At 33.4% G+C, this 57,671-nt stretch carries 46 protein-coding genes and 1 tRNA gene (2 of these 47 only partly in view); 23 read left to right on the top strand and 24 right to left on the bottom strand.

Annotation, left to right across the window (positions count from 1 at the left end):
* Positions 1–581: the beginning of a cytochrome c biogenesis protein gene (locus GM3708_RS04025; RefSeq protein ID WP_066344313.1), read on the bottom strand. 760 nt of this gene lie to the left of the window's left edge; 581 of the gene's 1,341 nt are visible here — the first part of the coding sequence; the start codon lies at positions 579–581; its stop codon lies beyond the left edge, outside the window.
* A 179-nt stretch (positions 582–760) separates the two neighbouring features.
* Here GM3708_RS04025 and hslO point away from each other — a divergent pair, with 179 nt between their 5' ends.
* Positions 761–1,657: an Hsp33 family molecular chaperone HslO gene (gene hslO / locus GM3708_RS04020; RefSeq protein WP_066344311.1), complete on the top strand. Its 897-nt coding sequence runs from the start codon at positions 761–763 to the stop codon at positions 1,655–1,657.
* A 120-nt stretch (positions 1,658–1,777) separates the two neighbouring features.
* Here the strand turns inward: hslO and GM3708_RS04015 are convergent, their stop codons facing one another.
* Together GM3708_RS04015 and GM3708_RS04010 are read right to left on the bottom strand one after the other, a co-directional pair.
* Positions 1,778–2,590, bottom strand: coding sequence for a DUF1350 family protein (locus GM3708_RS04015; protein WP_066344309.1), 813 nt, complete (start codon positions 2,588–2,590; stop codon positions 1,778–1,780).
* Between the two features lie 363 nt (positions 2,591–2,953).
* Positions 2,954–5,137, bottom strand: a complete 2,184-nt coding sequence (locus GM3708_RS04010; RefSeq protein ID WP_066344307.1) for a hypothetical protein — start codon at positions 5,135–5,137, stop codon at positions 2,954–2,956.
* Between the two features lie 245 nt (positions 5,138–5,382).
* Between GM3708_RS04010 and larB the strand changes: the two genes are divergently transcribed.
* Positions 5,383–6,144: a nickel pincer cofactor biosynthesis protein LarB gene (larB, locus tag GM3708_RS04005; RefSeq protein ID WP_066344306.1), complete on the top strand. Its 762-nt coding sequence runs from the start codon at positions 5,383–5,385 to the stop codon at positions 6,142–6,144.
* 34 nt (positions 6,145–6,178) lie between these two features.
* On the opposite strand, the gene GM3708_RS04000 is transcribed toward larB, so the two are convergent.
* The gene (locus GM3708_RS04000; RefSeq protein ID WP_066344304.1) at positions 6,179–6,466 is read right to left on the bottom strand and encodes a hypothetical protein; all 288 of its coding nucleotides are present in this window, start codon (positions 6,464–6,466) and stop codon (positions 6,179–6,181) included.
* Positions 6,467–6,824: 358 nt separating this feature from the next.
* Positions 6,825–6,971, bottom strand: a complete 147-nt coding sequence (locus GM3708_RS19230) for an ArsR family transcriptional regulator (protein ID WP_231933145.1) — start codon at positions 6,969–6,971, stop codon at positions 6,825–6,827.
* Positions 6,972–7,238: 267 nt separating this feature from the next.
* Here GM3708_RS19230 and GM3708_RS03995 point away from each other — a divergent pair, with 267 nt between their 5' ends.
* A complete protein-coding gene (locus GM3708_RS03995; protein ID WP_066344303.1) occupies positions 7,239–7,436 on the top strand; it encodes a DUF3285 domain-containing protein in 198 nt (65 codons plus the stop codon).
* Positions 7,437–7,473: 37 nt separating this feature from the next.
* Here GM3708_RS03995 and GM3708_RS03990 read toward each other — a convergent pair whose 3' ends face one another.
* From GM3708_RS03990 to GM3708_RS03980, 3 genes are all read right to left on the bottom strand, one after another.
* Positions 7,474–9,219 (bottom strand): ABC transporter ATP-binding protein, encoded by a 1,746-nt coding sequence (locus GM3708_RS03990; RefSeq protein WP_066344301.1) that lies wholly within the window; start codon positions 9,217–9,219, stop codon positions 7,474–7,476.
* Between the two features lie 117 nt (positions 9,220–9,336).
* Positions 9,337–10,059, bottom strand: a complete 723-nt coding sequence (locus GM3708_RS03985; protein WP_066344300.1) for a sugar transferase — start codon at positions 10,057–10,059, stop codon at positions 9,337–9,339.
* Positions 10,060–10,264: 205 nt separating this feature from the next.
* Positions 10,265–10,621 (bottom strand): single-stranded DNA-binding protein, encoded by a 357-nt coding sequence (locus tag GM3708_RS03980; RefSeq protein WP_066344299.1) that lies wholly within the window; start codon positions 10,619–10,621, stop codon positions 10,265–10,267.
* A gap of 204 nt (positions 10,622–10,825) precedes the next feature.
* Between GM3708_RS03980 and GM3708_RS03975 the strand changes: the two genes are divergently transcribed.
* The 3 genes from GM3708_RS03975 (at position 10,826) to GM3708_RS03965 (ending at position 14,931) form a co-directional block, all read left to right on the top strand.
* Positions 10,826–11,857: a rod shape-determining protein gene (locus tag GM3708_RS03975; RefSeq protein ID WP_066344297.1), complete on the top strand. Its 1,032-nt coding sequence runs from the start codon at positions 10,826–10,828 to the stop codon at positions 11,855–11,857.
* A 169-nt stretch (positions 11,858–12,026) separates the two neighbouring features.
* A complete protein-coding gene (locus GM3708_RS03970) occupies positions 12,027–13,025 on the top strand; it encodes a DnaJ C-terminal domain-containing protein (protein ID WP_066344295.1) in 999 nt (332 codons plus the stop codon).
* Between the two features lie 151 nt (positions 13,026–13,176).
* Complete coding sequence (locus GM3708_RS03965) at positions 13,177–14,931, top strand: protein kinase domain-containing protein (RefSeq protein ID WP_066344294.1); 1,755 nt, start codon at positions 13,177–13,179, stop codon at positions 14,929–14,931.
* A 28-nt stretch (positions 14,932–14,959) separates the two neighbouring features.
* On the opposite strand, the gene GM3708_RS03960 is transcribed toward GM3708_RS03965, so the two are convergent.
* The 6 genes from GM3708_RS03960 to GM3708_RS03935 all read right to left on the bottom strand — a co-directional run bounded on the left by GM3708_RS03960 (position 14,960) and on the right by GM3708_RS03935 (position 24,706).
* Positions 14,960–16,048: a chemotaxis protein CheW gene (locus GM3708_RS03960; RefSeq protein ID WP_066344293.1), complete on the bottom strand. Its 1,089-nt coding sequence runs from the start codon at positions 16,046–16,048 to the stop codon at positions 14,960–14,962.
* Between the two features lie 106 nt (positions 16,049–16,154).
* On the bottom strand, positions 16,155–17,669 hold the full coding sequence (locus GM3708_RS17800; protein WP_071827576.1) for a protein-glutamate O-methyltransferase CheR: 1,515 nt from the start codon (positions 17,667–17,669) through the stop codon (positions 16,155–16,157).
* 90 nt (positions 17,670–17,759) lie between these two features.
* The gene (gene cheB, locus GM3708_RS03950) at positions 17,760–18,833 is read right to left on the bottom strand and encodes a chemotaxis-specific protein-glutamate methyltransferase CheB (RefSeq protein WP_066344292.1); all 1,074 of its coding nucleotides are present in this window, start codon (positions 18,831–18,833) and stop codon (positions 17,760–17,762) included.
* A 33-nt stretch (positions 18,834–18,866) separates the two neighbouring features.
* Positions 18,867–20,318 (bottom strand): methyl-accepting chemotaxis protein, encoded by a 1,452-nt coding sequence (locus tag GM3708_RS03945; protein ID WP_066344290.1) that lies wholly within the window; start codon positions 20,316–20,318, stop codon positions 18,867–18,869.
* A gap of 52 nt (positions 20,319–20,370) precedes the next feature.
* Positions 20,371–23,034: a hybrid sensor histidine kinase/response regulator gene (locus GM3708_RS03940; RefSeq protein WP_066344288.1), complete on the bottom strand. Its 2,664-nt coding sequence runs from the start codon at positions 23,032–23,034 to the stop codon at positions 20,371–20,373.
* Positions 23,035–23,485: 451 nt separating this feature from the next.
* On the bottom strand, positions 23,486–24,706 hold the full coding sequence (locus tag GM3708_RS03935; RefSeq protein ID WP_066344286.1) for a PleD family two-component system response regulator: 1,221 nt from the start codon (positions 24,704–24,706) through the stop codon (positions 23,486–23,488).
* A 388-nt stretch (positions 24,707–25,094) separates the two neighbouring features.
* Between GM3708_RS03935 and amt the strand changes: the two genes are divergently transcribed.
* The 7 genes from amt to GM3708_RS03900 all read left to right on the top strand — a co-directional run bounded on the left by amt (position 25,095) and on the right by GM3708_RS03900 (position 34,622).
* Entirely contained in the window at positions 25,095–27,872 is a 2,778-nt protein-coding gene (amt, locus tag GM3708_RS03930) for an ammonium transporter (protein ID WP_066344284.1), read from the top strand.
* A 72-nt stretch (positions 27,873–27,944) separates the two neighbouring features.
* Complete coding sequence (locus tag GM3708_RS03925) at positions 27,945–29,354, top strand: diguanylate cyclase domain-containing protein (RefSeq protein WP_066344282.1); 1,410 nt, start codon at positions 27,945–27,947, stop codon at positions 29,352–29,354.
* Positions 29,355–29,525: 171 nt separating this feature from the next.
* Entirely contained in the window at positions 29,526–30,260 is a 735-nt protein-coding gene (locus GM3708_RS03920) for a cytochrome c biogenesis protein CcdA (protein ID WP_066349333.1), read from the top strand.
* A 12-nt stretch (positions 30,261–30,272) separates the two neighbouring features.
* Positions 30,273–31,106: a carbohydrate ABC transporter permease gene (locus GM3708_RS03915; RefSeq protein ID WP_066344280.1), complete on the top strand. Its 834-nt coding sequence runs from the start codon at positions 30,273–30,275 to the stop codon at positions 31,104–31,106.
* A gap of 60 nt (positions 31,107–31,166) precedes the next feature.
* A complete protein-coding gene (locus GM3708_RS03910) occupies positions 31,167–32,153 on the top strand; it encodes a methyltransferase domain-containing protein (RefSeq protein WP_066344278.1) in 987 nt (328 codons plus the stop codon).
* A gap of 157 nt (positions 32,154–32,310) precedes the next feature.
* Entirely contained in the window at positions 32,311–33,504 is a 1,194-nt protein-coding gene (locus tag GM3708_RS03905; RefSeq protein ID WP_066344276.1) for an FAD-dependent monooxygenase, read from the top strand.
* Positions 33,505–33,533: 29 nt separating this feature from the next.
* Complete coding sequence (locus tag GM3708_RS03900; protein ID WP_066344274.1) at positions 33,534–34,622, top strand: fatty acid desaturase; 1,089 nt, start codon at positions 33,534–33,536, stop codon at positions 34,620–34,622.
* A 370-nt stretch (positions 34,623–34,992) separates the two neighbouring features.
* Here GM3708_RS03900 and GM3708_RS03895 read toward each other — a convergent pair whose 3' ends face one another.
* Both GM3708_RS03895 and GM3708_RS03890 read right to left on the bottom strand, forming a co-directional pair.
* Positions 34,993–35,517 carry an MgtC/SapB family protein gene (locus tag GM3708_RS03895; RefSeq protein ID WP_231933064.1) on the bottom strand — a complete coding sequence of 175 codons (525 nt, stop codon included), beginning with the start codon at positions 35,515–35,517 and terminating at the stop codon, positions 34,993–34,995.
* Positions 35,518–35,616: 99 nt separating this feature from the next.
* Positions 35,617–37,611 (bottom strand): NAD(P)/FAD-dependent oxidoreductase, encoded by a 1,995-nt coding sequence (locus tag GM3708_RS03890; RefSeq protein ID WP_066344273.1) that lies wholly within the window; start codon positions 37,609–37,611, stop codon positions 35,617–35,619.
* A gap of 557 nt (positions 37,612–38,168) precedes the next feature.
* On the opposite strand from GM3708_RS03890, the gene GM3708_RS03885 reads away from it, so the two are divergent.
* From GM3708_RS03885 to GM3708_RS03870, 4 genes are all read left to right on the top strand, one after another.
* Entirely contained in the window at positions 38,169–39,866 is a 1,698-nt protein-coding gene (locus tag GM3708_RS03885; protein ID WP_231933063.1) for a Mu transposase C-terminal domain-containing protein, read from the top strand.
* Positions 39,867–39,871: 5 nt separating this feature from the next.
* The gene (locus GM3708_RS03880; protein ID WP_315862621.1) at positions 39,872–40,684 is read left to right on the top strand and encodes a TniB family NTP-binding protein; all 813 of its coding nucleotides are present in this window, start codon (positions 39,872–39,874) and stop codon (positions 40,682–40,684) included.
* Positions 40,685–40,825: 141 nt separating this feature from the next.
* Complete coding sequence (locus GM3708_RS03875) at positions 40,826–41,155, top strand: hypothetical protein (RefSeq protein WP_315862620.1); 330 nt, start codon at positions 40,826–40,828, stop codon at positions 41,153–41,155.
* Between the two features lie 239 nt (positions 41,156–41,394).
* Positions 41,395–41,691 carry a hypothetical protein gene (locus GM3708_RS03870; protein WP_066344271.1) on the top strand — a complete coding sequence of 99 codons (297 nt, stop codon included), beginning with the start codon at positions 41,395–41,397 and terminating at the stop codon, positions 41,689–41,691.
* On the opposite strand, the gene GM3708_RS03865 is transcribed toward GM3708_RS03870, so the two are convergent.
* The 5 genes from GM3708_RS03865 to GM3708_RS03845 all read right to left on the bottom strand — a co-directional run bounded on the left by GM3708_RS03865 (position 41,688) and on the right by GM3708_RS03845 (position 46,164).
* Positions 41,688–42,335, bottom strand: a complete 648-nt coding sequence (locus GM3708_RS03865; protein ID WP_066344270.1) for a Panacea domain-containing protein — start codon at positions 42,333–42,335, stop codon at positions 41,688–41,690. The two genes, GM3708_RS03870 and GM3708_RS03865, sit on opposite strands and share 4 nt — an antisense overlap.
* A 318-nt stretch (positions 42,336–42,653) precedes the next feature.
* On the bottom strand, positions 42,654–44,201 hold the full coding sequence (locus tag GM3708_RS18220; protein WP_066344269.1) for a restriction endonuclease subunit S: 1,548 nt from the start codon (positions 44,199–44,201) through the stop codon (positions 42,654–42,656).
* Positions 44,202–44,213: 12 nt separating this feature from the next.
* Positions 44,214–44,435, bottom strand: a complete 222-nt coding sequence (locus GM3708_RS03855; protein ID WP_066344268.1) for a type II toxin-antitoxin system HicB family antitoxin — start codon at positions 44,433–44,435, stop codon at positions 44,214–44,216.
* A 4-nt stretch (positions 44,436–44,439) separates the two neighbouring features.
* A complete protein-coding gene (locus tag GM3708_RS03850) occupies positions 44,440–44,646 on the bottom strand; it encodes a type II toxin-antitoxin system HicA family toxin (RefSeq protein ID WP_066344265.1) in 207 nt (68 codons plus the stop codon).
* Positions 44,647–44,754: 108 nt separating this feature from the next.
* Entirely contained in the window at positions 44,755–46,164 is a 1,410-nt protein-coding gene (locus tag GM3708_RS03845; RefSeq protein WP_066344264.1) for an N-6 DNA methylase, read from the bottom strand.
* Positions 46,165–46,239: 75 nt separating this feature from the next.
* Here GM3708_RS03845 and GM3708_RS03840 point away from each other — a divergent pair, with 75 nt between their 5' ends.
* On the top strand, positions 46,240–46,707 hold the full coding sequence (locus GM3708_RS03840) for a hypothetical protein (RefSeq protein WP_066344263.1): 468 nt from the start codon (positions 46,240–46,242) through the stop codon (positions 46,705–46,707).
* Between the two features lie 21 nt (positions 46,708–46,728).
* Here GM3708_RS03840 and GM3708_RS03835 read toward each other — a convergent pair whose 3' ends face one another.
* A complete protein-coding gene (locus tag GM3708_RS03835; RefSeq protein ID WP_071827574.1) occupies positions 46,729–49,935 on the bottom strand; it encodes a type I restriction-modification enzyme R subunit C-terminal domain-containing protein in 3,207 nt (1,068 codons plus the stop codon).
* 199 nt (positions 49,936–50,134) lie between these two features.
* On the opposite strand from GM3708_RS03835, the gene cas12k reads away from it, so the two are divergent.
* A complete protein-coding gene (gene cas12k / locus GM3708_RS03830; RefSeq protein WP_066344262.1) occupies positions 50,135–51,961 on the top strand; it encodes a type V CRISPR-associated protein Cas12k in 1,827 nt (608 codons plus the stop codon).
* 818 nt (positions 51,962–52,779) lie between these two features.
* Here the strand turns inward: cas12k and GM3708_RS03825 are convergent.
* Positions 52,780–52,853, bottom strand: a tRNA-Val gene (locus GM3708_RS03825).
* A gap of 153 nt (positions 52,854–53,006) precedes the next feature.
* Here GM3708_RS03825 and GM3708_RS03820 point away from each other — a divergent pair.
* Complete coding sequence (locus tag GM3708_RS03820) at positions 53,007–54,188, top strand: aldo/keto reductase (RefSeq protein WP_066344260.1); 1,182 nt, start codon at positions 53,007–53,009, stop codon at positions 54,186–54,188.
* 27 nt (positions 54,189–54,215) lie between these two features.
* Here the strand turns inward: GM3708_RS03820 and GM3708_RS03815 are convergent, their stop codons facing one another.
* A complete protein-coding gene (locus tag GM3708_RS03815; protein WP_082713989.1) occupies positions 54,216–54,659 on the bottom strand; it encodes an ABA4-like family protein in 444 nt (147 codons plus the stop codon).
* Between the two features lie 89 nt (positions 54,660–54,748).
* Here GM3708_RS03815 and GM3708_RS03810 point away from each other — a divergent pair, with 89 nt between their 5' ends.
* From GM3708_RS03810 to GM3708_RS03800, 3 genes are all read left to right on the top strand, one after another.
* Positions 54,749–56,023, top strand: a complete 1,275-nt coding sequence (locus tag GM3708_RS03810; protein WP_231933061.1) for an efflux RND transporter periplasmic adaptor subunit — start codon at positions 54,749–54,751, stop codon at positions 56,021–56,023.
* 508 nt (positions 56,024–56,531) lie between these two features.
* Entirely contained in the window at positions 56,532–56,867 is a 336-nt protein-coding gene (locus tag GM3708_RS03805) for a 2Fe-2S iron-sulfur cluster-binding protein (RefSeq protein WP_304440343.1), read from the top strand.
* 162 nt (positions 56,868–57,029) lie between these two features.
* Positions 57,030–57,671: the 5' portion of a bifunctional 2-polyprenyl-6-hydroxyphenol methylase/3-demethylubiquinol 3-O-methyltransferase UbiG gene (locus tag GM3708_RS03800; protein ID WP_066344256.1), read on the top strand. The gene runs 561 nt beyond the window's last position; 642 of the gene's 1,203 nt are visible here — the first part of the coding sequence; the start codon lies at positions 57,030–57,032; its stop codon lies beyond the right edge, outside the window.

Below are 57,671 nucleotides of genomic sequence, written 5' to 3'. Positions count from 1 at the left end.
CCCCAAATTGCCCCTAATAAAACAAGAATCATTCCCAAATGAACAATAATAGGACCTATTCTTCCAGCTATACCTTTTTGAGCATATAATGAATGATCGTTTTGATAAACTTTATAGCCTTTTTTTGCTACAATAGAATTGATTTTATCCAAAGATTCCGTAGTAACTTCTGCACTTAAAGCTAGTTTATTAAACTGTCTTGATTGATCATAAAAACTCCATATTTTTGCGGCTTTTAAAGCTGGTAATTGTCTTCTAAAAGTACAAGCAATTAAACTACTACCAAATAAAACTAAAATGCTTAAATACCACCATGTTGTATAAACATGATTTAACCCCATAGTTAATAATACTTGCCATGTTAAAAACCCAAACAAAGCAGGACTTTCTGGATAGTTTTCTTGATAATAATTAATGGGCTGACTTTGTTCAATAATAGTGCCACTAATACTAAATAATGCAATGATTAATAATAAAATAATAGCTAAACGTAAATCCGCAATAGTAGTAATTAATTTCCTAAAAAACCAACTAATAGAATAATTAATAGATATATTTTTACTTGAATTAGATACACTCATAAAATAAATATTTGATAGTTAATAATATTTAAAAAAAATCGTTTAAAAAATTCTCAACGATACATAAACTAAGTTTATTGTCTATTGTTGATTGTCCATTGTCAATTATTGTCGTTGATCATTCATCAACAGATCGATGATAATTAAATAAATATTTGTTGAGAAATATAAAGAATATTATGGCAGATCAATTGATTCGGGCAACAGCCGCCGATGGAGGAATTAGAGCAGTCGGAGTTATTACTACTAAAGCAGTACAAGAAGCTAGGCAAAGACATAAATTATCCTATGTAGCCACCGCCGCTTTAGGTAGAGCGATGTCATCAGGTTTATTATTAGCATCAAGCATGAAAAAAGAAGACTCACGGGTTAATATTACCATTAAAGGTGGCGGTCCATTAGGTACTGTTATGGTAGATGCGGGATTAGATGGCACTGTTAGAGGTTATGTACAAAATCCCACCGTAGAATTGCCCCCCAATGCGATGGGCAAATTAGATGTCGGTGGTGCGGTTGGTAAAGATGGTTATTTATATGTAGTTCGAGATGTTGGCTATGGTTATAATTATTCTAGTACTGTAGAATTAATTTCAGGGGAAGTGGGAGACGATATTGCTAATTATTTGATGACATCCGAGCAAACGGCATCGGCTTTATTAGTAGGGGTGTTTGTCAGTAAAGAAGGAGTTACGGCTTCTGGAGGAATTTTATTGCAAGTATTACCCAAGGTTGCGGAAGACCCTACTTTAGTCACAACTTTAGAATCTCGTGTCAATCAATTAAAAGGTTTTACTCCATTATTACGTCAAGGAAAAACACTATCTCATATTTTGACTGATTTATTAGGAGACTTCGGTTTAAATATTTTCCCTGAAGTACAAATGGTTAGATTTGATTGTGGTTGCTCTTTTGATAGGGTTTTAGGTGCGTTAAAAATGCTTGGAGTCGATGAATTAGAGGATATGATTGTTAAAGACGGCGGTGCAGAAGCGACTTGTCATTTTTGTGGTGAAACTTATCAAGCTAATGTAGATCATTTAAACGAACTTATTCAAGATTTACAAGCTGTTAATTAAATAAATATTTGTAGGGGTGAATGCTATTCACCCAAATAATGTAGCTTCAAAAAGGAATAGGCAATAGTGATAGCATTGATCATTTATAAACAAGAATTTTTTTTTTTTTTGAAACGTTTATCAATTATTTATTATGACAGGGTTTAACCAACGGGAAATTTCTCGATGTAAATTGTATAAATCTCTTGAAAAATTTTCTTTCAACCATTTTCCAATAGTATCTATAGGGGTAAAAAAATCTCCCAATTGCCAATCAATATCTTGCCCTAAAGGCGTTAAATGATTACCTTGCAAAGTTAATGCTGAAGTCATATTAGGGAATAAATCCGTTAATATAGGTTTTAAAATTAAGGTTTGATCTATGGTATCGTTATTAAATCTAACTAATAAATTACGACGAATTTGATAATTTTCTCTAATAATAATTTTGGTTTCTTCTGGACATGGGGTAAATTCAAATTCTAAATTATTATCAATTTGTAAATAATTTTTTAAGTTATCTTTTAGGGAGGGAATGATATTTTCTACAAAAGGAATTGCTTGTTTTAACGGATAGTTATTAAAGGAAATAAAAATATTCCCTGCTCTTTCAATATCAAATAAACTGCCTATTAATAAATGTAATTTACAACCCATACTATGACCTAATCCGTAAATAGGTAAGTAGTTTAGTTCTATTCCTTCCTTATATTCGAGACGATAAAGGATATTTTCTAACCGATTTTGAACATTGACAGCGATCGCTTTGTGATCTAAAGTATTAAGAAAAGAAGTAGCAATGACTATGTGTCCTTGTTTCGCTAAATTTTCCAGTAACCAACGGTAGGTGAGATGTGGAGCGGTAGCAACAAAAGCACCACCTAAAAAATGAACAATACCTATAGGGTTATGAGGAATTAAAACCCAACTGCCTGAAAATTCTTGCCACTCCATACTTATATCTAATTAATTTTTTTGATTATAACTTTTATTCTCTATATTTGGACCCTCAAAGTTTGTCTTGAAAAGAAGCATAGAAGTATTACTATATGGATTGAGGGAAGAAACTTCAACCCAACACTAGAATAACCTGAGTTCGACAGAGGAAAACTGATGGAAGCAAGACAGAGAGGAGGGGGATGACTTGGAGATGGGGAAGATTGTTGTCAAAATAACTCAACATCTGAATTAAATTTGATAAGTAATTATAGAATATCAATTTTAATACTTTTAAATCTATTCTCTCCTATTCTTCTAGTCTCCTCGTCTCACCTTCACCGATAATTTTATATCGAACTGAGGTAAAATAATAGATAACTAAGCCAATTGTTTTGCTCTGGAAGCTAGAGCCGTCGCCGTTAAACCGTTAAATGCCATTAATTCCCCTGCACTAGCTGTAGTTTCCCCTCGTTTCCATGCGAAAGTGTCTCGTTTAACATTACTGCGTAGCATAATAGGCTCTAACATTGCACTTGTGCCACCAGTAACACCAATTACCACATCACCTCCAAATAATAAATCAAAACCAGCATTATCAAGGAAGTTATCATCTTTAACGGTGCAACTATCCCAAGCTACATCAGTAGGGCGATATAAACGACGAGGATTGATAACGGATACGATACGCACTCCATAGCCTTCTGCTTCCAAAATTTTCGCAGCTTCAAAAACAGGAATTAAAGTCATGTCACCGATGACGGGAAAAACAATTTTTTTGCTACCTTCAGACTCATGTAAAATCACACCGCCTTTTTCAAGGGCTTCTCTGGTTTGCTCAAAAGTAGTTAAAATTGGTAAAGGAGACTTACTAACGGTGATAGTAATACCTTTATTAGTAGTGCCTAATGCCCATTCATAACAAATTTGCGTACTATTAGCATCACAGGGGAAAAGAGGGAAAATATTGCCATTACGCATCATAGCGGCAAAATAACTCTCGATTTCAGGACGTTGATGAGTCCATCCGTTACGCCCTTGCTCTAAAGCTCCTGCGGTGAAAAGGGTTATAGTAGAAGGTGTTTCCCGTCTCAATTCTGCCATAGCTTGGGTTACAGTTTGCCAGATAGGTAAACCATTGATGGCAAATGACTCATAAGAACACCATAAACTACGAGATCCAAACAAGGATAAGGCAACGGCAAAACCAGCACAGGCATCTTCACTTAAAGGCTCATATACTTGCCCTTGAGGTTGTTGGAAATAAGTAGCGTCAGTGGTAGGATGAACGATTTTTAAGCCAATGTTAATATTATTGATTCCCGATGCGGCGTTACCATCAGCATTTGTGACGACAAAATTAGGGTCATTTTTGCCTACATAAACTACTAATTCACCCATAGCGGTGGTAGATACTTTTTTATCACCTCCAACGGCAAATTCTGTTAAAGGTAATTTTCCTAAATCTGGTAAGGGTAACACTGATTCAGTAACGGCTTTTTCAGAATTTGAACCACCATTAGCACGAACAAAATTACTACGCACTAATTCCCATGCTTGTTTACTTAAGGCTCTTTCTTGGAGTGCTGAAACGATATAATCTTTATTTAAAGTGTCGCCAGGGTAAAGGTTATGAGATTGTGAACCTCTTTTATGAACTCCAGCACCCTTTAGTTGTTTAATGATTAAAACAGTTAATGTCCCTTCTAATGCCGATTGTGCGGCTTTGTCAGTGGCTTCTAATACAGCCTGAGTAAATTCTAAGCGTTTTTCAAAGGAAAATTTAGTGCTATCGACATATTCCCCTTCTTGATTAGCGTCATCAAAGTCTTTAGCGTTAACTAAAATTACCTTTTTAAAACCATTACCCTGCCAATAGGCGATCATTTCCTCATTAGTTTTTGTGGATACCATACTATGATGCTCTTGTGAATAACCATTCCACACTAAAATCGGTAAAAAGTTCGTAGATTCAGGATAAGCAGTGTTGAAATGCCCAAAACTACTCATGATATAAGGCTCACCTAATCCACCGTCACCGATAGTAACAGGAAATAAAGTATTTGGGTGTAATTTCGCTCCAGCCATCGCAAAATGTTGTCCTTGCCCAAGAGGTCCAGCAGGATTTAATAATCCGGGGATTTGTCCTGATAAATGCCCTAAAAGACCGTGCATTTCCCGAAAACGGTTGCTCATATCTTCTACAGTATAAATTCCCATTTTTTCAAGGGATTTATCCATAAATACAGTACTATAAAATCCAGGGGCGTGGTGTCCAACTTCGGTAATTAAATTTTTATGCCCTAACATGACTAAAGAAGCGATAACTTCAGCACAACTAGCAAAACCTCCCGGATGTCCTGATTCTTTACTGGCAGTAATATGAAGGGTAAGATAACGCAAGGCATCTGCCGCCAGAAGAGTTTGATATACTGCTTTTTTATCACTGGGAGAAGATATAGCTGTTTTTCCCTCTAAAATTGCTGTTTCTTGACCATAATCATTAAAATAGGGTAATTCTTCATTAAAATACTGAATTCCTTGATAAAATGGAGCTTTTGTCATATTATTCGCGATCGCTTTTCTAAATTACTGCAATTATTAAACCCATTGTTACATTTTTTTGTCATTTATTAAAATAAATATATAATTAGTATTGAATAGGTAATTATGAATACTTGATTAATAACTGATAATTAATAATTGATAAGCTAAAACCCATTGAATCTACATCTTTTAAAATTCCTAAAAAATTTTTTAAATTCTTACTCATTAACCATTACCCAATATCCAATATCCAATACTTATAAATGCGTGATCGCCAATCTTTAGAAAAACTATTATCAGCCATAGCCAAAGGAAAAATATCTCCAGAAGAAGGTATCAAAAAATTAGAATACCTAGATTTTGAACCTATAGGAGATTTTGCCAAAATTGATCATCATCGACAACTACGTACGGGATTTCCCGAAGTGATTTGGAGTCAAGGAAAAACCACTGAACAGATGATCCAAATTATCACCATCATGAGAGAAAAATCTTCTGTTGTGATGGCTACAAGATTAGAACCAGAAATAGCAGAGATATTACAAGAAAATATTAATGATTTGCGATACTATCCTATGGCAAAAATTGCGGCTATAGGGCAAAATTCAGTCAAATATAAAGGAAAAATTTCTATTATTACCGCAGGTACTGCTGACTTGCCTATTGCGGAAGAATCGGCAATTACAGCGGAGTTATCTGGTTTTGAGGTAGAAAGATTATGGGATGTTGGAGTAGCAGGAATTCATCGATTATTGAGTAATCGTCACTTAATTGCTGAAGCAGATGTATTAATTGTTGTAGCAGGAATGGAAGGAGCATTACCTAGTGTCGTGGCTGGTTTAGCCAGTTGTCCAATTATTGCTGTACCCACAAGTATAGGTTATGGTGCAAGTTTTGGTGGTTTATCAGCCTTGTTAACGATGCTCAATTCTTGTGCCACAGGTATCGGAGTTGTTAATATTGATAATGGTTTTGGGGCCGCTATGTTAGCTGGGCAAATTTTAAGGTTAGCTAATCGATTTTAAGACAATTTAATTGTTAATTGTTAATGATTAATTATTAAGTATTAATTTTTTCTACTCTTTCTAGTTGCCAAAGAATTTGATTCCCCTCTCGTCTTACCCTAGAAACAATCCAGTTCCGCCAAGACCATTCTTCACCCCTACTGGTGACGGCACTAGCATTAATATCCATTAAATCTGCTAATTCTGAGCTAGTAATTAAATAACCATTTTTAGAAATATCTTCTGCAATATGTAAAGTGTCAATCATATTTTTGAGTTGTTTGACTCTTTCATCACGATTGAGAGTTTGTTCTTCCGTACCATTTGTATAAGATTCATTCATAATTTTTAAATTAGTAATATTGGTTACACTTTACTTTTTTGCCTAGATTTTAACATCTATAATAATAGATCATACTAAATAAATCATAATTTTAGATATAAATCTTCTCTATATTCATCAATTTTCCTAATTAGCAATCAAATCTATTTTTATATAATCATCCAATGTAAGATTTATTTAATTACTTCTATTTTTGATAGTTATGAGTTTAAGATCAACTTCAGTAATGATGAAGAAATAGTTAATAATTGTTAGGAAATTTTGATTTATTATTCTGCTCTAATTGTTGTTTTATTAGTTTAAAATGTACAATTTGTTGATGTTGTTGCTAAATTTGTATTGATAAAGCATTGCTAACTCAATCACATAATTGAAATGTAAAAAGATTAGCTACTTGATCATAAACATTAATTCGTTTGTGATTACGGGTGACAATTCCTACTTGAGCTAAAATTTTCAAGTGTTGTGAAACATTAGCTTGTCCTAATTGTGTTGCTTCAAGAATTTATGTATTATTTTTGGAGTCCATACTTAAACAAAAAATGATATTTAATTGACTAGTTTCTGATAATACTTAAAAAAAATCTATAGTTAATGCGACTGGGGAATGTTTTTTCTATTAAGCATTCTTGAGCTATAGAATAATTATTAATTGTTAAATTTTGATGGTTAATTATTAATATAAATTAATATAATGAGGAAAAAACTCCCTAAATATATTCCTTTAGTTATTTAGTCCTTATCATTTAATATAGTCCTTAAAAGTAAATTTATGACCAATTCTACTCCTGAATCTACAAGAACTAAAGACTTAGAGAATCTAAAATCTGATGTTAAACCTCAAGACAGTTACGTAAAATTAGCGATGCGTAATATGGTAAAAAAAAGAGGAACATCTTTAAAGCACTTTTTTCTAACAACTTTTGCATTATTAGGATTTTTGGTGGGAATTTCCTATTTGACTAGATAATATATAAATTAACAATTAACATTAACGATTCAATCAACTAACTTAAAATTTCTTCTAATTGATGTTGTTGCCATAGAGATTTATATAATCCTTCTTGATAAAATAACTCTTCATGAGTACCTGATTGAATAATTTTACCTGCTTCCATCACTAAAATACGATCGGCATTTTGTGCCGCCGATAATTGATGGGTAATAAAAATCACTGTTTTTCCTTTCTCTTGTTTAAGATTTTCTAAAATTTTAGTTGCCGTTTGATTATCAACACTAGAAAGTGCATCATCTAAAATTAATATAGGTGCATCGGCAAATAAAGCCCTTGCTAATGAGCTACGTTGTCTTTGTCCACCAGAAAGACTTATACCCCTTTCTCCCACCAAAGTATCATATTTTTGAGGAAAAGTAATAATTTCTGGGTGAATTTGTGCTTGTTTAGCAGCATATTCTACATCTATTATGTCTCCAACAGGATCACTATAAGCAATGTTATTTTTAATCGTAGTAGAGAATAGAAAACTATCTTGAGGTACATAGGCGATGGCTTGACGTAAATCAGTTAAATTAATATTAGTAATATCAATACCATCTAAAAATAATTGTCCAGATTCAATTTCTAATAAACGAGGAATCGAATTGGCAAGAGTTGATTTTCCTGAACCAATTGAACCTACAATAGCAACAGTTTCACCAGAATTAATCGTAAAATTGAGATTATCTAAGACAGGATGATTATTATTTGGATAAGTAAAATGAAGGTTAACAGCTTTGATTTCTCCCTTAACTTTTTCCACTGGTAAGTTGACAGAAGTTTGATTATTTTGTATTTTGGATTCAACTTGGGTAATAGACTCCACACGATCAATACTAACCTCACCCCGTTGATAAGTAGTAATGGTAAAACCTAGTAAAGCAGTGGGAAAAACTAATCTTTCGACATAAATAATTAAGGCGATAAAATCACCCACGGTAATTAAACCTTTTTCAATATCCGCAGTACCAAACCACAATAAAATCAATAAACTAATATTAGCGATACCACCAATAACAGGAAATAATAAATTTCTGGTTTGTGCTAAGTTTAAATTAGCTTTTAATAAATGCTTATTTTTTTCTGCAAAAGCTTTTTTTTCGTTGTCTTCTTGAGCGTAAATTTTAATCAAGGAAATACCGCTCATATCTTCTTGAATCAATTCACTAATATCGGATAATTTTTCTTGTACGTCTAATTGTTCTTCTCTTAATTTATCACTAAATAATTGTACGGTAAATAACATTAAAGGATAAATAGCTAAAGCCATTAAACTTAATCTGACGTTAATGAAAAGCATTGCTGGTAAAGTTAAAGCATAGGCAAATATAGTATTAATTATACTTAAAATAGCAAATCCTACTAAACGACGAATATTATCGACATCACTGGTAGCACGATTAATTAAATCTCCTGAAGTATTAACATTAAAATAAGCTGGTTCTAATTTTAATAAATGTTCAAAAATACGTTGTTTTAAATCAAATTCTACCTGTCTGCCAATGCCAAAAATAATGACTCTGGAAAACATCCGAATACACCACATGATTCCAGCTAAAACAAACAGAAGAACAACATAGCCTAGAAGAGTTTTATAAGCAAAATTATCTTGCAAATCATCAAAAATATCACGAATTAACCAAGGAATATAAACCCCGATAATATTTACTACCAATAAAGCAGAAGTTCCCCAATATAGCTTATCTTGATGAGGTTTTAAATAAGATATTAATTTATTAAGTCGAGAATTTGCCATGGGGATTTTTTGATAATTTAGGAAGATAGAATTGACAGAGTTATAATAATTATTTACTACTATTTGATAGTTTAAAAATCATTTAAGTTGGCTATATTAATTATTAATTATTAATTACTAATATGCTCCGCTATTTTTCGGAAAAATAACAACTCCAATAGTCTTTATTATAATCCAAATATCTAATAACCAATTATGATGATTAACGTAATAAACATCAATGAGGACTCTTTGAGGGTAAGGAATATCATTACGCCCTGAAACTTGCCACAATCCAGTAATACCAGGCTTAATCGTCAGAACTCGATCCATTTTGTTACCATACTTATGTAATTCATCAGGAACAAGAGGACGAGGTCCAACTACACTCATATCACCTTTTAAAACATTGAAAAATTGGGGAAATTCATCTAAACTTGTCCAACGCAAAAACTTACCAATCCAAGTAATACGGGGATCATCTTTGAGCTTAAAATTATCTTCAAATTCCTGACGTTTTTCCGGACATCGTGCCAACATTTCTCCTAAAACTTGATCGGCATTTACTACCATCGTCCTAAATTTAATACATTTAAACCTTTTAAAATTTCTTCCAACTCTTTCTTGCCGATAAAAAATCGGTCCAGGAGAAGCAAACGCCACTAAAACACCTAAGATTAGATATAAGGGCGAAAATATAACTAAAACAGATGCTGAAAAAATAATATCAAAGCTGCGCTTATAAAATTCTTTTGTAATTCTTATTTGTTCCCGATTCGGCTGACGAGATATACTAATTAATCCTCGTCTTGCCAAACCCTGAATTACCTTTACGGAAACAAGTTGGCTATTTGCTGTCATTTTTCTCCTTCACTTCACACCATGAATAATTAACAGTCATTTAATTGTTCTATTAAACAACGTTTATGACCTGTTTTCTTAACTAACTATTAAAATTAATCAAGTTATTGTTTAGTATTGTAAAACTTTTTTGATTTTATAGACAAAGAATATTCCTAATTAGTAGGGTAAAATCAATTCACCCCTACAAATTGCCTGTTTTTATCTAAAAGTTCCCATCATTATTTTGATAATTTTCATTATCTTTTTTTGATCCTAATAAATCGAGTTTATCAACGTTAATAACTGGTTTTGAACGCTGATCTCCACTATTGCGATCGCTCCAAGTATCAATTTTTAAAGCTCCTTGAATACCAATTAAACTACCTTTTTTCACGTAATTAGCTGCAACTTCCGCTGTTTTACCCCAAATTTCTAACTCAAACCAATCAGGTTGATCGTCTTTTTTACTAACTCTATTAACGGCAAGAGTAATACGACATTTTACTTTTCCTGAATCAAAATAACGAATTTCTGGATTCATTCCAGCACGACCGACTAAATGTACTATATTTAAGCTCATGGTTTTGCGTATAAATGTACTAAATAAAAATATTCTATCATAAGACCAATGAATCTAACAGTAGAATCATTATATTTATCGATACATCTTCATATATGGTTGATTTTATGCTAGATTTTTTTAATTTAAAAATTATACTAGAGTATTCTTTGTACATTATTAAATTTTAGAAGCAAAACTTATATAAAAATTGAGGATATAAAAATGGGTTTATTTGATCGTATCACCGAATCACAAGATATGGGCATAGATTTAGGTACAGCTAATACTTTAATTTATATACCCGGCAAAGACATTGTTGTGGATGAACCATCTATTATTGCCATTGATGATGATAAAAATGAAGCCATCGCCGTGGGAAAAGATGCACAAAAAATGTTAGGACGTACTCCAAAAAATGTCAGAACAATTCGCCCTTTAAAAGACGGTGTTATTACTGATGTAAAAATAACAGAAATGATGCTTAGAGAATTTATCAAAAAGGCTAGAGGTAATAATAATTTAACTCGTTCTCGTATTATTATAGGTGTACCTAGTGGTATTACTGAAGTAGAAAGAAAAGCTGTAGAAGAAGCCATGGAAACATCAGGGGCGATCGATAATATAGAATTTATTGACGAACCAGTAGCCGCCGCCATTGGTGCAGGGTTGCCTGTAGATGAGCCAGTAGGTAATATGATCGTGGATATTGGAGGGGGGACAACAGAAGTAGCAGTATTAAGCCTTCAAGGTATCGTTTTGAGTGACTCAGTGAGGGTAGCGGGAGATGAAGTTAGCGATGCTATTAAACGTTATTTGAAAAGATCTTATAATTTAATTATAGGGGAAAGAACCGCAGAACAGGTGAAAATGCAAATTGGTTCGGCTTATCCGACGGATGATGATCAAGAAACCATGGAAATTAGGGGTTTAAATATTGTCTCAGGATTACCTAAAACAGTTACTATTACCGTCGAAGAAATTAGAGAATGTATCGCCGACACCGTTGAATATATCATTGATGCCATCAAAAAAATCCTTGAACAAACTCCCCCTGAATTAGCTGGAGATATAATTGATCGAGGTATTATGTTAGCTGGAGGCGGTGCATTGCTTAAAGGTTTAGATAGTCTTATTGCTAACGAAACAGGAATTATCACCCATATTGCTCCAAATCCTCTTAAATGCGTAGTTTATGGTACAGGAGAAGTGTTAAAAGATTACGAAAGATTAGGAAGGGCAAGTCGCAAAAAGTAAAGAAGACGAAGAGACTAAAAGACTAGAAGAGAATTGACTTCAACATTATTTCAATTGATTTTTGAAAATTATAATTGTTAATTGTTAATTACCCTTCGCCCTTCGCCCTTTAAGAATTTATCATTATCATAATTATTACCTGCTTAATTTTTAAAAATAAGAGAAAAATATGGGTGCAAACGATTACAAAGATTATTATTCAGTATTAGGAATTAGCAAAAATGCTACAGGAGATGAGATAAAAAAAGCTTTTCGTAAATTAGCTGTTAAGTATCATCCTGATAGAAATCCTGATAATAAAGTGGCGGAAGAAAAATTTAAAGAAATTAGCGAGGCTTATGAAGTCTTAGGGGATGCAGATAAGCGCAAAAAATATGATCAATTTGGTCGATATTGGCAATCCGCATCATCAGCAAGTGGGCAATCTCCTTGGGGAAATGCAACTTCCAGAAATCCTAATGCCAGTGTCAATAACTTTGATTTTGGTAACTATGGCAGTTTTGATGATTTCATCAATGATTTATTAGGACGATCATTTGGTAATACAAATTCTCGTAGTAGTCGTACTAGCACATCTGGGTTTTCTGGAAACACTGGTTTTGGCACAAAAACGTCATCGACAACTAGCAAAGGGAGTGATATAGAAAAAAATATTACTCTTAGTTATAGTCAAGCCTATCATGGGGTAGAAACTCAGCTTAATTTAGGGGCAGAAAACGTGAATGTTAAGATTCCTTCTGGTGCTAAAAATGGTACTAAAATTAGGTTAAAAGGAAAAGGACAATTAAACCCTCTCTCGAAACAAAGAGGTGATCTTTATCTTAAAGTAGAGTTAAAACCTCATGATTTTTTTCAATTTGAAGATGATAAATTAGTGTGTGAAGTGCCAATTACGCCTTATGAAGCGGTTTTAGGTGGTGAAATTAATGTACCAACTCCCGCAGGAGAAGTGAAAATTAAAATTCCTTCAGGTATTCGTCATGGACAATCTTTGAGACTTAAAGGTAAGGGTTGGAGTAGTGCCAAGGGTGATTATGGTGATTTGTTTGTTAAAATTGCCATCGCCACTCCCAGTAATATCACCACTCAAGAAAAAGAATTTTATGAAAAAATCAGAGATATAAGTAAAGACAATCCTAGATTGCATTTAGGTAAAGTTCGACTCTAAAAACTAATCACAGTCAAGAATTGTGTTTGCAACCCTTCTAGTTTTTTTTACCTCTGCTATATTTAATAGTTAATCGTTAAGATAGGTACTCAATAAATAATTTTTTACTTGTTCATTATTTATTATTCATTATTCATTGTTAATTATTAAGATGGAATCTTTAATTGCTGGACGTTATCAAATTATTAATACTTTAGCTCAAGGAGGTTTTGGAGAAACTTTTTTGGCTAGAGACACTCATATGCCTTCTCAAAGATTGATTGTAATTAAACGTCTAAAACCAATTAACTCAAACCATCGAGTATCCGCAGATGTTATTGAAGATTTATTCGATAAAGAAGCACAAGTATTAGAAGATTTAGGGCAACATTGTACAGAAATCCCAACTCTATATGCTTATTTTGTCGATAATGAACGATTTTACCTTGTTCAAGAATATATAGAAGGAAAAAGTTTAGCAGAGTTAGGCATGATTGACTGTTCTCAATGTCATGCCATTCTATCATCTTTACTGAAAACTCTTCAATACATTCACAGTAAAAAAATTATTCATCGAGACATAAAACCCGAAAATATCATTATTCGTCATCGAGACAATAAACCTGTTTTAATTGATTTTGGTGCGGTTAAAGAAACAATGGGGACGGTAGAATTAGGTTCAGGATCTATGGTAAGCTCTGTTATCGTTGGTACTAGAGGATTTATGCCTCCAGAACAAAGTACAGGTAGAACGATGTATAGTAGTGACTTGTTTGCTTTAGGTCTAACGATGATCTATAGTTTAACAGGAAAATACCCCATCGAATTTCCTAGTAATTCCTTAAATGGTCAATTAGAATGGTCTGATTTCGTTCCTAATTTAGATCCATTATTGCAAACTGTGCTAGAAAAAGCCACTAAAATTGATTTAAGTCAACGCTACACTACCGCCGAACAGATGTATCAAGACTTATATTTAAGTGTCATTAATACTGTAGCGGTAATTCCTCAACGAAAAAATATTCCCATCAATTCTTCTTCTAACACCAGCATCGAATCTCCTACCGTTGCCATTACTAGAGATCAACTTTATCCTGAATCTGAGTCTTTTTCTTCTCAACCTGTTTCTCAACCCCGTTATACTCCTCAACCCCGTTATACCCCTCAACCTGTCTCCAAATCCCGTTATACTCCTCAACCTGTTTCTCAGCCTTTGTATGAAAACAGTAATATTAGAGAAACGAGTAAAAATAATTGGATTCCCTTAATTTTAAGTGCCATTATAGCTGGTGTCGCTGTATCTGCGGGTTTTATTTTTACGGAATATATTCAACAAACTCAAGAAGAATTAGCTACGATTGAACAACAAAAAGTAGAAACTGAAGCTAGACTGATTGAAGAACAGAAAAAACGAGAAGAAGAAGCTAATAAGCGTTTAGAAGCCGAAAGATTACGGCAACAGGCAGAAAATGAGAGAAGACAAGCTGAAGAATTGAGAAGAAAGGCTGAAGAAAAAGCTCAAAGTCAATCTCAACCTATCACTAACAATCCAGATACGAATAATCCGAATGTTAATGAGACTGTGACGGAAGAAATTACTTCTATTGATGGAAATGAGGCGATCGCCAAAGTTCAAGAGTTGTATAATTTAGTATCTCAAAAACAATATGATCAAGCAAAGGGGATATTTGCTGATCCTAATCAGTTAGATTCTAATTTTTTCGCTCAATTTAGTCAAGTAACGGTAGATAATTTACAAATAACAAGTCAGGATGAAAAATCAGTAACTTTAACTGCTAATAATACTTATATTTATCCTGATGGTTCAAAACAAAAAGAAGAAAGAAATTTTACGTTAGAAAAACTTGATAACTCTTTAAAAATTACTAATTCTAGTTTTATTAAAGTAATAGAAGAGAGAAAATAATTATATAGTTCAAGTTAATTTTGACTGCTTATACAGCTTCATCAATTAATAGACTACCTCCTAAAATAATTTCGGTTAAATCAATTAATCCTAACATTTTTTCTTGATAAGGAATTACTCCAGATAAATAATGTTTGTTAATTTCAGTATCTAGGTTATCAGGGGAAATTAACTTTTGAGGATTGAGCATAAAAATATCGTTAACAGTATCAACTAAAAGCCCAACAATTACTCCTTCAACATTAACAATAACAGCTTGATTTTCTTTTTTTAGACTTGATTTAGATAAATTAAATGAGCCTTTAATATCAATTAAAGTAATAATTTCTCCTCTCAAATTAATATTACCCAGAATAAAATTAGGAGTACAAGGAATAGGAGTTATTTGGCTAAATTTAATAAATTCTTTCACTAAAGATAATTCAACACCAAAATATTCTTGATTGAGAGTAAACACAGAAATTGGTTTAAAACCAGTAAAATCTTTTAATTGAATAGAGTCTCTTAAACTATTAGCTCTTTTTTGCAGTATTTTTCTTTCATAATCATTTGCTTGAGGAAAAAAGATTGTTTTTTTGAACTGAATTAAATCCCCTTTTGTAGTTTCTATTTCTTCACTATTTATTGATTTTTCTTGTTCTTCTGGTAAGTCAAATAAATCTAAATCAAGAGAAAATTCTTGTTCTTCACGATACCGTAATAAGGTTTGTACATTTAGCAATAATAATAATGTTTCTTGATCTTCAACTACACCTTTAATAAATTTTTCTTGGGGAATTTCTCCCCAACTATTATCATAAGATAATTCACTGGTGATAGTTTGTTCATCAATAAATTTAACTTCATGAACTTGATTTGTAAGAATACCTAATCTTAATTCTTGCCATTGAAGAATGACAATACTATCATTGAGATTATAGTCTATTTGCTCATAACCAAAGCGTAAATTAAGATCCATAATTGGTGTAATATTACCCCTAACATTAACCGCCCCAATTATCTCTTTTGGAGCTTCAGGAATGGGTTTTAATTCAGGAAGAAAAAATACTTCTTGTACTGTTTCAGCCGTTACGCCATAAAATAAATTATTGTAAGTAAAAGTAAGATAATAACTCATAGTTTTGTCCTCTAAAATATAGTTTTTAAATTGATAATAATGACAGTATTGTGAAATTATTCTTAATATTTAAAGTTGCTTATGTTTTGCTTTTAAATATATTTAATCATGATAATAATTGTTGTAATTGAATCGTTAAATCTTCTACAGAAATATTACCTAATTCTAAAATTGAGGTATTTTTAGGTAATGTTTGTAAAATTTTTAGTGCTGATTGTTGCATTTTATTTGCTCTTTTCAAATCTCCTTCTTGTTGATATAAATTAGCTAAATTAATGTAAGCTGATACTCCATTAGGTTCAAGATAAATGACTTGTTTTAAAGCTTTTTTTGCACTTTCTAAATTTCCTTGCTCCTCAGCAATATTCGCTAATATATGATAGGGATTAGGGTTAAAACTATTAAGAGTAATTGCTTTATCACACCATTTTTTTGCTAACTCATATTGACCTAAATTCGCCTGTAATTGTGCCATTAAATAAGTACCTTCAAAATTCTTAGGAAATTCTTGCAATATTTGCTCTAATTTTTTTTGAGCTAAATTATAAGATTTCGTTTTAAATAATTGTTCAACTTCTGTCAATAAAATTTCATAAGTATTCGATGTTTTTTTGATCTTTTCTGTGATTATTGTTGATTTTTTGACATTTTTCGATGGACTCAGTTTAATAGATGTTGAAACAATTTTATTTTGTGTTTGTATTGGTGTTATGCTTTCTGAATTAAAAGATGTAGGTTTAAAAGATTGACTAGGAGAAGGTTGTGCATGGGCAAATTGTCCGCTACGGCGTTGATAAACCACTGATTCCGTAAAAAGTTTAGCTTGAAATGCTTTAACCTGATTATTATTTAATTCGGCATGACCAGTCATTAAATATCCATTAGGCTTTAAAGTATTAAAAAATTTTTCAATTACATGGGCGATCGCACTTTCGGTAAAATAGATAAAAACATTACGACAGATAATCAAGTCCATATCATGCAAATTCGAGTCAAAACTGGGCATTATATCCCTTGCAAGGTTAACCTGGTGAAATTTAACTAACTGTCGAATCTCCTCATTAAGCTGATAATAACCAGCGGAATTTTTGAAATAACGAGCTTTTATATCCTCTTCCACTTGCCGAAATGACCATGTATTATAAAATCCTTTTTTACCTTGAGCAAGAGATTCCCTATTAATGTCAATACCTAAAATAGTGATATTCCATGAAGATAAATCGGGAATTAACTCTTTAAGTAAAATTCCAATGGAATAAGGTTCTTGTCCTGTAGAACATCCAGCACTACAGATTTTTAAAGATTTTGTGCGTTGATTGCGACGAATCAATTCAGGTAAAAGAGTGTTGCGCAGTAAAGAAAATTGTCCCTTATCTCGAAAAAAATAGCTTTCTTTATTAGTGGTTAAACAAACAAATTTTTGCCACTCTTCTTCTCCTTCAGAATTTACTAAAAGATTATAGTAATTTTGAGGTGATGATAGTTTTAACTCTTGAACTCGACTTAAAATATTATCTCCCATAGAGCCATAATTTTGAGATCGGATTTCAATACCCGTCTGTTTAGCTATTAATTCAACAAATTCTTCCCTTAAAGAAGGTGATATAGTTTCCGTAATCATTGTTAAGTCCTCTAGGAGTAAATAATCATCAATAAATCACAAGGAATAAAAATAAAAATTAACTATCTTATTCCCACAAAACTGAGCTTACTAAGTAATGATTTCCATAATTTTGGGAGCAATTTCAGGTAAAGGCAACACAATCTTACTAGCACCTAACCGAATTGCTTCTTGAGGCATTCCAAACACAATGCTAGTAGCCTCATCTTGAGCAATGGTATAAGCTCCTTTTTGTTTTAGAGTTAAAAGCCCTAAAGCCCCATCTCTTCCCATTCCCGTCATTAAAACTCCAATACTGGCAGAACCATAAAAACGAGCTACATTTTGAAATAATACGGTAGCTGAAGGACAATGACCATCAACGGCAACACCTTCAACACAGTAAAATCTTCCTTGGGCATCTAATTGTAAATGTTGTCTTTCGGGAGGAAAATAGATATAACCTTTTCGGGGTGAGTCTCCCGTTTGTGCAACCACAACTGATAAATGACAGTATTGTTTTAACCAGTTGATGAATCCGTCTAAAAATCCTGTGCTAATATGTTGTACACATAATACGGGGACAGGAAAATTAGCTGGAAATTGACTTAATACTTCTTGAAAGGCTTGAGGACCACCAGTAGAAGATGCGATCGCCAATACTTTAATTCCTTTAACAAAGGTAGAAGAAACAGTGTTATTAGTATTATCACGGTTAATTTTTACGGGAATACCATTATTAGTGAGAATGGGGCTAATATTTTGACTACGTTTTGTAAAAACTTTTACCCCAGATAACACCCTAATTCTGGTCAGAAGTTTTTGAGTAATCATTTCATAATCTTCAATATTACCGCTTCGAGGTTTAGGAAAAACATCTACAGCACCAGCATCAAGGAGTTGAAAGACATTATTTTTATCTTCATCCTGCACACAAGCACTAATTACTAAAATAGGTTTTGGCGTGCTACTCATAATCGCCCGTGTTAACTCTAAACCGTTCATTTTTGGCATCATTAAATCAGTACAAATAACGTCAGGTTTAACTTTAGGCATTAATTCCAACGCCTCAATTCCTGTTCTTGCTGTGCCTACTACAGACATATCATCAGCGCTATTAATCATTCTTTTGAAGATTGTTGAAGCCACTGGTGAATCTTCGACTAATAGCACTTTGATTGTCATTGTTTTTTCTCCTTTTTTCTACTGCTTTTTAAATTAGACGATCGCACTTAGTTCTTTTGCAGTATGGCTTAACTGTTGTGTACCAACTTTAACTTGAGAAAGCCCTGCGGCATTTTCTTGTGCACCTTGATTAATACTATCCATTGCTTCGAGAACTTGTTGTACCGCTTTACCTTGCTGACGAATATTTAGAACAATTTGTTGATTATTCATCGCCACATTATTAACAGATTCTAATACTCCAGCAAAAGCATTAGCCGTACGCTCTGTGATATTCATACCAGCATTAACGGTTTTTGTTCCTTCATCTGTCACCATAACGGTAGTGTTAATGGCATTTTGAATATCGGAAACTAAGCTACCAATATTAGAAGCTGATTGACGACTTTGATCTGCTAATTTACGGATTTCTTCCGCAACTACAGCAAAACCTTTTCCATGTTCTCCTGCCCTTACTGCCTCTACAGAAGCATTCAAAGCTAACATATTTGTTTGTTGAGATAAATCACTGACTAAAGATGAAATATTCCCAATTTGGTTAGTTTGTTCTGATAATCTGACAATTTGATCAGCGATGGCGGCAACTTTGTTTTTCAAGTCAATCATGGTAGCAACGGTTTCTTCTACAGATTGATTACCATTATCAGCTAATTGCAAAACTTCTTGAGCCGCTTGAGCCGCTGCTTCGGCTTGTTCTTCTGATTGATGAGAAGAAGCTCGTAACTCATCCATTGTGGTTGTAGTTTCATTAACAGAAGCCGCTTGTAGATTTGCTGTACGCTCTTGTTGTTCCATGGTTGCTGCAATTTCGTTAGAAGAAGCAGTAATATTATTAATAGCCGTTTTGACTTCGTCAGTAATAGCTTTAGCGATCATATTACCAAAAACTAATGTTCCTGCTACACCACCAAATAAACCCACAACAATAAAAGTCATTGTTAGTTTTAAAACAAATTCTTCTTTACTATTAAAATCTTCGATAATTTTAGTTTCACGTTCCAACATTGAATCTTTTATTTTGTCAAAACTGGTCATTTCTAATTCACTAATTTGGGGAATTGCTTCATTTATTTTTCCTGCTTTGATGAGATTCATAATTTGCTCACTTTCTGTTTTTTTGAACTCAATTTCTTTGACCAATTTTTGCCAGTTTTCTTTTTGTTGAGGATCTTTTATATCTCCATTATCCATTTTAGTCAGAGTGTCTTCTAATCTTTCTACCCCTACATTATAGGATTCCACATAACGAGGTTCTTTGGGAAATAGCCCAGCACCACGGACACTACGAACAATACGAGAAGTATGAATAACAGAATCTCTGATATTATCAATGACGTGATTTGATCTTTCTATTTCCATCGAGACATCACTGGTATTTTTAATAGCGACTCCCATGATTAAAGCAAATAAAGTTAATAAACCTAAAGGCAAAGTATAGCCCATCAAAATGCGAGTTTGTAATTTTTTAGATTGTAAAATACTCATAGTTTTGTCTCCGTTTATTTTGTGATTATAGTTTTGGTTGATGTTTGATGAATTACACTAAGCGATCAAGAGTTTCGATCAATAATTCTTGATTGAATTGATCTTTAATGATGTAAGCATTTGCTCCCGCCTGAGCACCTTTGCGTTTATCTTCTTCTTTAGCTAGAGAAGTAACAAGAATAATCGGTAATTCTTTATATTCAGGGTGTTGACGCACTTTAGCCGTAAACTCTAAACCATTGAGGTTAGGCATTTCTACATCAGAAATAATGCCATCAAAGTTTCTGCCACTGTTGCGTAGTTTGTTATAACCATCCATACCATCAACAGCAATCACCACTTCATAACCAGCTTTTTCGAGAATACGTTTTTCTTGAGTCCGAACTGCAATAGAGTCTTCAGTTAAGAGAATTAAAGGTTTTTGGAAATTTCCCTGCTCATCTTCTAAATCTCCTTGCTCTAAAGTCATTACCGTATGATGAACTTTATTAACAGATTTCATGAGATCGTTAGGATTAAGGATCATGCACACATCCCCTGTGCCTAGAATCGTTGCACCTACAACATTACGAACTCTTTTTAAAAGTTTGCTTTGAGGTTTAATTACCACATCTAAAACTTCAAGAAGTCTTTCCACTTCAAAGGCGAGATTTTGTCCTTCTACCGTTAATAAGATGGCAGGAGTAAAGGTTTTTTCTTGTCTTTGTCGCTGTTTTTGTGCCGTAGGAAGGTTAAGGTTCGGCAATTCCAATAAGTCTGCCATTTTGACGAGGGTAACGGGTTTCTCGTCAACGGTGATGGTGGTTTTTCCTTCCAGAGAATAAATATCCTTATTACTTATCAATAATGTTTTGGAAATTGCCTCTAGGGGCATACCATGAATTAATCCTTGTACTTCAAATAACATCACGTTAAGAGTTGCAACAGTACTGCGTAATTGAATCCGAAATACTGATCCCTCATTGGGGTTAGAATCAATGGTAATATGACCTTTTAACCGTTCAATATTAGTCCGCACCACATCTAAACCAACACCACGCCCTGATATTTCCGTGACAAAGTTACGGGTAGAGAATCCGGGTAAAAAGATTAGCGATCGCAATTGACTTGCACCCATCAAAGCTAAATCTTCTGCACGATAAAGTTTACGTTTAATGGCTGTTTGTTTAATTTTTTCTGTGTCTAAACCTCTGCCATCGTCTCCTATTTCCAAAACAATACTTTCACCACTACGAGTAGCTTTAAGCCAAATTTTGCCAATGGGATCTTTTTTGGCTTGTTTTCTCTCTTGAGTGGTTTCAATGGCATGATCTACCGCATTACGTAATAAGTGTAATAAAGGATCTTTCATTTCCTCTAAAATTTGCTTATCAACAGTAATCTCCCCTCCTTCCATGATAAAATCTACTTGTTTCCCTTGTTCTTTAGCTAAATCCCTCACTAAACGAGGAAAAAGAAGGAAAATTGTCGAAAGAGGTAATAAACGCAGAGTACGGATTTTTTCGTCTAATTCCCGTGAAATTAAGTCTAAACGAGTATTATTTTCAGAAACGCTACTGTGAAGGTAATGGATAATTTCGTCTAGTTTTTCTTCGGTAACTTTTCTTCTTAGAGCCGAATTAGTATTTTTACGGGTTTTCCAGTCATTCCAGATATAAATTAAATCTCTAATTTTTTCTCCTGTATGGGCAAGACGGGTTTTTGTTACTGTTAACTCCCCTGTATGAGTCATTAAAGCATCTAAATAACGCATGGGGACTCTAATGGTATCCTGAATGCCAAGATCTTCTTTTCTTCTTTGAGGAATACCAGCAATATCTTTAACTACTTTTGTTGAAGAATCCGTATCGTTATTGGCAGTCTCACCAGTTACTACTAAATTTTCTAAATCTCCTAATATTCTTTCATAATTGACTAAGACAACATTTCCTGTTGTAACTTGATTGACTAAAGAAGCGATCGCATTTATTCCTTGAATAAGAAAAGGTGCAACTTGAGGAAAAGATAATTGAGTAGTTTTAAGTATTTCACAAGTTTTTTTGACTTTATGGATTAAAACTTCAATGGAATCCTGTTCAACCACATGAGAATCTAGTTCAAAACTTTCTAACTCTGTCAATAACTTTTCTAAAGAATCTTGATCATCAGGATTTTCTTGCAAGAAGCCTAATTGTAGTCGTATTTGTTCTAAATGTTCTTGACTAGAAATTTGATAAATTTCCCGTAAATCTTCATCTTCAATAAGTAATAGGGGATGATCATTATCGGTAAAATCACTATTGCTTTGATCTTGATTAGATGAAAATTCGTCAGAAGAGAAATTAACTGAAGGTGTATCTATTAAAAACTCGCTCAAACGATTAATTAACTGATTAGGATCAATACCACTAGGTGCATCGGTAACAGCCTCATTGACTAATTTTCCTAAAGCTCCCACCGTACTATACATTTTCTCTCCTAGTACATTTGACCAATCAAGTTGACCATTTTTGAGTCGCCCCATTAATTCTTCAAGACGATGGGATATAGTTTCTACCGATTTAATCCCGATTACCCTCGAATCTCCTTTAAGACTGTGGGCTTCTCTTAATAAAGTTGCTAACAACTCTGTATTGTGAGGATCTTTTTCTAATGTTAATAATCCTCTTTCCAAATTTTCAATATGTTCTGCTCCTGAAACTTTATATATTTCTCTGATTTCTTCGTCTTCAATCATGGTAATTCTCTCATGATAAAATAAGGTTAATAATAATAATTTTTGTTTTTCTCAATTATTAAAAACTAGAAATATATTCTTTTTATGTATTTTTAATAACAAAGTTGTTTATAATTTTTCCCTCTTACTATTTATGATTACTATTTTGAATTAAAATCTTAAATAGATAATAGATTTAATTCTTTTAATATATTTATATGATAGAGCTTTTTACTAAAGTTAGAACATAAATTTAATGTTTCTTAAATAAGTTATTATCTCTTCATAATTAAACAATAAATTTTTCATCAACTGTTCTTAATTATTCATAATAATTTTAAGTAAGGTGTGATAAAACAGCGTAAATAATCAGGGTAAAAGATACCAGAAATCATGAAAAAAGATGTCAATCTTTGTACTAAGACTATGTCTAAAAATTATATGATGGGCAAAAATTTAAGTATTGGTAAGTTTATGCACTAGCTAAGTTTTTTCCAGTTTTTTTACTAGACTTTAAATAACGATTAATTAAAGCAATTAGAGCTTGAGCTTCAGGAGGCTTGTTGATAAAATCATTCGCACCGACTAATTTAGCACGAGTACGATCAATACTACTATCTTGTGCCGTTAAAATAATGATTGGTGTATCAACAAAAACGGGAGTTTCTCGTAAAAATTTACAGACACTATAACCATTGGCATTAGGCATATTAAGATCTAATAAAATTAAATCAGGTTTATGTTCAATAAGTTTGCCAAAACCAGCCATCGGTTCATTTATACTTAAAATTTCAAATCCTGCGGGTACAAGAATTGTTCTTAAATTATGAATAACAATCGCACTATCATCAATACACGCTATTAGAAAAGATTGTTTGGAATTATCAGATGTATCAAAAGAATTAGCTTCTGAAGGAATAGTAACAGGATTTACCACAGCGGATTTTTTGGTTGTTGTTGTTTCAACTATTTTATGAATTGGAGCTGGTAAATCATTGATATTTTTAAATTCAATTAAGCCTTTTTCTTCCCAATTAATTAAAGAATGAGCGACTTTAGCGATAGATTGTTTTAACTTTAAAGCAATATCCCAAATTGTAAATTCACCATTCAAATATTTTTGTTGGGCAACATTATTAATGGTTATTTTTCCTTTTTCTAACAAATTGGGAGCTAAACTAGGTCGTAATTTATCTAAACCATTTTTACGCCATTCTTGATGAAGTTGATCTATTTGATTCAAAACGGGATGAATTTCAGGTAATGATAGACTCAAAAAATAAGAAAAAGCTGATTTAATGCGATCATGTTCTAGCCATTCTGCTTTAATTTGTGGTAGCAAAGCTAATTCTGATAAACATTCTTCAGCAACAGTTTTAATGACTGATTTTGCTTGGTTGAGAGTTATTTTTTTCTGACTAAGTCCTTGATATAAAAAATCATACTCCCAAGGTTGACTATTTAATATTTGAGTGGGGAGAATCCAATCATGACAATGTAGTGAAATAGAACGTTGCCAACGTCTAACCCGATGTTTACTATCAGTAACATACTGTATCCTTCCTGCCAAGATAAAAATGGTAACAGAAATATTTCCATGACTCAATATTAATTCACCAGTTGCTTTTTGTTCATATAAACGATCTAACTCCTGTTGGAGATAAGTAATAAAGTCCCCAGATATTACATTCATAATAAACCCTCAAAAAAATAATTCAGAAGAATTCAATTTATTAATTTTTACTCTCAACCCTTTTTATGTTTAGCATTGGTAATTATTTATCAAGGGTAAGAACTATATTTAGTCAATTTTTCTCTTTATTTTTAGTCTAAAACTTTTAGTGTCATTAAGCAAAAAAGATTAATTTTTATTTTTATAACTTATTATTTCTTTAAAATATATAATTTTTTTTTTATTCTATACCGTAAATTTACTGATTAGCAGAGAGAAATTTATAATAGAAATTATGGAAATCTTGACAAGATTAACTTTTTTTTGAAAATTTGATCATATTTTTTCGTCCTAGTTTAATATTTAAAACATAATTATTGATAACTTAAACAAAATATCAAAATTGCTTATGACTAATCTACAATGGGTTTTGATTTGTGCTGGATTAGTCTTTCTTATGCAACCCGGATTTATGTGTTTGGAATCGGGATTGACGAGAACAAAAAACAACATCAATGTAGCAGTCAAAAATTTAGCAGATTTTGGTATTTCCGTTGCTTTATTTTGGATGTTTGGTTATGGCTTGATGTTTGGCTTAAGTAAAGGTGGAATAATTGGCACAACAGGATTTTTTATTAATGTGGATAATGACTCTAATCTAGGTGCTTTTTTTCTCTTTCAAGCTATGTTTTGTAGTACTTCAACAACCATCGTTTCGGGTGCAGTGGCGGAAAGATTAAAATTTAGTTCCTATATTATTGCTTCTGCTATTATTTCTGGCATTATATACCCTATCTTTGGTCATTGGGCATGGAATGGCATGAATAGCAGTCAAAATGGTTTTATTGGCTGGTTAGGTAATCTGGGTTTTGTGGATTTTGCTGGTTGTACTGTAGTTCATAGTATAGGTGCATGGGTATCATTTGCCCTTTTATTAATTATAGGTCCTCGTCATGGTCGTTTTTCTGTTCATAAAATTAATGGCTCAAATTTACCGTTATCAGTATTAGGAGTAATGTTGTTATGGATAGCATGGTTTGGTTTTAATGGAGGTAGTATTTTTGTTTTTAATGATCAAGTACCCAGAATTTTGGTGAATACTCTGATGGCTGGAGTAGCTGGTATGATTAGTGGTTGCTTTTTTGGATGGCAAAAGTATAAAATGCCCGAAGTTGAGTTTTTGATGAATGGTACTATTGCAGGTTTAGTTTCGATAACTGCTTGTTGTCATGTTGTTTCTACCCCTGAGGCTTTCATTATTGGGGCTGTCGGTGCTTACTTAATGTTATTTGCGAAAGCTCAATTAGAAAAACGAAAAATTGATGATGCGGTGGATGCCGTGGCAGTGCATGGAGTGGGTGGAACATGGGGAATTTTAGCTGTAGCACTATTTGGGCAACCTGAGTTATTAGGCACTGGTTTAAACTCTTTTCAACAGTTATTAGTACAGTTATTGGGTATTTTCGTCTGTTTTGTGTGGGCTTTTGGTATGGCTTGGTTATTACTTAATTTTGTTAACCGTTTTTTTCCTTTAAGGGTTTCTTTAGAAGATGAAGATATAGGGTTAAATGTATCTGAACATAGAGCAAAAACTGATGTTTATGATTTACTCACTATTATGGATGAGCAGATGAAAACTCAAGATCTTAGTTTACGTGTACCAGTTGAGCCTTTTACGGAAGTAGGACATATTGCTACTCGTTATAATCAAGTTATTGAATCTTTAGAAAAATCAACTTCTCAACTTCAAGCAGGAAATCTTGAATTAGCTATGGCAAAAGAGAAAGCAGAGATAGCTAATCAAACAAAAAGCGTTTTTTTGGCAAATATGAGTCATGAATTACGTACTCCTATGAATGCCATTCTTGGTTTTTCTCAAATTATGATGCGATCGCAGACGTTACCAGAAGATCATAAAGAGAATATAAACATCATTAATCGTAGTGGCAATTATTTATTAAATTTAATCAATAATGTTCTCGATTTGTCGAAGATAGAAGCAGGGAAAATGACCCTAAATGAGAAAAACTTTGATCTTTACACTTTAATGAATGAAATTGAAGATTTATTACAACTAAAAGCTGAAGAGAAGGAATTACAGCTAAATTTTGAGAGAGATGAGAATGTACCTCGTTATATTCGCACTGATGAGACAAAATTACGGCAAGTATTAATCAATTTGACGAATAACGCTATTAAATTTACGGAAGAAGGAGGAGTTAATGTATTAGTCTATTTAACCCCTTATCAACCAAAAAACAAAGATATAATTCATATCACTTTTGCCATAGAAGATACTGGTGCAGGAATTGCAGAAGAAGATATTGGGAAAGTTTTTGAAGCCTTTACTCAAACAGAAGTTGGTAGAAATAGCCAAGAAGGCACTGGTTTAGGATTACCTATTAGTCGAAAATTTGTTCAGTTAATGGGAGGAGATATAAGTATAAAAAGTACCTTGGGAGAAGGTAGTATTTTTAGTTTTGAAGTTGTTACCCAAGTAATAAAACTTGAAGAGGTAGAAATTGAACAACGGATTAATTCTCGTCATGTGATAGGCTTAAAATCTGGACAGCAAAACTATCGTATTCTTGTAGTTGACGATCGCTCAATGAATCGTTTATTACTGATAAAATTATTACAACCTTTAGGATTTCAATTAAAAGAAGCGGCAAATGGACAAGAAGCGATCGAAATATGGGATGATTGGAAACCTCATCTAATTTGGATGGATATGCGAATGCCTGTGATGGATGGTTATGAAGCAACCCAATATATCAAAGGTACAATTAAAGGTAATGCTACGGCTATTATTGCTTTAACGGCTAGTGTTTTGGAAGAAGAAAAAGCGGTAATTCTTTCTGCTGGGTGTGATGATTTTATCAGAAAACCTTTTAAAGAATCCGTTATCTTTGATGCAATGGCTAAACACTTAGGAGTTGAATATATCTATGAAGAAGAAAATCAAACTATGGTTGTTTCTACTAATGAACCTTTAACTCTTGAAGATTTACAAATTATGTCTCCATCATGGATACAACAATTATATCAAGCCGCAGTTGATCTGGATGATGATTTAATATTAGAATTGATTGCACAAATTCCCCTAGAATATAAGATTTTAATTGATAAATTAACTAATTTAGTTGATAACTTTCAACTCAAAAAAATAAGAAAACTTATAGAATAATTCATAACCAAATAATTGATAAATTTTTCCTACCCTCATAAAAATACTTTTTATATAGCTATAAATAATTCGATGAATGACTTTGATTCTAACTCAGAAGAAAAATTAATAGAAAGTATCTTAATTGTTGATGATCAACCAGCAAATTTGAGAGTTTTGTCAAAAATGTTAGAGGGGAAAGATTATAAAGTAAAAAAAGCCTCCGATGGAGAAAGTGCCATCATTGCAGCTCAATCTAACCCTCCTGACTTAATTTTATTAGACATTTTAATGCCGAATATGGATGGTTATGAAGTTTGTGAAAAACTCAAATCAGAAGAAAAAACAAAAGATATTCCTGTGATTTTTATTAGTGCTTTAAGTGATGTATTTGATAAAATAAAAGCCTTTGAAGTAGGAGGAATAGATTATATAACTAAACCATTTCAAGAAGAAGAAGTATTGGCAAGAATAACCAGTCAATTAACAATTCAAACCCAAAGAAAATTATTAGAAAAAGAGCAGTTATTACTAAAAAAAGAACAAGAAAACTTAAGAAAAGAAATTCGTCAACGAAAAGAAGCGGAGGCTATTTTATATCAATCAAGGGCATTAATTTCTAGTATTCTCAATGCTTCTCTTGATGGTATTGCCGCTTTAGAAGCTGTTAGAGATCCAAAAACAGGTAAAATTGAGGATTTTCGTTGTATTGTTGTTAATCCCGTTACCGCTAAAATTTTTAATAGTCAACCAGAAAATTTGACGGGAAAATTACTTTTCAAAAGATTTATTAGCAAAATAAAACCTGAATTATTTCCTGCTTTTATCCGAGTTATAGAAACAGGTAAAGCTCTAGAGCAAGATATTAAATATCATTATAAAAACGAACAAAAATGGTTTCATTTTATCGCTGTTAAGTTAGGTGATGGTTTTTCTATTACCGTTAGAGATATTACCGTCAGAAAAAAATTAGAATTAAAGTTGAGCAAATTGGCAACTATTGATGGATTAACAGGTATTTATAATCGTCATTATTTTGATAATACTCTCATACAAGAATGGCAACGTTCTTTGAGAGGAAATCAACCTTTATCTTTAATTTTATGCGATGTGGATTATTTTAAACCTTATAATGATATTTATGGACATCCAGAGGGAGATAAATGTTTAATAAAAGTGGCACAAATTATGGATAATATAGTTAAAAGATCCTCAGATTTTTTAGCTCGTTATGGCGGTGAAGAATTTGCCATTATTTTACCGAATACTAATATAAAAGGTGCGGTAAATATTGCTGAAAAAATCAGAGCAGAAATACTAAATTTAAAAATACCTCATCAAGGTTCAAAAGTTAGTGAATATATAACTTTAAGTTTAGGAGTTGCTTCTTTTAAGCCCTCTTTTGAATCTTCTATAGAAATGCTAATAAAATTAGCTGATAATGCTTTATATCAGGCAAAAAATAATGGTAGAAACCAAGTATATTTTAACCATGATGAATAATTATTTTGATTTATTGACATTTTTTAAAATTAGTAAAAAATTTAAAAAACTTTACCCTGTGCATTGTTATCAAAGTACAATAGTCCCTACCCTCACTTTTACTTTTATACTCAGATGCGTTTGTGTTTACCATTCACCTCTACTAATTCCTTATTCCTAATTATCTAAATGATTTTTGAATTTATTTCAACACAACTTTATCAACTACAACAATTAGCTAATCAATTAGTAAATAATCAGTTAAATCAGATAAGTGTTTTCAGTATTGGCATTATTTTATTGACAGGATTAATTACCAGTTTAACCCCTTGTATGCTATCAATGCTTCCTCTTACTGTTGCTTATATCGGTGGTTATGATAATAAAGGCAAGTTTTCTTCCTTTATCCAATCTACTTATTTTGCCTTTGGTTTAGCCACTACTCTAGCTATTCTCGGTGTTTTTGCGGCTTTTTTAGGTAAGGTTTATGGACAAATTGGCACGGGTTTACCCATTTTTGTTAGTGCGATCGCCATTTTGATGGGATTAAATTTATTAGAAATAGTACCTTTAAAATTGCCTAATTGGGACACTTCTAATTGGATAAAAGATAATTTTCCTGATGGTTTAAAATCTTATTTATTAGGAATCACTTTTGGTTTGATTGCTTCTCCTTGCAGTACTCCAGTTTTAATAACATTACTTGCTTATATTGCTAATAGTAAAAATTTATTTTTAGGTGTAATTTTTCTAATTAGTTATGCAATTGGTTATGTTTTTCCTTTAATTTTAGCAGGAACATTTACAGGAATGTTAAAAAGTTTTCTCAGTTTAAGGATTATTACACAGTGGATAAATCCTTTAAGTGGTGGGGTATTATTAATATTTGGGATCTTTTCCTTGGCTTCTCGTTTTACATTTAATTAATTAAAGTGTTATATGAAAAACAAAAAAAATCTTATTAAAATTATAGTCATTTACTTATTATTAACCATTATCGCCCTATTAATGTTATTTCCCTTACTATGGTTATTAAGTACATCTTTTAAGTCTGCCGGAGAAGATATTTTTACTTTTCCACCACAATTTATTCCCCAACAATTTACTTTTGAAAACTTTTCTCTCGTCTGGGAAAACTATCCTTTTGGGCGTTATTTACTCAATAGTACCATCACCGCAGTCTTAACTGTAATTTTAAATTTATTATTTTGTTCCCTCGCCGCTTATCCTTTAGCTAGACTTAATTTTCAAGGAAAAGATTTTATTTTTGCTTTAGTAATTGCAACCATAATGATTCCTTTTCAAATAGTAATGATTCCCTTATATATTTTCGCTGTACAATTTGGATTAAGAAACAATTATTTAGGGATCATTTTACCGAATTTAGCTTCAGCTTTTGGCATCTTTTTATTAAGACAAGCTTTTCAAGGTGTGCCTAAAGAATTAGAAGAAGCCTCCCGCATTGATGGTTGTAGCGAAATTGGTATTTGGTGGCATATCATGTTACCATCTGTACGACCTGCTACTATTACTTTAGCCATTTTTGTCTTTATCGGTGCATGGAGTGATTTTTTATGGCCTCTAATTATTCTTGATCGTCCAGAATATTATACTTTACCATTAGGAGTTGCGGGGTTAGCTAGTTCTTTAGATTTGAATTGGCGTTTTATTGCCGCAGGATCTGTTATTTCCATCGCCCCTGTTTTATTATTATTTTTATTACTACAACGGTATATTATCCCTAGCGATGCTAGTAGTGGAGTAAAAGGATAATTGTTAAACCTAAAAATGATATTATAAAAAAATTGTAAATAAATATTAAGGTTTATATTAATGTCTTTATACTATTTTTTGGGCATATTAGTAATTTCATTAGTAATCGGGATTGTAATCTACCTAGCTACTCCTCGTAGTTTTGAATCTCCTGAAACCGTAGCTAATTCTTATGATGAATGGACGGATGACGGTATTTTGGAATTTTATTGGGGAGAACATATTCACTTAGGTCATTATGGCACACCTCCAAGACAAAAAGACTTTTTAGAAGCAAAAGCAGATTTCGTTCATGAAATGGTGAAATGGGGAGGATTAGATAAATTACCTTCTGGCACTACTGTTTTAGATGTTGGTTGTGGTATTGGTGGAAGTACTCGTATTTTAGCTAAGAGTTATGGTTTTCAAGCCACAGGAATAACCATTAGCCCTAAACAAGTGCAACGAGCAACAGAATTAACTCCTGAAGATGTTACTGCAAAGTTTCAAGTAGATAATGCTCTGAACTTATCCTTCCCTGATAATAGTTTTGACGTAGTATGGTCTATCGAAGCTGGTCCTCATATGCCCGATAAAGCTAAATATGCTCAAGAAATGATGCGAGTTTTAAAACCCGGTGGCATTTTAGTTGTAGCTGACTGGAATCAAAGAGACGATCGCAAAGTTCCTTTAAACGGTTGGGAAAAAGTAGTAATGCGTCAATTACTAGATCAATGGTCACATCCTTCCTTTTCAAGCATTGAGGGTTTTTCAGAACAAATTGCGGAAACAGGTCTAGTAGAAGGGGAAGTAATGACCGCAGATTGGACAAAAGAAACTCTACCCTCTTGGCTAGAATCTATTTGGCAGGGTATAGTAAGACCTGAAGGTTTAATTCGTTTTGGTTTTTCTGGATTTATCAAATCTTTGCGAGAAGTGCCAACTATGTTATTAATGCGAGTGGGTTTTGGTGCTGGTTTATGTCGTTTTGGAATGTTTCGTGCTGTGAAATCTCAATCCGCAACCTCTCTAAAACTAGCTGAAACTACCGAAGCAGTTAAGATTTAAAATTAATGAAGTATTTGTGGGGGTGAATATTATTCACCCAAGTATTTATAAAAGCAAATAATATTTACTTGAAGCATTCGTAAAAGTCAATAGTATTTGCCAACGTATTTAAAAATTAAAAATGTAATTTATTAAACTTATCTTACGATCAACTTTAATGAAACAATTGTCTATCATTGGCGGCGGTATAGGTGGTTTAACCCTCGCCCTTGCCTTACAACAAAAAGGGATTGATTTTCGATTATATGAACAAGCTAATTCCTTTGAGGCTTTAGGGTATGGACTTCAATTAAGCCCTAATGTTGTCCGAGTGTTTCATCAGTTAGGTATAGAAAAGTCTTTAAAAAACATATCTCATCGTTGTTTTGGTTTTCAGTTACGCTCTTTTAAATCTGATGACATCTTGGCACAATGGAAATTAAATAGTGAAGTACCTTATTATCAATGTCGGAGAGCAGATTTACATCAATTATTATTTAATTCCCTTGAAGATCGTAGTAAAATTTACTTTGCTCAACATTTAGAAAGTTATCAGCAAGAAGATAATCAAGTAGTTTTAAAGTTTAAAAATCAAGATCCTTTGATTACAAAAGCATTGATTGGAGCTGATGGAGTTCATTCCATGATTAGGCGATCGCTATTTCCTGAGTATAAAGCTGAATATGCAGGTTATGCCGCCTATAGAGTAATTTTACCTTTCAAAGATGATTATAAATCGTTATTAGGTAAAGCAACGGTGTGGATGGGGGAAAATCATCATGTGGTAGCATATCCTAACGGTAATCAAGAACAGAAAATATCTTGGCTTAATTTAGTTTTAGTGGTAAAAAATCAAAATTGGCATGAACAAGGTTGGACGATTTTAGCGGATAAACGAGAAATTGCTCAAAATTTCACCAATAAATCTTATTTGTTAAATCAAATTTTAAAAGATATGGTGACTAATGAAGAACCTTGCTATAAATGGGGTTTATTTATTCATCAATCATTGCCTTATTGGTCACAAAAAAATGTTACCTTATTAGGAGACGCCGCTCATCCAATGCTGCCATTTCAAGCACAGGGTGCAGCTATGGCTATTGAAGACGCATATATTTTAGCGGAATGTATTGTTCAAGAAAAAGACATCGAAACTGCTTTTCTTAAATATCAACAAATCAGACTACAACGTACAGTAAATGTACAACTAACATCTAAAAAGAATGCAGAAATATTCCACGCAACAGGAATAAAAGCGATAGTAAGAGACTTAGGATTGCATTTAATATCTTCTGTTAATGATGGTAATTTATTAAATCAAAAAACCGCTTGGATTTATGACTATGATGTAGAAAGACAACTATTCAAATAACACACTAATTAGATGAGTCAAAAATATTAATGAAGAATACTATTAAAAAGTCCGATTTTGTTCTTATTCCCTACATGAAGAGCAACGATTTTTGGGCAAGTTATCAAATCTTAAATACATTAGTTCCTTATTTATTTTTATGGTTTTTAGTGCTTAAGGTTGCATCTATTTCCTTTTGGTTTTTGCCACTGATCATGATTTTAATGGTATTGTTTTCACTACGTTGTTTTTCTTTAATGCACGATTGCGGACACTATTCTCTCTTTACTTCTAAAAAGGTGAATAGAATTTTTGGTTTTATTTTAGGAATTATCAATGCAATGCCTCAATATTCATGGTCAAGAGATCATGCTTATCATCATAAAACTAATGGTAATTGGGAACGTTATCGAGGAGTAGCAGATTTTCTTTCAATAGAAGAATTTTCTAACCTAACTCCATCAAATCAAAAACTCTATCAATTACTTAGGCATCCTTTAATGGCTATTCCGGGTGGTTTTTTTTATCTTGCTATTAAACCTCGATTAGCTTTGGTTATGGGAATCTATGACTTAATCATCGATATAATTAATTCTTTAAAAACAAAATTAACTATAAATTTGTCAAAAATAATTTCTGACCATAAATCTAAACATTGGCAAAGTGCTGAAGAATTTTGGGATTTACTCTTTAATAATATTTTTGTGATCAGTAGCTGGATTATTTTGAGTTATATTATGGGTGCAGGATTCTTTTTCACTATTTATTCTATTACCTTAACTTTTTCCGCTGCAATATTTATCAATATATTTTTTGTACAACATATTTTTGAAGACTCTTATGCACATAAAACAGAAGGTTGGGATTATATTACTGGGGCAATTGAGGGTAGTAGTTATTTAGAATTACCTACAATTCTTAAATGGTTTACCGCAGACATTGGCTACCATAATATTCACCATCTATCCGAAAAAATACCTAATTACAATCTCCAAGCCTGTCATCAAAAAAATATTCACCTTCTCTCGAAAGTAAAAACCCTTAAGATTAAGGATATGTTAGGGTGTTCTGAGTTTATTTTGTGGGATTGTGCTTCTAGTAGATTGGTTTCTATTGATTCATTTCGTCAAAGTATTTGATCATTGAATAGGAATTATTGAAAAAAATGCTTTTGTGAGATTAAGCAATGGACAATGGTTTTTAATATAGGATGTATTTCCTAATAAAACCTGAGTTCGATATAAAATTATCGGTGATGATGGACTCTCGTTGACAGGCTGACAGGTGGATGGTATTTCTTTTGAATGAATAAAATTATCCCAAAAATTTACACATATTAAAAATTTCCCCCCGTCCACTTGTCCACCAGTCTCGTCTTCAGTATTTTTCTTTTGTCGAACTGAGGTTAATAAAATACTTTTTCACCACATCCTAAATAAGTTGACAAGTTGCCTTGATGACCATTGATTCAAGACTTAAATTACTGATAATGTAGTCTAAATCTTGATCTTAGTGATTTATTGCTACTATATTTGCTTTATTTTTAACTTCAATATTTACACTCGCTAATTTTCCACTGTGCATAGAACGAAGTTCAAGGCTTTTATGTTGTTCAAGATAATTTAAAAACTTCTCTCGAAGGTTGCATTCATGTTCTCGACTACAAGTAATCGTACATAAGTAACACTTTTGGGACGGCTTGTCTCTCAATGATGTTTCATTAATGATGTCCCCTAAAGGTGTTAAAAATAAGTGGGCAAATATAACGATGATTGCTCCAATAAAAGCCTTAAAAATAAAACCTGAACCAGTTAAAGCACCAATAGCCGCCGTACACCAAATAGTTGCGGCGGTGTTTAAACCTCGGATATTTGACCCTTCTCTTAAAATTACGCCTCCTGCTAAAAAACCAATTCCTGAAACAACTTGGGCAATTAGACGAGTAGGACTGCTGTCCTCTTCCATCATCATCGAAAGCATGACAAATAAACAAGCACCAATACAGACTAAACTATTAGTCAATAATCTCGCCATTCTTTGTCACCATTGACGTTCAAAACTTAAACCTGATCCTAATAATAGAGCCACTAGCAGACGAAGTATAAACTCTTTATCTTCCATTTCCAATTAATTTTATTTTTGTTTTTGATGTAAGTTTGACCCAAATACGAATAACTTAAACCATAGTTTTGGGTTAGACTTCGGTAGCCATGAATTTTTGTTTTCTAACCAAGTTTTAAACCAACGACTAAATAATAGATTTTTAAAAGCATCGAGAGTGAAAGCATTATAAGCACCTAACCAACGAAAAATATCCTTACTTCCTGCCATTTGCCAAATCCAAAATAATAAGGAAGGATTTTTCCATGCTGCTTTTAAGGCTAAACGATTAAAAGTGAGCCAATCTGTGCGATCTTTAATAAACATCTCCGCAGTATCAGGCTCATCTGCCAGTAAACCAAAGAAGGTATTTAACATAGAGTTGATGCGTTGAGGTGGTAAAGTCTTATGGGTTGGCACCATCATCCCTTTAGAAAATAGCCAAGTAACGGCGATATTGCTTTGATATGCCTGAATTTGGTTTAAAGAATCTTCGTCTAATAAGTTATATTTGAGAGCAGAGTCTAGTAAAGTGGTCAATTTTCCTAAATTTCGGACTAATGAGCCAAAACCTGTAAAAATTAATGGTGATTGTAAAGAAGCAGCGTCTCCAATAGCTAATATACGATCTGTGGCAATTTTTCGATCGCCTTTTTTGATGGTAAACTTGCCCGGAATATAACCAAAAGTCGGTTTTTTCCAGACTAATTTATCGAGATCACAACGACGATACTCAGGTAAAATCGTAAAAAAGTCTTCATACATTTCCAATAGTGAGCCGGGATTATCAGGATGTACTTGATGATAATGGAATAAATAAATTGTAACTTCATCACCTTCTGCGGGAAATAATTCCCAAATTAACTGTCTGCCTCTCGATATATCTCCATGAGAAAATAAAACATCACCATAATCTCGATCCCACACTTCTGGGGCAATACCTTCTAAGATTGCTCCTACTGTTGGGCAAACACTATCAAAAGCCCGATTACCTGAAATTTGCCATGCAATAGGGGAAGCTGTGCCCATAGCGTCAATCAACAGTCTTGCGGTAGTTTCTTTTTCTTGTTTATTAATTAAATTAGTGGTGTTTACTGTCACTAAATCTGTGCCGACTGTTACTCGGTTAAATTCTGTTTCTTCCCAAATTTCCGCTCCATATTGACGTAATTTTTCACCGCATAATGTTAATAATTTTGAGGTATCGATAGCAATATTTAAAACTGTGGGAGTATGTAAAATATTTGCTTTTAAATTAGAAGGATTATTGGCATCAAAAAACTTACTAAAACCATCTTTATATTCTGCGGCAATTATGGATTCAAATTCTTTTTTAGTAAATAATCCATTATCAATTAATACTTGAAATTCTAGGCGAGAAATATTCCATTCTCGATTCATTCTACCAAATTTTAAGCGTTCAATTAATAATACACTATAGCCTAATTTTGCCATTAAAGCCGCATGAATTGCTCCTAATGCACCACCAACATAAACTATATCATAGTCTGTTTTACCAGTTGTTTGATCTCTAAAAATAACTTGCTTGAGTGGATTTTTTGGAATATTTTTTCCTTGACTTTTAACACTTTCTCTCCATTTTTTTTCCCACCAATAAGCTCTGGTTAAATCATATTCTCCTTGGGGCATCTTTTGGAAAAATTTAACCGTATTTGGATAATGAGATTCTAAAGCAGTAAAAATTGATTGATGAGTTAAATCTATTTCGGGTAAAGAAGAATAATTAGGAGGAAATTTTTGATTAATCGCTATTTCTAATTCTCGTTTTATTTTATTTTCATTAATAACTTGTTTTTCACCCCAACGAAAGATTTTTAAATAAGTAGTTCGTTGTAAACTCCAAGTGAAAATAGACAGTTCATGATTATCAGCTAATTCTAAACGAATACCATCAGGAGTTTTAATTTTTTTGCCTTGAGAAGGTTGCCATATCTCCTGCAACCAATCACAAATAAGTTGAGAATTAGGGTTAGGAATTTCTAAATATAAAATTTCTTTTAGTTTCATTTATATAAGTACTTGATAAAAATATTTAGTTATTAATGAGATGATTTGATTTATTATCTAATAATAGGAGTCTCTTCGCCAAGAGAACAATATCTGAAGATAAACAGCCAGGATTAAGAAATAGCTGATCCAGAAATGATCCAGTTTTCTAATTTTGAATGAAAACAAAAATATGAGAATAGCAAATATTAATAAATAATAAATGATCTAGCAATTATCCAGTTTTTTAATCAACAATAAAACATCAAAGAAAATAATCAACAATAAAACCTTAAAGTGTAGAGATGGATGATGTACAGTGCCAAATTAAATGACATGAAGCCAAATTAGTGTCGTTGGGTTTAATCCTTATTATCTCTACATTATAGTCTTTTTCTCTAATTTACGAAGCTAATTTTAAATGACAAATTCAATGTCGTCTTTATATTTAGTGACAGATTAAATGGCATCTTTTCAAATATTCTTTTTTTTTGACGGTGACAAATTCATCGTCATTTTTTATTTACTGTGTTAAGATAACATTATGTTTTTATTTAACAATTATACTATTTAGAGTGATGCTAGAAGAAAAGCATAACATCGAAGATCATGTAGCTCGATCGAGATTGGAAGATTCAAGTAACAATACGATCGTTTCCGAACTTCCCGTTGAAGCACAACAAAAACTCAAGATTATTCAGTCTCTATTAGAACCTTGTGATAGAGCAACCTATGGAGATAGACTACGAGAGGGTGCAAAAGAACTAGGTATATCGGTTCGTTCCGTGCAAAGACTGTTTAAACGTTATCAGGAAGAAGGATTAAACGCATTAACGATCAACGATCAAAGGGATAAAGGAAAACATCGAATCAAGGATTTTTGGGAAAGTTTTATCCTTAAGACGTACAAAGAAGGAAACAAGGGAAGCAAACGAATGAATGTCAAGCAAGTTGCGATCAGAGTTCAAGCAAAAGCCCTCGAACTAAATGAGACAAATCCTCCTAGTTATCGTACTGTTTTAAGAGTGTTGAATCCCATCATCAACCAAGAGAAAAAAACAATTCGATCGCCAGGGTGGGAAGGTTCTACTTTATCGGTAAAAACTCGTGATGGTGTTGACTTGAATATCAGTTACAGCAATCAAGTTTGGCAGTGTGACCACACTAAAGTAGATGTATTGTTAGTTGATAAAAATGAAGTTTTGCTCGATCGTCCATGGTTGACTACTGTTATAGATAGTTATTCTCGTTGTATTGTGGGAGTTAATATCGGTTTCGATGCCCCTAGTTCTAATGTTGTCGGTTTAGCTTTACGTCATGCAATACTGCCTAAGCACTATCCAGAGGAGTATCGCCTTAACTGTGAGTGGGGTACTTACGGACTACCTCAGTATCTTTTTACTGATGGTGGCAAGGATTTTAGATCAAACCATTTGGAAGAAATCGCCACTCAGTTAGGTTTTGTTTTAAAGTTGCGAGATCGCCCTTCGGAAGGTGGTATTGTAGAACGTCCTTTTAAAACACTGAATCAAAGTCTTTTTTCCACTTTACCAGGGTACACAGGCTCAAATGTTCAAGAACGTCCCGAAGATGCGGAAAAAGATGCTCAGTTAACATTGCAAGAGTTAGAGCGTTTGATAGTTCGTTTTATTGTTGATAAGTACAATCAAAGTATCGATGCAAGAATGGGAGATCAAACTCGTTTTCAGCGTTGGGAAGCAGGATTGAGGGCGATTCCTGAAGTAATGTCAGAGCGAGATTTAGATATTTGTTTGATGAAACAAGCTCGGCGACAGGTTCAACGAGGAGGGTATCTTTTATTTGAAAATATCCATTATAAAGGAGAATACCTTGAGGGATTTGCAGGAAAAACCGTAAGCCTTAGATATGATCCTAGAGATATTACGACTATTTGGGTTTATCAGCATAGCAGAGGGCAAGAAGAATTTTTAACTCGTGCTTATGCTCAGGGATTGGAAACAGAATCTTTATCTTTAGCTGATGCAAAGGCAAGTGCTAAAAGACTTCGAGAAAAGGAGAAAAATATTAGTAATGAGGCTATTTTACAAGAGGTGATTGATCGAGAAGTCACTATCAAGAATAAAAGCCGTAAGCAAAGGCAAAAAGAGGAACAAAGTTATAAAAAAACTCCTTCATTACCTGTCATTGAAAAAGAGCAAGAATCTTTTGAACAGGTGGAAGAAATACTTTTAGATACCGATGATGACTTTGAGGTTTGGGATTTAGATGAAATGAAAGATGATTATGGATGGTAAGTATTATGACAAAAGCACAGTCGATCGCAAAAGAGTTAGGTGATTTGGGTCAAGATGAACAATGGTTACACCAAGAGATTTGTCGTCTTAATCGAAGTAGTATAGTTCCTTTAGAACATTTGAAAGATTTACACAATTGGTTAGATGAAAAACGAAAAGCAAGACAATCTTGTCGTATTGTAGGGGAATCTCGCACGGGGAAAACCATCGCCTGTGAGTCCTACAAACTCAGAAATAAGCCTTCCCAAAAAGGACAACAAACTCCCTCTGTGCCTGTGGTTTATATTATGCCTCCTGCTAAATGTAGTGCCAAAGATTTTTTCAGAGAAATTATTGAGGCTTTGCGGTATCGAGCGGTTAAGGGTACGGTATCCGATTTTAGATCGAGAGCGATGGATGTTTTAAAAGCCTGTGATGTGGAAATGTTGATCGTTGATGAAGCTGATCGTCTTAAACCTGATACTTTTCCCGAAGTTAGAGACATCAGCGATAAGTTAGAAATGTTAGTGGTTTTAGTAGGAACAGATCGACTAGATGCTGTTATAAAAAGGGATGAACAGGTTTATAACAGATTTCGATCGCACCGTAGATTCGGGAAGTTAACGGGAGAGGATTTCAAAGAAACTGTATCAATTTGGGAAAAGGAGGTTTTGAATTTGCCTGTTGCCTCTAATTTAACAAAACTGGATATGTTCAAGATTATTACAAAAGCAACAGGGGGTTATATCGGTAGATTAGATGAACTTCTCAGGGAGGCGGCAATTAAATCCCTTTCAAGGGGCAAAAAAGCATTGAAAAGGATATTTTACAGGAGGTAGCAAGAGAATATTCATAATTCGATTCGTTATGGTGAGGGAAGGTTTTTAACTGTCATGCTGACGACAGGAAGCATCTCTGGGAGATTCCTCGATAAACTCGGAATGACAAGAGGGAAGGCAAATTAAGGAGGTTATTTATTTATGTTGGATACGGATATTAATACTTGGTTACTACCGATCGAACCTTTAGAGGGGGAGAGTTTAAGTCATTTTTTAGGAAGAGTGAGAAGAAGAAATTATCTTAGTGCCAGTGCTTTAGGAGAGTTAGCTGGTATTGGTGGTGCGATCACTCGGTGGGAGAAGTTCCGCCATTATCCTTTCCCCTCAGATGAGGAGTTGACTGCTTTAGGTAATTTATTGGGTTTAGAGTTGTTTCAATTAAAAGCGATGTTACCCTCTGAACCGATGAAATTAGAGCCTATTCGTCTTTGTGGGGCTTGTTATGGTGAAATCCCCTCATCATCATATTGAATGGCAATACAAATCAAGATGGAAATGCGATCGACATGATTTAAAACTGTTGTGTAAGTGTCCTAACTGTGGTGCTAGGTTTAAAATTCCATCTCTTTGGGAGTTTGGAAAGTGCGATCGATGTGGACTTGATTTCTGTGAAATGAAAAATACTCTAAATTAATTTTACACTATATATAGTGTTATAACTTTATAATTAACACTATATATAGTATTTTAGTCTATTAAGAATAACTTGTATGGAATATACCATTATCAATATTACGAAGGAAGAGTCCAAATATGCAGAATCAAATGGGGAAGTTTACGGAGTTATAAAAAGGTTAGGGATGAATATTTCTGTGTATGTTGAATTAGGCAGAGAAAGACCATATCACAGTAATTCCAATGATGATATTAATACAGAATATAAGTTTTTTAGTGGTTGTGAGGTAACTTGTTTCAAAAACGAAGAAGATTTAGCGAATTGGAGTAATGGGGTGGAAATAAGACCGATACAATTTCTAACAAATCACAATGTAAAAATTTGTTTTTAGCTAGGCAAAGATAACAAAGCTCGTCTAGGTTTTCTCTTTTCCGAAGTTAATACATCTTTATTTTTCAAAATAAAATCAACTATTTCAGACTGTTTAACTTCTTGAGTCGTTCCATCTAAGAATCTTGCTGTTACCGTTACTTCTTTTTCAGGTTCGATCGCAATATCTAAAATTTTCGGTGATTCAGAATTTAGATCGGCAAAGTTTTGATAATATGCTCGAATCTCATCATTTAAAACAGGTTCATTCGATGAATCTTTTTTGGATAACCCCAGTCTAGCTCCACTCCAAGGAGTTTCTCTATGGGTTAATTTTCTTAGTTGCTTACTCGTTAAATTTCCATAAACTCTGAACACTTCTTCTAAAACATATAACTCAGACTTTGAAAATATATTTGTTTGCTGTGATTGAATTGGATACTCTCCAGATGAATTATTTTTACAATATTGGTATAAAGTAGGTGCAACAGGACCATTTTGCCATGCCTCTAGTTGCTCATCAAATAAAAGTTTGTTGTAAAAAGTCAGATTCCATGCTTGAGCATAATAAACTAGCTTTTGGACTTTTAATTTATCTGGTGTTTTCCCATCAGTATCTAAACTTTTTGAGATGAAGTAATTAGCTACATCTATTGGTGTTACCATTTGTAAACCTCCTGTGTGAAATCTGAACTGTTTTTGCTCATTTTCATTCCTATCCTAACACTTGAAAGAATCGATGTAAAAATAAATGATAAACCTATTTACTGTCATGCTGACGTTAGGAAGCATCTGGGGGATTCTTCGTAAACTCAGAATGACATAAAAACCTTTGTCATGCTGAGGTTAGGAAGCATCTGGGGGGGATTCTTCGTAAACTCAGAATGACATAAAAACTGTTGTCATGCTGACAATAGAAAGCATCTAAGAGAGATTCTTCGTAAACTCAGAATGACAAAGGGGAGGAAATGAATGACAAGGCGGTTAGGTGGTTTTACGATCGATTGTCTTCTTACTTTTGCTTGATTTCTCGGTTAAGGTTTTCTCCTCTCTAATTCTCTCCAATAATACTTCTGCTGGTTCATCGTTGGAGTCTTGGGGTACTAATTCTCCTCGAAAGGCTTTGGCTAAGATTGATTGGGTTAGTTTATCTGTGTAGGCTTTGGCTTTTAAGTATCTTTGTTCGATTAAGTCACATTTTTTGAATAATGCCTTTACCCTTTTCACTATCTCTTTTTGTTCTTCAAGAGGTGGAACGGGGACAGGAATTGTATTTAGTATTTTAAGATTGATGTTTTTTTGAGCAGTTGCGGGGGCAAAAGTCTCCAAATCATTTTGAATTGTTTTTACATAACATAGTGCAAATAAAACTTTAAATAATCCTTGCTCTGGAATAAATCCCACTACACTATCAGGAAAACAAGCAGGATAAGATAGTATCGCTGTATCAGCTATGTTCGCCGCTATCGTTATACATAAAGTATTTTCAGGAAATAAACGACTTTGAGCTAATCCTACATCACTATAAGTCTGACGATGAGAAGTTATATAAATATTAGATTGAGCAATATCACCAGTTTGTATAAAAGGATAATCGCCCCCAAATAGTTCGGGTGCATTTCTAGGACGATGTTTTGATTTACCTCTGCTGAGTTCACCTAAATTTTCAAAATAACTCCAAGTCCATGTCTCAGGAATAGAATAAACATAATCATTATTGATTTCGTTATTGTCAAATTCAATCACTTTAGTTTTTCTTCTTCCCTCTGCTTTAGCTTTGGTACATTCTTCCTCATAGCGTCTTATTCTCGCCTCTTGAATACGTTTTAATAATTTCTCAGCAGGTTCAATGTTTGGATGTGATTTTCTCCAATCGGCAGTTAAACGCCCTGAACAAGCGGAAGCTAAGACGGATTGACGGAATCTTTTAAGGATGGTTGGTATTCGGGAGAGGCGATCGCAACTCTCATTCACCTTTGCTAACAACTTCTCTAATTTCGCTACTATTCGCTTTTGTTCATTTAAAGGGGCGATCGGAATTTCTACTTGTTTTAAAACAGTTTGACTTATGTTTGCTTGTGTTCCTCCTTTTCCTACATCAAGCAATTCTTGTCTAATTCTTCGTAAGTAATAGAATAAATATTTGGTTTCAACTTCTTCTAGGATAGATTTAGTAAATGCGATCGCTTGATTTGTCGTGCATTCTATTCCTGCAATTCCTAACTTACCAATACTTCCATACATTGCAATAAGAATAGAACCCTTGTCAACTAATTTTGCACTACTATTCTTTAAGCCAAGTTCTGTAATGGTTTTTGCTGATTTTGTAACAACTCCATCATTTAAGTCCGCAATGATCAGCCAAGAAATATCACCACCATAGTATTCTGACTGACTTGATTTTGGAGTACCACCAGACCCCCATTCTGCAATATCATTTAACGTTAACCAAGCCCATTGTTTGGGAATATTCCATGTTTTAATCATTCCTTGAGGTAACTTATCATCTACTTTTAAACTTTCTGTTTTCATTTATAAATTCTCCTATACTTCAACGGTGACTTTTAAATTACTTGGCTTAGGTAAAGGCTTATTTCTGGCTTGATAGTCTTCAATCAATAACTCTAAAACCTCTTGACCATTTTTTAACGCTTCCTCATAGCTATTCCCGTGAGTATGAGCATAAGGACCAAATTCGGGTAAACTAACGATATATTTTTGATCCTCGTTTGACCATTGGATAAGAATACTATATTGACAATTCATTGATTTACTCCGGTATATTTTCTAAGTCTTTGAGGGCATTTTTAACATCTTTTTCTTGATAGCGATCTGCATCAGCACCATCTTTACCAGAAAGGGTTAAACTATAATCTAAAAGGGCATGACTCCACACAGTATGACTTCCTTTTCCTGAACGATAAATAAATCCTGCTTTGAGCAACATCGACTTAAGTTCTCTAATTTTTTTCGGCACTTTCGATGAATCCTTCTTTTATTATCTTATTTCGAGCGTTTATTATTGTCATTCCGAGCTTGTCGAGGAATCTCTGAGATGCTTCGTTACCTCAGCATGACAAGGGAATTAATCCTCAATTAGTTCTAAAATGTCCTTAAGACTGTCAACTACCGCCTCTAACTCGGTAATAGCCTCACTAGCCAAATAATCAGGCTCAGGTAAATCGTCCGCATCCTCCAAACTTTCATCCTTAAGCCAAGTAATATCGAGCTTGTAATCCCTAGCCCTAATTTCATCCAGAGAAAAGCATCTAAACCGCCCCTCAATGCCCAAATCCGTCCGTTTTGCCCTACCATTAGGATCATCCCCATAACACTGCTCAAACTCCTCAAAATGTGCCTTAGTTAATGGGCGTTCCTTTTTTGTCACACTTGGTACATTTGAACGAGCATCGAAGATCCAAACATTTTCGGTGGGCAAGCCCTTTTGTAAAAAGATGACATTCGCCTTAACCCCTTGAGAATAGGGCGTAAAAGTCCCCCTCGGCAGTCTTAATACCGTATGTACGTTACAATCTTCCATGAGAATCTTAAACACTTCTCCTGCCTTATCTTCAAATAAACAGTTATCAGGAAGGACGATCGCAGCTCTACCCCCTCGCTTTAAAATAGTCAGGATATGCTGAATAAAATTAAGTTGTTTGTTACTGGTTTCGATGGTAAAATCATCTCGGACTGGTAACTGATTCGCTCCCTTCGTGCCAAAAGGGGGATTCGATAAAATACAGTCGAAGCGATCACCACTATCAGGCTCATATATAGCATCTCCTAGATAAATAGTCGGCTCTAATCCTTGCAAAAAGAGATTCATCAACGCTAAACGGCGAGGGCGAGGTACTAAATCCTGTCCGTAATAAGTTTCGGTTTTAATGCGTTTAATCTCCTTCCTGTCAAATACTCCCCCCGTTTCTTGTAATAACCACTGATAAGCGGATACTAAGAAACCGCCAGTACCACACACAGGATCGCAAACCTTGAAATCAATACTCTGTCTGGGATCAGGCTTCATTAAACAGACAATAGACTGAATTAAGACTCTAGGGGTGAAATATTGCCCTGCACCTTTTTTCCCTTCACTAGCCGCCTTTTCTAGCAATCCCTCGAAGGCTTCGGCTTTCACATCCACCCCTAAACTTGTCCATTCAATTTCATCAATGATATTAATTACCTTTTTCAAATTGACAGGATTATTAAAACGGGGCATGGCTTGATTAAAGATGTCACTCAATAACCCCTGTTCTTTTTGTAAAGTACGAATCAGATTAAGATAATGTTCGGTTAATTCTTCTCCTGACTTGGCTTTAAGGGTTTTCCAATCACAATTAGAGGGAACGTCGATCGCTTTTTCATCCGTCATTTTGAGGAATAACAGATAGGTTAGCTGTTCGATATAATCATTATCTTTATCCTTTTTGTTTTCTTCTGAGAGTTCCCATAATTGATTAACTATACTTGATGGTTCTAAAAGAGGATTCATTAATGAATATTTTTGATTAAGAATGATATGATCAAGTGTAGATGTATTTTCAATGTTTGCAAACTGTGAATAAAAATGTCAACAGATAAGTCAACCAATAAATTAACTCAAATAATAGAGGCTAAAAGACAAAAACAATTAGAAAGAGAAAATAAAGAAAAATGGATCAGAGATGAATTATTAAAAATGGGATTCATAAAATCACCCATGGCTGCTGTTAACTTAGTTTATGCTCATGAAGGAAATGAATGGTATGTGTATGAGTCTGATGACTACTGTTTGTATTTTGAGATTTACATTGATTTTAATTGCGAAAAAGCTGAAATATATTGTTATTCACTATCGGTTTGGGAAAATAAACATTTAGATATAGAAGAACAGTTTGAGGAATATTTTTGGAATATGGAGTGTCCTCAAGAAGATTGTGTTATTTCCGAAAATGGAAATGCTGAAGAACTTTTGGAAAAAATACTTGCCTCAATAGAAAAATTAACTCCGGAAATATTATATCCAAGAAGTCTAGATCCACATTCAGATACCTAATGTGTGAAATTTAGGTATTTTCTACAAGGCAATTTGATGATTTAGTATTTTTACTAAATCCTGTAAATCCTGAAAGAAAACTTGTTGAGCTTTGATTTTCCCCCCATGCAATTCAAAGATAGGGGCATATTCAAAGTCATCTAAATCGATACTGAGATTCTGGATTAGATGTTGCTTGATATAACCCAACCACTCTAATTGCTCATCGGTAAACTGTTTCCCATCAGTCACAGATGCGATCGCCCTTTCTACCCTTTCTTCTGCGGTATAAACAGGATAAGAATGATCAAAAGCCGAACGGATCAAAGAAATAATATCAGCTAAAGCCTTTTGATGGACTAACTTATAAGCCCTTTGTAAATTATCCTCTGTAAAACGATGCTCCTTCAACTTACTTCTTAACTCCTCTAAGGCTTCTACTCCCCAATCTTGGGGGCGTTGACGCAATATCTGTAACGCCTCTATCTGTTCGCTATTCTCCTCGACAAAACGGTAGAAAGCCGTTAAGTAATCCTCTGGCTTTTGCCCCTGCACCACCACTTCCGATGTAACAGTATCCTCAACCTCCTCCGCAATTAAAAAAGTAGCTCTGCGACGGGGATAGTCTTCCAGAAAATCTATAAATTCTTGATCTTGTAATAATGAAAGGGCTTCTTCTGGTTGTTCATCAAATAAGTCTTGAAAAGTTCGAGCTAACCCTTTGTTACTAGCACCATTTAAATACAAATCTAATTGCTCTCTCGCTTCAGTGGCGATACTGCGATCGACTCTGTGTAACCGCCGATTTAACATATCCAAATGACGTTCTCGATCGACATCATAGATAATATTACCCACAAGCTGACTTAAAGGCATAGCCTGTTGACGGGGAGGCACAAAGCGAAAATCAGTGGTATCCGCAAAATATTCTACTAGAGAGCCATTAAAACAATCAAACACCTTAAAATGAGTTTTATCTATGTCTTTACATAGTCTTGTACCCCTTCCCAACATCTGCACCCAAAGAATACGAGACTTAACAAATCGCATAAACACCACAAACTCAATGGCTGGTATATCGATACCCGTAGTTAATAAGTCCACTGTAACGGCAATGGCAGGTTTAGGACGGTTACGAAACTCCCTTATTTTTTGTAAGGGGCGATCGACTTTCCCCGTAATCTTTTGGACGAAATCATCTCCCCTGTTAAAGACTTCCTTACAAATAGAAACCACCTGATTAGCGTGGGAAGTATGCTCTAAATCGTTACAAGCAAATATTAATATTTTGGGAAAACGCCCTGTTTCTTGTTCATGTTGCTCGGCATATTTAGCAATTTCTTGAATAATTTTTCGAGTGCGATCGGGTACTGTTATTTTACGTTCTATGTCAGTAGCATTAAATTCTCTTTCATCTTCTAATTGATCATAAAAATTCTCTCCTGTTTCTTGATCGACCCTTGTAACCATTTCTCCTTCTCTTAGGAAAGCACCATTAATAGTCACTTCCGAGTTAATATTAACCTGCTCATAGTCCACTAAATAACCATCGGCGATCGCCTGTTCTGTACTGTAACGAAAAACAACCTCTTTAAAAAGATTCAGGGTATGAATGGCAGGAGTGGCTGTTAAACCAATCTTAATGGCATCAAAATGATCCAAAACTCTTCGCCAATAACCATTTTCACTGGCAGTATAACCTCGATGACACTCGTCAGAGATAATGAGATCAAAGGCATGAATAGGGATTGGCAACTGTTCCACACCATCTTCAAATTCACAATCTCCACTATCATCTGTCACTATGACATTTTCTGATTTTTCTGTCTTTTTGAACTTGTCGAGGAATCTCTCAGATTCTTCACTATCGTTCAGAATGACATGATTATTAGCATTCCCGAACAAATTGAGTTTCATCCTTTGAATAGTTGATACATACACAAAAGTATGAACTTCTGAAGGATCAGTCAAATACTTATTCGGTAGTACTTTGGAATTAAACTTGTCTTCCTCTCCAAAATCTTCCTGTTGAAATTGTTGACTATAAACCTCGTACTCTTGATCAAACTTCTTTCCATTAGGAGTCGAAAAGGACGCAAACGCTCTCACTGCTTGTGCAGCTAATGCCCTGCGATCGACTAAAAACAATACCCGTTTCACCCTTTTAGAAACCAATAGACGATAAATAGAAGAAACGATCATAAAAGTTTTTCCTGTACCTGTTGCCATCGCCACCAATAATTCTCGTCGCCCTTCGGCTATAGCTTTTTCAATGGATGCGATCGCTTCTACTTGGTATGGTCTTAAATGCTCATTTTGTTCGATCGGATTATTTTCAAGCCACTCAAAGGAGAAAGATACTTTTCTTTTTAATAATTCTGCCAACCCATTGGGGGTATGAAAAGAACTAATTTCACGAGCTAAATTGAACTTTTCTCGCACGTCAAGGAAATAAATTAACTGCCCATTACTAGAGTACAGAAATGGAACTCGATAACCTTCCCAATTTCCGATGCCTTCAAATGCACCTTTTGAATAACGTTTTGCCTGTTCTAATGCCGATAATGGCTCGATCAATATTTTCTTCGCTTCAATAATTCCTACTAATAAGCCATTCACAAATAAAACATAGTCTGCTCTCCCCGTAGTTAAAGGATATTCTCTTACCCCATGATTGACTAATTGAGAGCTATCAAGATCAGGAGTATAGTCCACTATATTCCATCCTAAAGCCGATAAAATCTGATCGATACGATTCTTTCTGGTAGTAGCTTCTGATTCCATTTGCTGTGCCTTTTGTCTTATTTCTTGATGATCGATTTCTTGAGAAGAAACTTGATCTAGTTTTTCGGTTAAAGAAGAATGAATCTCATCTAACCAAATGGGGATAACAGCGCATCCTTTTTTTAAGCATTGTTCTATATTATTAATCTCAAAATCCATAATTACCATTGTGTGATCATCATCATGAGATAAGAGATAACGACTTTGAATATTTGAATCCGTAAAATGGGGATCTCGTTCTTTAAGCGCTTCCAATCCAGCACAAGCCTGAGAATAATCTAATCCCCCAGACAATAATTTCTGCATCACCATTAAAACTACTAAATTTTCTCTGGTGTAAAATACACTACGTCCTTTTCCTGTTGCATCTACCTCTGGTACTACTAATCCCTGTTCTCGCCAATATTGCAATTGACGCAAAGTACAACCAGTTATCTGTGAAGTTGTTTTAGTGGTAAGAAACATCAACTTAAGTAGTTTTTTAACAAGGAATCATTTTTACTAGATTTTTATTGTACCTAAAAGCAGACTTTTACGTTATTACTATTTTAATGATAACATTATGTTATTTTTAAACAAATACTAGACAGTTTGAAAAAAGTTTGTTAGAATCAGATTCAAACATTAAGGTCGAACAAAAATACTAAATAGAGTTATTCTGGAAATGGCTGTTATCACTATTCATTGTCGTCTAATTAGTAGTAAATCGAATCGTCATCAACTCTGGAATTTGATGGTGCAGAAGAATACACCCTTGATCAATGAGTTACTATTAGAACTATCTCAACATGAAGACTTGGAACAATGGTGCGAATTAGGTAAATTACCATCAGGTTTAATTAGTAAACTATGTGATCAATTAAAACAAAGAGCAGAATTTGAAGGACAACCATCCCGTTTTTATGCCAGTGCCATAAATCTTGTTGATTATATTTATAAATCTTACTTGCGTACCCAGAGACGTTTACGTTTTCGGTTGCAAGGACAGCAAAGATGGTTTGAGATGTTTAAGAGTGATACAGAATTCAAGAATGAAACTAATTTTTCCTTAACGGATATTAGAGTCAAGGCTAGAGAATTGTTAGATAAAGATTTAAAAGATTCTTCTCCCGATGACTATTTTAAGACTTATGAATCGACATCAGATTTACTAACTCGATCGGCAATATCTTACTTACTTAAAAATGGACGTAAACTTCCTGAGAAACCCGAAGATTATCAAAAATTTCAGAAACGTCGCCGTAAACTACAGATTAAGATAGAGAAATTGCAAAAAAAAATAGACTCTAGCCCTCCTATGGGAAGAAATCTTACTAATGATTCATGGCTAGGGATGCTCAATTTAGTTTCTAACACAATTCCGCAAACTGATGAGGAAGCAAAACAATGGCAAGATCAATTACTTAGACAATCTAAGTCTGTTCCTTATCCTGTTATGTTCAATACCAATGAAGATTTAAGATGGAGTAAGAACAAAAAAGGACGTTTGTGTGTTACTTTTAATGGCTTGGGTAAACTTGTTTTTGAAATCTATTGTGATCAACAGCAGTTAAAATGGTTTGAGCGTTTTTATGAGGATCAGGAAGTCAAAAGAAAAGGAAAAAATCAACACTCTAGTGCTTTATTTACTCTACGCTCAGGAATGTTGCTCTGGCAAGAACATGAGGGCAAACAAGAAGCATGGCAAAATAATCATTTGACTCTATATTGCTCTTTAGATACTTGTTTTGAGACGGCAGAAGGTACGGAATTAGTTCGACAGAAGAAGGTGAAAGAGGTTGTTAATCTCATTGATGCTATGAATAATAAAAGTGAGCGAACTAAAACTCAAGATGCTTTTATCAAACGCAAACAATCGACTCTCGCTCGTCTTGATAATTCTTTCCCCCGTCCAAGTAAACCTTTATATCAAGGGAATCAAAATATTGTGGTTGCTGTTTCCATGAGTTTAGAATACCCTGCAACTATTGCTATGTTCAATATGTCTTCGCAAGAAGTCTTAACTTATCGAAGCACGAAACAACTATTAGATAATAATTATCACTTGCTTAATCGTCAACGTAACCAAAAGCAAAGACTTTCTCATCAAAGACATAAAACCCAGAGACAAAATTCTTCTGATTTTTTCACTCAACAAGAATCGGAGTTAGGGCAGTATCTCGATCGTTTATTAGCTCAAAGTATTGTTTCAATAGCCAAGCAGTATCAAGCTAGTACAATACTTCTTCCAAACTTGAAAAATATTCGAGATTCCATTCAAGCTGAGATAGAAGCAAAAGCCGAGGCGAAGATTCCAAATTGTAAAGAAGCTCAGAAAAAATATTTGAAGAATTATCGAATCAATATTCACCATTGGAGTTATGGACGTTTAATTGATAGTATTCAACTTCAAGCCTCGAAATTAGATATTTTGATTCAAGAAGTAAAACAACCCATTCGAGGTAGCCCCCAAGAAAAAGCCAAACAAATGGCAATATTAACTTTGGAATGATTATAGAACCTTGAAAATTGAATATTAATCGCACCGTAGCTCATGTTTCGACCTCTGTGCTATGTAAAATGAGGGTTCGTTTGTCTGTATCATAACAGATGTGCTTTCTGACCCTAGTGACTGTCCACCCTGATGCTGCCTACTCCGTAGGGAATAAGGTGTGCACCCAGCAAAAAGGGGATAGACGTACTATAGTGATGGCACTGAATCACCTCCGACCAAGGAGGAATCTATCCTTTAGACTGTATTATTTTTCGGTCTTGATGTGGAATTTCATTGTTACCCCTTACGCTAACGATAGAAACTATATCTATCAAACCTTTTAAGAACTGTTCTTCCCTTAAAAGTAAAAACGTGTTAGCTGAAATGAACTTTTTTCCTTAACCTTACGCAAATATGGATTCAATCTCTTACTGTATAAGGCTTCCGAAGCACGGGGTTTCAATCAAGTTTTCCCTTTGGGGTTGATTGAAAAATTATCTAATCGGGGAATATTGCCTCCATTGATGGTTTCAATCAAGTTTTCCCTTTGGGGTTGATTGAAAATATCTGAGCAACGATCAAATTAGGGTAAGACAAAAAATTAATGATCGATCGAGCCGAAATAAATCAATACAGTATAATCGACTTAGGATAGATTGAAAGGACATCAATGGGGTCACAAATAAAAATTAAATTTCCCCACCATCGAAACAAACCACAAGGCAAATTTATTAGACGACATTTAATTTGTCACTGCTTATTAAAAGACAAGAATTTGGCATAACGACATTAATTTGTCACCGATGACAATTAATGTGGCACTGTACAAAAATAAATGGACGTATCGTGACTCGAACACGAGACCCCATCGATGTCAACGATGTACTCTAACCAACTGAGCTATACGTCCTTCCTGTAATTTATTATATCTTCAATGAAACAATGATGCAAGGTAAGTTCCTAATTTAATATTTTTACTCTCAATCTAAATTTATCTACACTGTTATCTTCGCATCCAAAATACTTTTATAATTTAATTTTATTGTCTTTTTTAATATCTATAATGGAATATCGCCGATTTGGTAGAACAGAATTATCTATGCCTGTGTTTTCCTGCGGAGGAATGCGTTATCAATATAAATGGCAAGATTTACCCATAAATGAAATCCCTGAAGATAATCAACGTAATTTAGAATTAACTATTAAAAAAAGCTTAGAAATTGGCATAAATCATATCGAAACTGCTAGATTTTATGGTTCGTCAGAAATACAATTAGGACAAATTCTGCCAACATTACCAAGAGAAAAACTTATTATTCAAACCAAAATCTCCCCAGAAGAAGATGGTAAAGTATTTAGAGCTAATTTTGAAAAATCTCTGAGTTATTTGAATCTTGATTATGTCGATTTACTAGGTTTACATGGTATTAATACCTTTGAACTATTAGATTGTACGATGAAGGAGGGTGGTTGTTTAGAAGAAGCGAGGAAATTGCAACAAGAAGGGAAAGTCAGATTTATTGGTTTTTCAACCCATGCACCAACAGATATAATCGTAAAAACGATCAAAACTAATGAGTTTGATTATGTAAATTTACATTGGTATTGGATATATCAAAATAATTGGGAAGCAATTTTAGAGGCTAACCACCATGATATGGGTGTTTTTATTATTAGCCCTTCAAATAAAGGGGGTATGCTTTATCAATCACCTTCTAAGTTAATTAATCTAACTAAACCTCTTTCTCCCATCGTTTTCAATAATTTATTTTGTTTATCTCGTCCTGAAATACATACTTTGAGTATTGGTGCAGAAAAACCTTCAGATTTTGACGAACATTTAACTACCTTATCACTGCTTCCTCAAGCAAAAGAATTATTACCCCCAATTATTGAAAGATTAGAAAACCATGCTAAAGAAATATTAGGGGAAGAATGGTTAAACACATGGCATATTGGATTACCGAATCATGAACAAACCCCTGGTAATATTAATATACCCATGATTTTATGGTTACGAAATTTAGTATTAGCTTACGATTTAGTCGAATATGGGAAAATGCGTTACAATTTGTTAGGTAATGGAGGACATTGGTTTCCAGGAAAAAAAGCGGATAAATTAGAGGAATTTAATTTAACCCAATGTTTAGTCAATAGTCCATATAAAGATAAAATACCTCAATTTTTGGCGGAAGCACAGAAGATTTTAGGGGGAGAAGAAGTTAAGCGTTTATCTCAAAGCTAGGTTAACAATTAATAATTAACAATTAATCTAAGTTAATTCAGGTTCAACTTTTTTTGTTAATTGAGTTTGAATAGCTTTAGTTATTATATGGGATAAAAAGCCAATTGGTCCTGCAAATAAACAAAGAATTAATGAGTGTATTGTCCAAATTTTTTCATTTTGTCCTTGCCAATAGATATATCTTCCCAAAAATAAGTCTAATATTAGAAAGTGTACCCAACCGGCAAAAGTTACGACAGGATCACTAAATACTTTGGCTAAATCTAATAATTGAGGATTAGATAAAGTAGCTATTGATTCTGGGTTTAAGCTGGTAATAAAAAGATAAATATATAAAAAAATTAGTGGTAAAAATATTAAGTAAGATTCCATTATTTTTTTAGTTAATACCCAATTTGGCATAAAAATAATTAATAACCAAAATGGAAGCACAAAAATATTTGCTATGTTAAATAAAAAATTTAAGTCCATAATCTGCATTTTCACCTTCAGTACAAATATTGAAATGATACAATAAAAGAGAATTTTTGTTAATAAATCTTTATATTATTTAACTGCGAATGATGTTTCTCACCACTAATACCATTGTCAAATATGGATGTTTATTTTTATTGTTATCACCTTTGACGGGGTGTTTTATGGAATCGAAAACCGAAGCACAAGAAGAGCAAGACGTAAGTAAAAATCCTCCTCCCCCTGCCGTAGATGCGATAAAAGTGACAAGAGAGTTTCTGAATAAATCACAAGAATATATTGGTACAACAGAACCTATTAAACAAATTATATTGCGATCGCAAGCTGAAGGACAAATATTAAGTTTGAAAGTGGATGTTGGTGATAAAGTTAGTCAGGGACAAGTTATTGCTGAATTAGATAATACTTTATTAAAAGCGGCATTATATAAAGCAGAAGCAGAATTGGCTTCTCTTCAATCCGCAGTTATCGAAGCTGAAGCAGATGTAATTTCTGCACAAGCACAGGTGAAATCTGATCAAATACGTTTTGCACAAACAGAGGTTGATGCGAATAGGTTAAAAGAATTATATGATGATGGAGCAATCGCAAAAAGAGATGTAGAATTAGCTATGACAGAAGCAAAAACTGCTAAACAGTCGGTAAAAGCATCGGAATCTCAAGTAAAGGTCAAAAAAGCTACTGTAGAAACAGCTAAAGGAAGAATTATAAGTCAAAAAGCTGTTATTCAAGAAGAGAAAAAGAGATTAATTTTTACGAAAATCAAAGCACCTAGTAGTGGTTACGTCTTAGAAAGAATGACTGAACAGGGAAATTTAATTCAACCCGGAGGAGAAATTATTAGAATAGGAGATTTTAGTCAAGTAAAAGTAAATGTTGCAGTATCAGAATTAGAATTAAAAAACTTAACTTTAGGAAAAACAGTTAATGTTAATTTAGATGCTTTTCCTCAACAAAAATTTACTGGTATTATTAATAGAATATCACCAGCAGCAAATCAAGAATCAAGGCAAATTCCTTTAGAAATTTTGTTAAGTAATCAAGATCAAAAAATTAGTAGTGGTTTATTAGCTAGAGTAACATTTAATAATAATGAAAATCCTCCTATTCTTATTCCTGAATCAGCCTTAAAAATAGATAATCCTAGGGGTAATAAACTTTCAAATACTGTTTTTATTTTAGATAATATCAATGGAAATGAACAGGTAATTACTAGACAAGTTACCATAGGAGAGAATAAAAATGGCAAAGTAGAAATATTATCAGGACTAAATTCTAATGATCGTTTAATAGTTAAAAGTAGTGGTAAATTAGAAAATGGACAAACCGTTAGGTTGAGTGCCATTTCGACTATTAACTGAAATGATAAGTAGATAAATGAGGTGGGATTTATGAAAAACAAACTGTAGGGCTTCTTCAACATTAAAAAAGCTAAAAGGTTAACATTTGTTACAGTTAATTTTTTTTGTTAAGTAATGGACTTTTTTTTGTTAAAATTATATTCAATAATAAGTAAAAAACATTAAATCAAGTTTAATCAAATTGAGATAAAAATAAGTATTTATACTTATAAAAAAAGAGAATTTTACGAAAATTAATATCTCAAACATGAATGATAAATTATTGATGATGTTTTAAATAAATATGGTAGCCATTATTATTCTTGAGAAAAAACGTTCTCATTTTAGAGAATTAAGAAATCGGCTTTTATCATAATGGTAATAGTATTTTTGATGTTTTTTTCTAATCATTGATTTTTTTGACTTATAATTTAGGATTACTATATATTGTTTTAAATAGTCAACAATTTAAAATTATCTTTCCATAATTCTTGATTCATTACTATCTATTAATTAGGAGATAAAGACTATGGCTACTATGACAATGACTCCACCTAAAAATGCCGTGAAAACTCACAACGTAACATTAGTTTTTCCTGATGGGAATAAAAAAGTGTTAAATGTAAAAGAGGGTGAATATATTAGTGATGTGGCAATAACTCAAGGGATAAAATTACCCTCATCATGTAATGCAGGAGTTTGTGTAACTTGTACTGGAAAATTGGTAGAAGGTTCGATCATTCATGATCACACTTTTTTACAACCGAAGGAAGAAGAAGCAGGATTTTTATTAACTTGTCGAACTTTTGTTACCTCGGATTGTGTTATTTTAACTAATCAAGAAGATGCTTTATTGGATATGTAAATAATTTAAAATAGATCCTTGACAATCAACAATTATTGTGAATTAAATTAGTGATTTAGTTTCAAAAATTATAAGGAGTTTTTTAAATTAATACTTTTGATTTTTCAGCCTTTTTAATAGATAATAGCAAAGAGATAAAATACCATTATATTAACTATTAAAATGTCAGAAGTTAGAAAAGCCGTTCAAAAACTTTATAACACGTATCCTTTTCCTCCAGATCCATTATTAGATGAACCACCTCCGGGTTATAATTGGCGTTGGCATTACCAATCTGCTTATAATTTTTGTACGGGAATGAAGCCTCAAAAAGAAAAAATTCGTATTTTGGATGCTGGTTGTGGTACAGGTTCTGGTACAGAATATTTACTATTGCATAATCCTACGGCGGATATTGTTGCTATTGATATTAGTGAAAATGCCTTAGCTACGGCACAAAAACGGCTGGAAAAATCGGGAGTATTAAATAATTTTCAAGGTACAATTACTTTTAAACAACTTCCTCTTGAATCTGTTAATACTTTAGAGGGAAGTTTTGATTTAATTAACTGTGTCGGTGTATTACATCATTTACCAGAGCCTGAAATCGGCATTAAAGCAATAGCGGAAAAGTTAGCCGAAGGCGGCATTATGCACATTTTTGTCTATGGAGAGTTAGGTAGATGGGAAATTCAATTGATGCAAAAAGCCATTGCTTTATTACAAGGTGATAAGCGAGATGATTATGTTGACGGGGTGAAAGTTGGTAGGGAAATTTTTGCAACCTTACCTGAAAATAACCGCCTAGTTACTAAAGAGAAACAA

Origin of the sequence: Geminocystis sp. NIES-3708, assembly GCF_001548095.1 — a bacterium.
Taxonomy (GTDB): domain Bacteria; phylum Cyanobacteriota; class Cyanobacteriia; order Cyanobacteriales; family Cyanobacteriaceae; genus Geminocystis.
Note: the sequence above shows the minus strand (reverse complement) of the source record. Positions and strands in the feature narration are given on the sequence as shown.

Excerpts from the sequence above, each read along its gene's own strand:
- GM3708_RS03865 (WP_066344270.1), bottom strand. The coding sequence starts at position 42,335 with ATGGTAACACCAATAGATGTAGCTAATTACTTCATCTCAAAAAGTTTA.
- GM3708_RS03985 (WP_066344300.1), bottom strand. The coding sequence starts at position 10,059 with ATGACAGCAAATAGCCAACTTGTTTCCGTAAAGGTAATTCAGGGTTTG.
- GM3708_RS03810 (WP_231933061.1), top strand. The coding sequence starts at position 54,749 with ATGATGTTTCTCACCACTAATACCATTGTCAAATATGGATGTTTATTT.
- GM3708_RS03835 (WP_071827574.1), bottom strand. The coding sequence starts at position 49,935 with ATGTTTCTTACCACTAAAACAACTTCACAGATAACTGGTTGTACTTTG.
- GM3708_RS03995 (WP_066344303.1), top strand. The coding sequence starts at position 7,239 with ATGACCAATTCTACTCCTGAATCTACAAGAACTAAAGACTTAGAGAAT.
- GM3708_RS03805 (WP_304440343.1), top strand. The coding sequence starts at position 56,532 with ATGGCTACTATGACAATGACTCCACCTAAAAATGCCGTGAAAACTCAC.
- GM3708_RS03880 (WP_315862621.1), top strand. The coding sequence starts at position 39,872 with ATGACAAAAGCACAGTCGATCGCAAAAGAGTTAGGTGATTTGGGTCAA.
- GM3708_RS04015 (WP_066344309.1), bottom strand. The coding sequence starts at position 2,590 with ATGGAGTGGCAAGAATTTTCAGGCAGTTGGGTTTTAATTCCTCATAAC.
- GM3708_RS03870 (WP_066344271.1), top strand. The coding sequence starts at position 41,395 with ATGGAATATACCATTATCAATATTACGAAGGAAGAGTCCAAATATGCA.
- amt (WP_066344284.1), top strand. The coding sequence starts at position 25,095 with ATGACTAATCTACAATGGGTTTTGATTTGTGCTGGATTAGTCTTTCTT.
- GM3708_RS03935 (WP_066344286.1), bottom strand. The coding sequence starts at position 24,706 with ATGAATGTAATATCTGGGGACTTTATTACTTATCTCCAACAGGAGTTA.
- GM3708_RS03925 (WP_066344282.1), top strand. The coding sequence starts at position 27,945 with ATGAATGACTTTGATTCTAACTCAGAAGAAAAATTAATAGAAAGTATC.
- GM3708_RS03965 (WP_066344294.1), top strand. The coding sequence starts at position 13,177 with ATGGAATCTTTAATTGCTGGACGTTATCAAATTATTAATACTTTAGCT.
- GM3708_RS03855 (WP_066344268.1), bottom strand. The coding sequence starts at position 44,435 with ATGAATTGTCAATATAGTATTCTTATCCAATGGTCAAACGAGGATCAA.
- GM3708_RS03905 (WP_066344276.1), top strand. The coding sequence starts at position 32,311 with ATGAAACAATTGTCTATCATTGGCGGCGGTATAGGTGGTTTAACCCTC.
- GM3708_RS03980 (WP_066344299.1), bottom strand. The coding sequence starts at position 10,621 with ATGAGCTTAAATATAGTACATTTAGTCGGTCGTGCTGGAATGAATCCA.
- GM3708_RS03960 (WP_066344293.1), bottom strand. The coding sequence starts at position 16,048 with ATGAGTTATTATCTTACTTTTACTTACAATAATTTATTTTATGGCGTA.
- GM3708_RS03895 (WP_231933064.1), bottom strand. The coding sequence starts at position 35,517 with ATGGCGAGATTATTGACTAATAGTTTAGTCTGTATTGGTGCTTGTTTA.
- hslO (WP_066344311.1), top strand. The coding sequence starts at position 761 with ATGGCAGATCAATTGATTCGGGCAACAGCCGCCGATGGAGGAATTAGA.
- GM3708_RS03910 (WP_066344278.1), top strand. The coding sequence starts at position 31,167 with ATGTCTTTATACTATTTTTTGGGCATATTAGTAATTTCATTAGTAATC.
- GM3708_RS03975 (WP_066344297.1), top strand. The coding sequence starts at position 10,826 with ATGGGTTTATTTGATCGTATCACCGAATCACAAGATATGGGCATAGAT.
- GM3708_RS04000 (WP_066344304.1), bottom strand. The coding sequence starts at position 6,466 with ATGAATGAATCTTATACAAATGGTACGGAAGAACAAACTCTCAATCGT.
- GM3708_RS18220 (WP_066344269.1), bottom strand. The coding sequence starts at position 44,201 with ATGAAAACAGAAAGTTTAAAAGTAGATGATAAGTTACCTCAAGGAATG.
- larB (WP_066344306.1), top strand. The coding sequence starts at position 5,383 with ATGCGTGATCGCCAATCTTTAGAAAAACTATTATCAGCCATAGCCAAA.
- GM3708_RS03970 (WP_066344295.1), top strand. The coding sequence starts at position 12,027 with ATGGGTGCAAACGATTACAAAGATTATTATTCAGTATTAGGAATTAGC.
- GM3708_RS03815 (WP_082713989.1), bottom strand. The coding sequence starts at position 54,659 with ATGGACTTAAATTTTTTATTTAACATAGCAAATATTTTTGTGCTTCCA.
- GM3708_RS03945 (WP_066344290.1), bottom strand. The coding sequence starts at position 20,318 with ATGAGTATTTTACAATCTAAAAAATTACAAACTCGCATTTTGATGGGC.
- GM3708_RS03885 (WP_231933063.1), top strand. The coding sequence starts at position 38,169 with ATGCTAGAAGAAAAGCATAACATCGAAGATCATGTAGCTCGATCGAGA.
- GM3708_RS03900 (WP_066344274.1), top strand. The coding sequence starts at position 33,534 with ATGAAGAATACTATTAAAAAGTCCGATTTTGTTCTTATTCCCTACATG.
- GM3708_RS03915 (WP_066344280.1), top strand. The coding sequence starts at position 30,273 with ATGAAAAACAAAAAAAATCTTATTAAAATTATAGTCATTTACTTATTA.
- GM3708_RS03940 (WP_066344288.1), bottom strand. The coding sequence starts at position 23,034 with ATGATTGAAGACGAAGAAATCAGAGAAATATATAAAGTTTCAGGAGCA.
- GM3708_RS03890 (WP_066344273.1), bottom strand. The coding sequence starts at position 37,611 with ATGAAACTAAAAGAAATTTTATATTTAGAAATTCCTAACCCTAATTCT.
- GM3708_RS04010 (WP_066344307.1), bottom strand. The coding sequence starts at position 5,137 with ATGACAAAAGCTCCATTTTATCAAGGAATTCAGTATTTTAATGAAGAA.
- GM3708_RS03840 (WP_066344263.1), top strand. The coding sequence starts at position 46,240 with ATGTCAACAGATAAGTCAACCAATAAATTAACTCAAATAATAGAGGCT.
- cheB (WP_066344292.1), bottom strand. The coding sequence starts at position 18,833 with ATGACAATCAAAGTGCTATTAGTCGAAGATTCACCAGTGGCTTCAACA.
- GM3708_RS03845 (WP_066344264.1), bottom strand. The coding sequence starts at position 46,164 with ATGAATCCTCTTTTAGAACCATCAAGTATAGTTAATCAATTATGGGAA.
- GM3708_RS17800 (WP_071827576.1), bottom strand. The coding sequence starts at position 17,669 with ATGATTACGGAAACTATATCACCTTCTTTAAGGGAAGAATTTGTTGAA.
- GM3708_RS03990 (WP_066344301.1), bottom strand. The coding sequence starts at position 9,219 with ATGGCAAATTCTCGACTTAATAAATTAATATCTTATTTAAAACCTCAT.
- GM3708_RS03820 (WP_066344260.1), top strand. The coding sequence starts at position 53,007 with ATGGAATATCGCCGATTTGGTAGAACAGAATTATCTATGCCTGTGTTT.
- GM3708_RS03875 (WP_315862620.1), top strand. The coding sequence starts at position 40,826 with ATGTTGGATACGGATATTAATACTTGGTTACTACCGATCGAACCTTTA.
- cas12k (WP_066344262.1), top strand. The coding sequence starts at position 50,135 with ATGGCTGTTATCACTATTCATTGTCGTCTAATTAGTAGTAAATCGAAT.